The sequence below is a fragment of the Caldicoprobacter algeriensis genome (assembly GCF_023838525.1).
GTDB classification, from domain to species: Bacteria; Bacillota; Clostridia; order Caldicoprobacterales; family Caldicoprobacteraceae; genus Caldicoprobacter; species Caldicoprobacter algeriensis.
The window spans coordinates 57,672-115,070 of sequence record NZ_JAHUQD010000005.1; the positions used below are offsets into that span (position 1 = coordinate 57,672).

The 57,399-nt window shown below is 45.7% G+C and carries 66 protein-coding genes, 1 tRNA gene and 1 other annotated feature (2 of these 68 running past the window's edge); of the genes, 61 read left to right on the top strand and 6 right to left on the bottom strand.

Going from position 1 to position 57,399, the window contains the following annotated elements; genetic code table 11:
- The 38 genes from metK to KVG29_RS04600 form a co-directional block, all read left to right on the top strand.
- Positions 1–511 carry the final stretch of a methionine adenosyltransferase gene (metK, locus tag KVG29_RS04420; RefSeq protein ID WP_252226879.1) on the top strand. 680 nt of this gene lie to the left of the window's left edge, so only the last 511 of its 1,191 coding nucleotides appear in the window; its start codon lies beyond the left edge, outside the window; its stop codon occupies positions 509–511.
- A 190-nt stretch (positions 512–701) separates the two neighbouring features.
- Positions 702–1,070 (top strand): glycosyltransferase family protein, encoded by a 369-nt coding sequence (locus KVG29_RS04425; protein ID WP_252226880.1) that lies wholly within the window; start codon positions 702–704, stop codon positions 1,068–1,070.
- A gap of 188 nt (positions 1,071–1,258) precedes the next feature.
- The gene (locus KVG29_RS04430; RefSeq protein ID WP_252226882.1) at positions 1,259–1,861 is read left to right on the top strand and encodes an RNA polymerase sigma factor; all 603 of its coding nucleotides are present in this window, start codon (positions 1,259–1,261) and stop codon (positions 1,859–1,861) included.
- 36 nt (positions 1,862–1,897) lie between these two features.
- Positions 1,898–2,122, top strand: a complete 225-nt coding sequence (locus KVG29_RS04435; protein ID WP_252226883.1) for a DUF1659 domain-containing protein — start codon at positions 1,898–1,900, stop codon at positions 2,120–2,122.
- A gap of 34 nt (positions 2,123–2,156) precedes the next feature.
- Positions 2,157–2,372 (top strand): DUF2922 family protein, encoded by a 216-nt coding sequence (locus KVG29_RS04440; RefSeq protein WP_252226884.1) that lies wholly within the window; start codon positions 2,157–2,159, stop codon positions 2,370–2,372.
- Positions 2,373–2,568: 196 nt separating this feature from the next.
- Positions 2,569–2,715 carry a YvrJ family protein gene (locus tag KVG29_RS04445; RefSeq protein WP_252226885.1) on the top strand — a complete coding sequence of 49 codons (147 nt, stop codon included), beginning with the start codon at positions 2,569–2,571 and terminating at the stop codon, positions 2,713–2,715.
- Positions 2,716–2,942: 227 nt separating this feature from the next.
- A complete protein-coding gene (locus KVG29_RS12645; protein ID WP_463065076.1) occupies positions 2,943–3,083 on the top strand; it encodes a hypothetical protein in 141 nt (46 codons plus the stop codon).
- Positions 3,084–3,502: 419 nt separating this feature from the next.
- Positions 3,503–4,516 (top strand): 3-deoxy-7-phosphoheptulonate synthase, encoded by a 1,014-nt coding sequence (gene aroF / locus KVG29_RS04450; RefSeq protein WP_252226886.1) that lies wholly within the window; start codon positions 3,503–3,505, stop codon positions 4,514–4,516.
- A 407-nt stretch (positions 4,517–4,923) separates the two neighbouring features.
- Positions 4,924–7,149, top strand: coding sequence for an SF1B family DNA helicase RecD2 (gene recD2, locus KVG29_RS04455; protein WP_252226887.1), 2,226 nt, complete (start codon positions 4,924–4,926; stop codon positions 7,147–7,149).
- Positions 7,150–7,162: 13 nt separating this feature from the next.
- Positions 7,163–7,882 (top strand): ComF family protein, encoded by a 720-nt coding sequence (locus tag KVG29_RS04460; protein ID WP_252226888.1) that lies wholly within the window; start codon positions 7,163–7,165, stop codon positions 7,880–7,882.
- A gap of 47 nt (positions 7,883–7,929) precedes the next feature.
- Positions 7,930–8,349, top strand: coding sequence for a MerR family transcriptional regulator (locus KVG29_RS04465; RefSeq protein WP_252226889.1), 420 nt, complete (start codon positions 7,930–7,932; stop codon positions 8,347–8,349).
- A gap of 135 nt (positions 8,350–8,484) precedes the next feature.
- A complete protein-coding gene (flgM, locus tag KVG29_RS04470) occupies positions 8,485–8,769 on the top strand; it encodes a flagellar biosynthesis anti-sigma factor FlgM (protein ID WP_252226891.1) in 285 nt (94 codons plus the stop codon).
- Between the two features lie 140 nt (positions 8,770–8,909).
- The gene (locus tag KVG29_RS04475) at positions 8,910–9,407 is read left to right on the top strand and encodes a flagellar protein FlgN (protein WP_252226893.1); all 498 of its coding nucleotides are present in this window, start codon (positions 8,910–8,912) and stop codon (positions 9,405–9,407) included.
- A gap of 17 nt (positions 9,408–9,424) precedes the next feature.
- Positions 9,425–11,065 (top strand): flagellar hook-associated protein FlgK, encoded by a 1,641-nt coding sequence (flgK, locus tag KVG29_RS04480; protein ID WP_252226895.1) that lies wholly within the window; start codon positions 9,425–9,427, stop codon positions 11,063–11,065.
- A 312-nt stretch (positions 11,066–11,377) separates the two neighbouring features.
- Positions 11,378–12,262 carry a flagellar hook-associated protein FlgL gene (flgL, locus tag KVG29_RS04485; RefSeq protein WP_252226897.1) on the top strand — a complete coding sequence of 295 codons (885 nt, stop codon included), beginning with the start codon at positions 11,378–11,380 and terminating at the stop codon, positions 12,260–12,262.
- A 107-nt stretch (positions 12,263–12,369) separates the two neighbouring features.
- Positions 12,370–12,927: a DUF6470 family protein gene (locus KVG29_RS04490; protein WP_252226899.1), complete on the top strand. Its 558-nt coding sequence runs from the start codon at positions 12,370–12,372 to the stop codon at positions 12,925–12,927.
- 2 nt (positions 12,928–12,929) lie between these two features.
- A complete protein-coding gene (gene fliW, locus KVG29_RS04495) occupies positions 12,930–13,373 on the top strand; it encodes a flagellar assembly protein FliW (RefSeq protein ID WP_252226903.1) in 444 nt (147 codons plus the stop codon).
- A gap of 177 nt (positions 13,374–13,550) precedes the next feature.
- Positions 13,551–13,781, top strand: coding sequence for a carbon storage regulator CsrA (csrA, locus tag KVG29_RS04500; RefSeq protein WP_252226905.1), 231 nt, complete (start codon positions 13,551–13,553; stop codon positions 13,779–13,781).
- A 57-nt stretch (positions 13,782–13,838) separates the two neighbouring features.
- Complete coding sequence (locus KVG29_RS04505; RefSeq protein ID WP_252226906.1) at positions 13,839–14,033, top strand: hypothetical protein; 195 nt, start codon at positions 13,839–13,841, stop codon at positions 14,031–14,033.
- 3 nt (positions 14,034–14,036) lie between these two features.
- A complete protein-coding gene (gene hag / locus KVG29_RS04510) occupies positions 14,037–14,858 on the top strand; it encodes a flagellin Hag (protein WP_252226912.1) in 822 nt (273 codons plus the stop codon).
- 124 nt (positions 14,859–14,982) lie between these two features.
- Positions 14,983–16,731: a motility associated factor glycosyltransferase family protein gene (locus KVG29_RS04515; RefSeq protein ID WP_252226914.1), complete on the top strand. Its 1,749-nt coding sequence runs from the start codon at positions 14,983–14,985 to the stop codon at positions 16,729–16,731.
- Entirely contained in the window at positions 16,721–17,038 is a 318-nt protein-coding gene (locus KVG29_RS04520; RefSeq protein ID WP_252226915.1) for a hypothetical protein, read from the top strand. The genes KVG29_RS04515 and KVG29_RS04520 overlap by 11 nt, the downstream gene beginning before the upstream one ends.
- A 146-nt stretch (positions 17,039–17,184) precedes the next feature.
- Positions 17,185–18,231: a nucleotidyltransferase family protein gene (locus tag KVG29_RS04525; protein ID WP_252226916.1), complete on the top strand. Its 1,047-nt coding sequence runs from the start codon at positions 17,185–17,187 to the stop codon at positions 18,229–18,231.
- A 16-nt stretch (positions 18,232–18,247) separates the two neighbouring features.
- On the top strand, positions 18,248–18,982 hold the full coding sequence (locus KVG29_RS04530; protein ID WP_252226918.1) for an acylneuraminate cytidylyltransferase family protein: 735 nt from the start codon (positions 18,248–18,250) through the stop codon (positions 18,980–18,982).
- A complete protein-coding gene (gene neuB, locus KVG29_RS04535; RefSeq protein ID WP_252226919.1) occupies positions 18,960–19,988 on the top strand; it encodes an N-acetylneuraminate synthase in 1,029 nt (342 codons plus the stop codon). Before KVG29_RS04530 ends, neuB begins: the two co-directional genes overlap by 23 nt.
- A 4-nt stretch (positions 19,989–19,992) precedes the next feature.
- A complete protein-coding gene (neuC, locus tag KVG29_RS04540) occupies positions 19,993–21,147 on the top strand; it encodes a UDP-N-acetylglucosamine 2-epimerase (protein WP_252226921.1) in 1,155 nt (384 codons plus the stop codon).
- 13 nt (positions 21,148–21,160) lie between these two features.
- Positions 21,161–21,805, top strand: coding sequence for an acetyltransferase (locus KVG29_RS04545; RefSeq protein WP_252226922.1), 645 nt, complete (start codon positions 21,161–21,163; stop codon positions 21,803–21,805).
- A 14-nt stretch (positions 21,806–21,819) separates the two neighbouring features.
- The gene (locus tag KVG29_RS04550) at positions 21,820–22,812 is read left to right on the top strand and encodes an NAD-dependent 4,6-dehydratase LegB (protein ID WP_252226924.1); all 993 of its coding nucleotides are present in this window, start codon (positions 21,820–21,822) and stop codon (positions 22,810–22,812) included.
- Between the two features lie 42 nt (positions 22,813–22,854).
- The gene (locus tag KVG29_RS04555; protein WP_252226927.1) at positions 22,855–23,964 is read left to right on the top strand and encodes a LegC family aminotransferase; all 1,110 of its coding nucleotides are present in this window, start codon (positions 22,855–22,857) and stop codon (positions 23,962–23,964) included.
- Between the two features lie 95 nt (positions 23,965–24,059).
- On the top strand, positions 24,060–24,440 hold the full coding sequence (locus tag KVG29_RS04560) for a flagellar protein FlaG (protein WP_252226928.1): 381 nt from the start codon (positions 24,060–24,062) through the stop codon (positions 24,438–24,440).
- Between the two features lie 113 nt (positions 24,441–24,553).
- A complete protein-coding gene (gene fliD, locus KVG29_RS04565) occupies positions 24,554–26,176 on the top strand; it encodes a flagellar filament capping protein FliD (RefSeq protein WP_252226929.1) in 1,623 nt (540 codons plus the stop codon).
- A gap of 245 nt (positions 26,177–26,421) precedes the next feature.
- Entirely contained in the window at positions 26,422–26,814 is a 393-nt protein-coding gene (fliS, locus tag KVG29_RS04570; protein ID WP_025747915.1) for a flagellar export chaperone FliS, read from the top strand.
- A gap of 15 nt (positions 26,815–26,829) precedes the next feature.
- Complete coding sequence (gene flgN, locus KVG29_RS04575; protein ID WP_252227024.1) at positions 26,830–27,339, top strand: flagellar export chaperone FlgN; 510 nt, start codon at positions 26,830–26,832, stop codon at positions 27,337–27,339.
- Between the two features lie 436 nt (positions 27,340–27,775).
- A complete protein-coding gene (locus tag KVG29_RS04580; RefSeq protein ID WP_252226930.1) occupies positions 27,776–28,057 on the top strand; it encodes a zinc-ribbon domain containing protein in 282 nt (93 codons plus the stop codon).
- A 355-nt stretch (positions 28,058–28,412) separates the two neighbouring features.
- Positions 28,413–29,174 (top strand): basic amino acid ABC transporter substrate-binding protein, encoded by a 762-nt coding sequence (locus tag KVG29_RS04585; protein WP_252226932.1) that lies wholly within the window; start codon positions 28,413–28,415, stop codon positions 29,172–29,174.
- A gap of 91 nt (positions 29,175–29,265) precedes the next feature.
- Complete coding sequence (locus KVG29_RS04590) at positions 29,266–29,952, top strand: amino acid ABC transporter permease (RefSeq protein WP_338084615.1); 687 nt, start codon at positions 29,266–29,268, stop codon at positions 29,950–29,952.
- Positions 29,945–30,667, top strand: coding sequence for an amino acid ABC transporter ATP-binding protein (locus KVG29_RS04595; RefSeq protein WP_252226934.1), 723 nt, complete (start codon positions 29,945–29,947; stop codon positions 30,665–30,667). The genes KVG29_RS04590 and KVG29_RS04595 overlap by 8 nt, the downstream gene beginning before the upstream one ends.
- Positions 30,668–30,680: 13 nt before the next feature.
- Complete coding sequence (locus KVG29_RS04600) at positions 30,681–31,265, top strand: hypothetical protein (RefSeq protein WP_252226935.1); 585 nt, start codon at positions 30,681–30,683, stop codon at positions 31,263–31,265.
- A 10-nt stretch (positions 31,266–31,275) separates the two neighbouring features.
- On the opposite strand, the gene KVG29_RS04605 is transcribed toward KVG29_RS04600, so the two are convergent.
- Positions 31,276–31,440, bottom strand: a complete 165-nt coding sequence (locus KVG29_RS04605) for an aspartyl-phosphate phosphatase Spo0E family protein (RefSeq protein WP_252226937.1) — start codon at positions 31,438–31,440, stop codon at positions 31,276–31,278.
- A gap of 240 nt (positions 31,441–31,680) precedes the next feature.
- Here KVG29_RS04605 and hpf point away from each other — a divergent pair, with 240 nt between their 5' ends.
- From hpf to KVG29_RS04625, 4 genes are all read left to right on the top strand, one after another.
- Entirely contained in the window at positions 31,681–32,217 is a 537-nt protein-coding gene (hpf, locus tag KVG29_RS04610; RefSeq protein WP_252226939.1) for a ribosome hibernation-promoting factor, HPF/YfiA family, read from the top strand.
- 238 nt (positions 32,218–32,455) lie between these two features.
- Complete coding sequence (gene secA, locus KVG29_RS04615; RefSeq protein ID WP_252226941.1) at positions 32,456–35,140, top strand: preprotein translocase subunit SecA; 2,685 nt, start codon at positions 32,456–32,458, stop codon at positions 35,138–35,140.
- Positions 35,141–35,186: 46 nt separating this feature from the next.
- A protein-coding gene (gene prfB, locus KVG29_RS04620) for a peptide chain release factor 2 (protein ID WP_252226942.1) occupies positions 35,187–36,291 on the top strand; the annotation gives its coding sequence in 2 pieces (ribosomal slippage) (positions 35,187–35,261 and positions 35,263–36,291; 1,104 coding nt in all).
- Between the two features lie 418 nt (positions 36,292–36,709).
- Entirely contained in the window at positions 36,710–37,156 is a 447-nt protein-coding gene (locus KVG29_RS04625; protein WP_252226944.1) for a chemotaxis protein CheW, read from the top strand.
- A gap of 146 nt (positions 37,157–37,302) precedes the next feature.
- On the opposite strand, the gene KVG29_RS04630 is transcribed toward KVG29_RS04625, so the two are convergent.
- Positions 37,303–37,917: a ferritin-like domain-containing protein gene (locus tag KVG29_RS04630; RefSeq protein WP_252226945.1), complete on the bottom strand. Its 615-nt coding sequence runs from the start codon at positions 37,915–37,917 to the stop codon at positions 37,303–37,305.
- Positions 37,918–38,233: 316 nt separating this feature from the next.
- On the opposite strand from KVG29_RS04630, the gene KVG29_RS04635 reads away from it, so the two are divergent.
- Both KVG29_RS04635 and kamA read left to right on the top strand, forming a co-directional pair.
- A complete protein-coding gene (locus KVG29_RS04635; protein WP_252226946.1) occupies positions 38,234–39,256 on the top strand; it encodes a D-alanine--D-alanine ligase family protein in 1,023 nt (340 codons plus the stop codon).
- Between the two features lie 72 nt (positions 39,257–39,328).
- Positions 39,329–40,444 carry a lysine 2,3-aminomutase gene (gene kamA, locus KVG29_RS04640; protein WP_252226947.1) on the top strand — a complete coding sequence of 372 codons (1,116 nt, stop codon included), beginning with the start codon at positions 39,329–39,331 and terminating at the stop codon, positions 40,442–40,444.
- A 127-nt stretch (positions 40,445–40,571) separates the two neighbouring features.
- On the opposite strand, the gene KVG29_RS04645 is transcribed toward kamA, so the two are convergent.
- Positions 40,572–40,648, bottom strand: a tRNA-Pro gene (locus KVG29_RS04645).
- Between the two features lie 202 nt (positions 40,649–40,850).
- On the opposite strand from KVG29_RS04645, the gene KVG29_RS04650 reads away from it, so the two are divergent.
- The 8 genes from KVG29_RS04650 to KVG29_RS04685 all read left to right on the top strand — a co-directional run bounded on the left by KVG29_RS04650 (position 40,851) and on the right by KVG29_RS04685 (position 45,190).
- On the top strand, positions 40,851–41,240 hold the full coding sequence (locus tag KVG29_RS04650; RefSeq protein WP_252226948.1) for a HEPN domain-containing protein: 390 nt from the start codon (positions 40,851–40,853) through the stop codon (positions 41,238–41,240).
- Positions 41,197–41,592: a nucleotidyltransferase domain-containing protein gene (locus KVG29_RS04655; RefSeq protein WP_252226949.1), complete on the top strand. Its 396-nt coding sequence runs from the start codon at positions 41,197–41,199 to the stop codon at positions 41,590–41,592. Before KVG29_RS04650 ends, KVG29_RS04655 begins: the two co-directional genes overlap by 44 nt.
- A 79-nt stretch (positions 41,593–41,671) precedes the next feature.
- Positions 41,672–41,751 (top strand) — a sequence feature (ribosomal protein L21 leader region).
- 10 nt (positions 41,752–41,761) lie between these two features.
- Entirely contained in the window at positions 41,762–42,076 is a 315-nt protein-coding gene (gene rplU / locus KVG29_RS04660) for a 50S ribosomal protein L21 (protein ID WP_252226951.1), read from the top strand.
- Between the two features lie 22 nt (positions 42,077–42,098).
- The gene (locus KVG29_RS04665; protein ID WP_252226953.1) at positions 42,099–42,434 is read left to right on the top strand and encodes a ribosomal-processing cysteine protease Prp; all 336 of its coding nucleotides are present in this window, start codon (positions 42,099–42,101) and stop codon (positions 42,432–42,434) included.
- Positions 42,435–42,746 (top strand): 50S ribosomal protein L27, encoded by a 312-nt coding sequence (rpmA, locus tag KVG29_RS04670; RefSeq protein WP_092282438.1) that lies wholly within the window; start codon positions 42,435–42,437, stop codon positions 42,744–42,746. It begins immediately after the preceding gene.
- Positions 42,747–42,977: 231 nt separating this feature from the next.
- Positions 42,978–43,457 (top strand): superoxide dismutase family protein, encoded by a 480-nt coding sequence (locus tag KVG29_RS04675; RefSeq protein ID WP_252226954.1) that lies wholly within the window; start codon positions 42,978–42,980, stop codon positions 43,455–43,457.
- 228 nt (positions 43,458–43,685) lie between these two features.
- On the top strand, positions 43,686–44,960 hold the full coding sequence (gene obgE, locus KVG29_RS04680) for a GTPase ObgE (RefSeq protein WP_252226956.1): 1,275 nt from the start codon (positions 43,686–43,688) through the stop codon (positions 44,958–44,960).
- Between the two features lie 44 nt (positions 44,961–45,004).
- A complete protein-coding gene (locus tag KVG29_RS04685) occupies positions 45,005–45,190 on the top strand; it encodes a hypothetical protein (protein WP_025747892.1) in 186 nt (61 codons plus the stop codon).
- Positions 45,191–45,382: 192 nt separating this feature from the next.
- Here KVG29_RS04685 and KVG29_RS04690 read toward each other — a convergent pair whose 3' ends face one another.
- Entirely contained in the window at positions 45,383–46,312 is a 930-nt protein-coding gene (locus KVG29_RS04690) for a restriction endonuclease (RefSeq protein WP_252226958.1), read from the bottom strand.
- A gap of 218 nt (positions 46,313–46,530) precedes the next feature.
- Here KVG29_RS04690 and nadD point away from each other — a divergent pair, with 218 nt between their 5' ends.
- The 5 genes from nadD to KVG29_RS04715 all read left to right on the top strand — a co-directional run bounded on the left by nadD (position 46,531) and on the right by KVG29_RS04715 (position 51,355).
- Positions 46,531–47,181, top strand: a complete 651-nt coding sequence (gene nadD, locus KVG29_RS04695; RefSeq protein ID WP_252227028.1) for a nicotinate-nucleotide adenylyltransferase — start codon at positions 46,531–46,533, stop codon at positions 47,179–47,181.
- A gap of 18 nt (positions 47,182–47,199) precedes the next feature.
- The gene (gene yqeK / locus KVG29_RS04700; protein ID WP_252226960.1) at positions 47,200–47,799 is read left to right on the top strand and encodes a bis(5'-nucleosyl)-tetraphosphatase (symmetrical) YqeK; all 600 of its coding nucleotides are present in this window, start codon (positions 47,200–47,202) and stop codon (positions 47,797–47,799) included.
- A 71-nt stretch (positions 47,800–47,870) separates the two neighbouring features.
- Positions 47,871–48,227: a ribosome silencing factor gene (rsfS, locus tag KVG29_RS04705; protein ID WP_252226962.1), complete on the top strand. Its 357-nt coding sequence runs from the start codon at positions 47,871–47,873 to the stop codon at positions 48,225–48,227.
- Positions 48,228–48,477: 250 nt separating this feature from the next.
- Positions 48,478–50,958: a leucine--tRNA ligase gene (gene leuS / locus KVG29_RS04710; RefSeq protein ID WP_252226965.1), complete on the top strand. Its 2,481-nt coding sequence runs from the start codon at positions 48,478–48,480 to the stop codon at positions 50,956–50,958.
- 253 nt (positions 50,959–51,211) lie between these two features.
- Positions 51,212–51,355, top strand: coding sequence for a hypothetical protein (locus KVG29_RS04715; protein ID WP_252226967.1), 144 nt, complete (start codon positions 51,212–51,214; stop codon positions 51,353–51,355).
- On the opposite strand, the gene KVG29_RS04720 is transcribed toward KVG29_RS04715, so the two are convergent.
- Positions 51,333–51,485 (bottom strand): hypothetical protein, encoded by a 153-nt coding sequence (locus tag KVG29_RS04720; RefSeq protein ID WP_252226969.1) that lies wholly within the window; start codon positions 51,483–51,485, stop codon positions 51,333–51,335. The genes KVG29_RS04715 and KVG29_RS04720 overlap by 23 nt on opposite strands.
- A 210-nt stretch (positions 51,486–51,695) precedes the next feature.
- On the bottom strand, positions 51,696–53,141 hold the full coding sequence (locus KVG29_RS04725) for a D-alanyl-D-alanine carboxypeptidase family protein (RefSeq protein WP_252226971.1): 1,446 nt from the start codon (positions 53,139–53,141) through the stop codon (positions 51,696–51,698).
- A 213-nt stretch (positions 53,142–53,354) separates the two neighbouring features.
- On the opposite strand from KVG29_RS04725, the gene KVG29_RS04730 reads away from it, so the two are divergent.
- The 4 genes from KVG29_RS04730 to KVG29_RS04745 all read left to right on the top strand — a co-directional run.
- Positions 53,355–54,074 (top strand): helix-hairpin-helix domain-containing protein, encoded by a 720-nt coding sequence (locus tag KVG29_RS04730; protein ID WP_252226973.1) that lies wholly within the window; start codon positions 53,355–53,357, stop codon positions 54,072–54,074.
- A 133-nt stretch (positions 54,075–54,207) separates the two neighbouring features.
- On the top strand, positions 54,208–54,894 hold the full coding sequence (locus KVG29_RS04735) for a response regulator transcription factor (RefSeq protein ID WP_252226975.1): 687 nt from the start codon (positions 54,208–54,210) through the stop codon (positions 54,892–54,894).
- A 55-nt stretch (positions 54,895–54,949) separates the two neighbouring features.
- Positions 54,950–56,374: a sensor histidine kinase gene (locus KVG29_RS04740; RefSeq protein ID WP_252226976.1), complete on the top strand. Its 1,425-nt coding sequence runs from the start codon at positions 54,950–54,952 to the stop codon at positions 56,372–56,374.
- Between the two features lie 119 nt (positions 56,375–56,493).
- Positions 56,494–57,399 carry the 5' portion of a GerMN domain-containing protein gene (locus KVG29_RS04745; RefSeq protein WP_252226978.1) on the top strand. 78 nt of this gene lie beyond the right edge of the window, so 906 of the gene's 984 nt are visible here — the first part of the coding sequence; it begins with the start codon at positions 56,494–56,496; the stop codon falls past the right edge of the window.

The following is a 57,399-nucleotide window of genomic DNA, read 5'->3' on the forward strand; positions in this document are numbered from 1 at the left end:
GGATGACAAAACCCGTTATCTGGTCAACCCAACCGGCCGCTTCGTGGTAGGAGGCCCTCAGGGTGACTCGGGACTTACCGGCCGAAAGATCATAGTGGACACTTATGGTGGGTACGCGCGGCACGGTGGCGGTGCCTTCTCGGGCAAGGACCCCACTAAAGTCGATCGCTCGGCCAGCTATGCAGCTCGGTATGTGGCTAAAAACATTGTTGCAGCCGGGCTGGCTGATAAGTGCGAGGTGGCGGTTGCCTATGCTATAGGCGTGGCCAGGCCGGTATCCATCAGTGTCGATACATTTGGTACGGCAAAGGTGCCAGAGGAGCTCATACTGGAGCTCATACACAAGAATTTTGACCTAAGGCCCGGTGCCATCATAAGGGACCTCAATTTGAGAAGGCCCATATACAAGCAGACGGCTGCCTACGGCCATTTTGGGCGTACGGATTTGGACCTGCCGTGGGAGAAGACAGATAAGGCCCAGCTGTTGAGGGAGCAAGCCTTCGGCAAATAATAGCGGGACTGCGCTTATAGAATACAGAGCATACGCACATTGGAAGATATGGATACCTGACACGCATGCCCCAGTCTCAAACGGGATTGGGGCTTTTTTATTTATGCGGGTATGCCTCACCTCTTGAGGCGCAGCAGCATACTATGGAATGTGTGGATGGATTATCCTGCGCCGTAGAGGGGGAGTATGCATGTACATCGATACATACCTTGCCATTGTCCTGTGGGTATTTGCCATATTCGGGTTTATATGCTTTGTGGTACTGGTGCTTCGCGATATATCATCGGCTTTAGGCAATAAAAAAGGAAGTTTCAATGTGGTCATAACGGCACAGAATCAGGAGGATGCCATAGAGGGCATTGTAAAGGGGTTTATCCTTAAAACGGCGGTGGACGGCGCCGAGGACTCGTTGGTCAACATCGTACTGGTGGATGTGGGCTCATGCGATGATACGCCAAAGGTCATGGAACGCCTTGCCAGGCAGTATTCCTATATAAAATTATTGAAGCCAGGGGAGCTGTGCGGTTATTTGACCAAATTGATACACGGTTCCAAATGATGTCTTAAAAAAAATATACGATAACATTTTTGATATGACAGGAAAACGAGCGGCTGTTATTCAGGCCGGGGAGATTATTCCCCGGCTTTTTTCGTACCTTCCAAACCCGGGCTATCATGTAGTATGAGCTGTACAGCTTAAAAAACTTGTGCAGGGCCGGCCCTCGCTTGATAGGAGGGCGTGTTGCTTTGGAATACCTGTTTAAGGAACTGGTGGAAAGAGCCAAAAGGGGAGAGGTTACCGCTGCTCAGCTGATAATTGACAGGCTGCATCCCCTCATCTGTTCTGCCATACGGCGGTGTGGAGCCGGGCCTGACAAGAAGGACCTTTATCAGGAAGCCTGCCTTATAATCCTTCAGTGCATAAAGGATTTCAACCCTTCAAAGGGGGTACCGTTCCTGGTATACGTTAAAAAGAGGGTGTATTTTGGTCTGATGAATACCGGCAGGCAAAGAGTTTCAGCCATTTCGCTGGATAAAGAATTTGAAGGGCATGACGGTGATACGTGTACCCTGGGAGACCTGCTGATGAGCCCTCAGCCCGGTGTGGAGGAGACGGTGATGCAGACCGGTGAAGTCAGGCGGCTGTACCGTGCTATAGGCAAGCTATCGCCTAAACAGAGACAGGTTATACTCCTGCACTTCTTCTACGGGCTGAAATACAAGGATATTGCCCGGGCAAGGAACAGCCACTACAAATCGGTACTCAGGCTGAAGGACAGGGCTCTGAAATCCCTAAAAGAGCATCTGGAGAAAATTGAGGACGATGTGTCTCTCAAGAGCCGGTTTTGAATTCTAGGAAGTAGATAGAGGAAAGGAGGTGAGACGATGGCCCTGGAGATAAGGCCTATGGATGCAAGGCTTCAGATTCAGCTGGATATGGGGCAGGACCAGAATGGCAGGAGGATTACTAGGACTCGAAGCTTGAACAGAATAAAACCTGATGTATCTGATGAGGATCTCTACAACATAGCTGCTACCCTAGCATCGCTGCAGTCCCATCCAGTGATAGCTATTCGCAAGACGGCGCAGTTTGATTATGTCAACGTTTAAGTAAACTTAAATTCCGGTATGGGGGGTGAGAAAGGTGGCGCAGACGCTGGAGATGGTTTTTAAGACGGGGCAGGGCAGAACCTACCGCATCACGCTGGATGACCCGCGGTTTGACCTTCAACCGGCTGAGGTTAAGGCTTTCATGGACCTGGTGATCAGCGTAAATCCCTTCGATGTAGAGGGAGGACTGGTTGAAATAGCAGAGGCAAACATCATCGATACAGAGGTTCAGCCCCTGCAACTGGTTTGAGGGAAGATAGAGGAGTGCCTGCCACTCCTCTATCTTATTTGAAATATTTGAAATATCGCCTTAAAGGGATTTTTCATTGAATTTACAGTTTCATGCTTTACGCTCTCGTATAGCTTGTATAGATTTTATGGCTTTATGAACTATTTTTACACTGTTATGCTGACCTGTTCATAAAATGTGGTAAGGAGGAATGGGTATGGAACAGCTGCTCAGCCTTGTCGGCAACGTCGGCTTTCCCATCGTGCTGTCAGTGTATCTGCTGGTGCGCATCGAAGGAAAGCTGGAGGGTTTGACGCAGTCCATTCAGGAGCTGGCACGGGTCATAGCTGCAATAGAGCGTTAAAAAGCGGCTTTACACCGTGATGAAGGTTTTACGGTATCGTAAAGTTTTTACTTTTGAGTAGGTCACTTTTTGAAGAGGCGTTTGAGATATAAGGGGTATTGACTGCAGCGAAAGTGATATAGTATAATTTCTGACAATAAAAAATGGAAATATTGTATAAAAGGCTGTGAACGGGAAAAGTACATTCACTGCGAGCCTCCAGAGAGCCGGGATAAGGTGCGAGCCCGGTGGCAAGCGGTGTATGGAAGTTCTCCCGGGAGCTGCAGGCTGAAGGGGAAGCGCCCATAGGGCCAGGATGTATCGGTGTAGAGGCGGTATATCCGGTCAAGCATGAGCCATGGTTGCGAGTATGGCACGAGCTGCCATAAGCGGTTTTAAAGCGGGTGCGTTCCCTGCGTAGGCTGAGACGGTGGCCTTCGCCGTTATCCAGGAAGGGGGATATGGCGTCTTTGCCTTTCAAGCCCGGTTACGTGTTCAGCTTTTCGTTGTAGTGGTGTAAGTGGATATATCGTCACTGGCGGAGAGCGTCGGACGGTGTGCTGTTTAAGTCTGCGGCCATCATTAACTGCAGTTGTGCTGTATGTGCACGTGTAAAGGTTAGGCTGAAGCCTACCTGACGGGCTTGTGAAGGGCAATGACAAGTATCCTTAAACGAGAGGGTTATCGTATATCGATAGCCAAGTTAGGTGGTACCGCGGGAAATACTCCCCGTCCTAAACAGGACGGGGATTTTTTTATAGCCATATGATGCACATTTATCACAAAATTCCGAAGGGGGTGTTTTAAAGTGATTGTGGTCATGAAACCCGGCGCTACCCAGCAGGAGATCGAGAACGTCGAAAAGCGGCTGAGGGAGCTGGGTTTTAAAACCCATCCCATCTATGGCGAAGTAAAAACGGTGATTGGCGCCATAGGCGATAAGAGGCTGGTAAAGGAGCATAACCTTTCGCACCTGCCAGGGGTGGAGGGCATAGTTCCCATAATGAAGCCATACAAGCTGGTGGGGCGTGAGCTTAAAAAGCAGGATACGGTGGTGGAAGTAGGCGATGTGAAAATCGGCGGGAAAAAGCTGGTGGTGATGGCCGGGCCCTGCGCCGTCGAAAGCGAGGAGCAGATATACGAGGTAGCCCGTAGGGTAAAGGAGGCGGGTGCTGCTGTGCTAAGGGGCGGGGCTTACAAGCCCAGAACCTCCCCATATTCCTTCCAGGGTATGGAGGAGGAAGGACTCAAGCTGCTGCATCAGGCTGCCAGGATGACTGGCCTCAAGGTGGTTACCGAGGTGATGGACACCAGGGATGTGGAGCTGGTCAGCCGCTATGCCGATATCTTACAGATCGGGGCGCGCAACATGCAGAATTTCCGGCTGCTCAAGGAGTGCGGCCTTTCAGGCAAGCCGGTGCTTTTAAAGCGCGGCTTGTCGGCTACCATCGAGGAATGGCTCATGGCTGCCGAGTACATCGCGGATGCCGGCAACCAGAACATCATACTGTGCGAGAGGGGTATTCGCACCTTTGAGACGGCGACGCGCAACACCATGGACATCAACGCCATTCCGGTGGTAAAGGAACTCTCGCACCTACCGGTTATAGCCGACCCCAGCCATGGCACAGGAAACTGGAAATGGGTGGATGCAGTGGCTAGGGCATTTGTGGCGGCCGGGGCAGATGGACTCATGATAGAGGTGCATCCCGACCCTGCCAATGCCGCAAGCGATGGAGCGCAGTCCCTCCAGCCCGAGAAGTTCGCCCGTTTGATGGAGGAGCTAAAGCCCATTGCGCAGGCAGTGGGACGGGAGCTGTAAAAGCTGTATAACTTCAAGGGAATAATTCTTGGTTGCCCGCGATGTAGGTGATTGCAACTCGCGTTTAAGGCAATGCGCCGGTGTGCACTCCTTTGCTGTGTGGTTTTGACCGGTAGTTTTGACCGGTAATCTCATTGCACCGCAGCCGACCGGTTAGGCCTGCATTGCGATAAATTATGATTTTACTGTAAAAAGCCTATTTTGCAGCAAAATCAATTATGGATTTGATACGCCGAAAATATGGCGCACAGGCAAGAAAAGAGGTGAATTGCCTGAAAGGATATGGTAAAATATCTTTAAAGCTTGCAGGAGATTGAGCTGTGTGGTAATCTTCAGCGATTTATGGCTGTGATTTGCAATACGCTCCGGGTTATATATATAATTACGGGAAGCGGGTGGCTTAAAAAGTGGTGGAAATCACGGGCATCATAGAGGAAGTGGTGTTTCGCAACGAGGACAACGGTTTTACCGTGATAGAGGTGAGGGATGAGAGCAGCAGGGCTCTGGTGACGGCGGTGGGCAGCCTGCCCTATGCCAATGCGGGCGAAAAGGTGCACATCGTGGGCGAGTGGACCATGCACCCCGATTATGGCCAGCAGCTTAAGATCCATGCCATGAAAAGCGTTGTGCCCTCCACTTTGGACGGCATGGAAAAATACCTGGCATCGGGGCTCATAAAAGGGGTGGGGCCATCCACCGCCAGAAAGCTTATCGAACGCTTTGGAATGGATGTACTGAAGGTGATAGAATTTCATCCCGAGCGCCTCACCAAGGTGGAAGGGATTGGCCCGGCGAAGGCCGAGATGATAGCCGCTTCCTATGCTGAACACAGGGAAATAAGGGAAGTCATGATGTTTCTTCAGTCCTACGGCATCACCACCACCTATGCCATAAAGATATACAAGATGTACGGCAATGACGCTATCGGCATCATAAAGGAAAATCCCTATCGCCTGGCCGACGAGGTGACGGGCATAGGATTTAAGACGGCTGACAGGATAGCGCAGAACATGGGTGTGGCCTTTGATTCGCACTACCGAATCGCGGCAGGGGTAAAGTACGTGCTTTCCCAGGCGGCAGCCGATGGGCATACCTACCTGCCCAGGGATATTCTGGTGGAGCAGGCTTCGCTTCTGCTGGGAGTGGACAAAGGCCTGGTGGAAAATGCCATCATATCCCTGGCGGTTCAGCAATCCATTTTTATCGAGAACATCGAGGGCCAGACGGCGGTGTACCTGGCACCTTTTTATTACGCCGAGGTGGGGGTGTGCAGGCGCCTTGTAGAGCTGTCGATGGTGGACGTAAACCCGGGCGCGTTTGACATAGAGGAGATGCTCAGGAAATTTCAGAAGGAGGAAGGTATACTCCTCGCGCTCAAGCAGCGGGAGGCTGTGATCGAGGCTTTATCCAACGGGGTGACGGTAATAACGGGCGGGCCGGGCACCGGTAAGACCACCATCATTAACTGCATCATAAAGCTGATGGAGCAGCAGGGAATGACGGTGGTGCTGGCGGCTCCCACCGGCAGGGCGGCCAAGCGCATGACCGAGACTACCGGTAGGGAGGCCAGGACCATACACAGGCTGCTCGAGTACAGCTACAGCGATGAAGGGCCGTACTTTCAGAAGGATGAGGACGACCCCATACTGGCCGATGCGGTGATAATAGACGAGGTGTCGATGGTGGACGTTCTGCTGATGAACCACCTTTTGAAGGCCATCGTGCCCGGCACACGGTTGATACTGGTGGGGGACGTTGACCAGCTTCCTTCGGTGGGGCCGGGCAACGTGCTCAAGGATATAATCTCGAGCGGGATTATCAAGGTGGTGCGCTTGACCGAGATTTTCAGGCAGGCACAGGAGAGCATGATAGTGCTCAATGCCCACAGGATCAACCAGGGGCACATGCCCCATCTCAACGTAAAGGGCGGTGATTTTTTCTTCACCAGGCGGGAGACTCCACAGCAAATACTGGATACTGTTCTGGATCTCATATGTCGGCGACTACCCGCTTTTGCCGATTATAATCCCCTCAGAGACGTACAGGTGCTGGTGCCCATGCGCAAGGGTGCCATTGGGGTTAACAATTTGAACAACGAGCTGCAAAGGGTCCTCAATCCCCCGTCGGATGAAAAGCGGGAGAAGCTGTTCCGCAATACCCTGTTCAGGGAAGGCGATAAGGTGATGCAGATCAAGAACAATTACCGTACTCCCTGGAAGAGGAAGGTTCACGGCATGGTGGTAGAAGAGGGCGAAGGGGTCTTCAACGGCGACATAGGCTATATCGCTTCCATAGACCATGAGGAGCAGAGCATGACCGTCATATTCGATGATGACAAGGAAGTGGTGTATGATTTTTCGCAGCTGGACGAGCTGGAACTTGCCTATGCTATATCCATTCACAAGAGCCAGGGCAGCGAGTTTCCTGTGGTTATCATTCCGCTGGCGTGGGGACCGCCCATGTTAATGACCCGCAATCTGCTCTATACAGCGGTGACCAGAGCGCGGGAGATGGTGATCATAGTGGGACGGGAACGGGCAATCGAGGCCATGGTCAGGAACGACTATGTGGAAAAGCGCTATTCGGGGCTTATGCACCACTTCAGAAAGCTGTTTGCGGTATCCAACTTCTGAGAAGGTGGTACCCATGGACCTGTTTGCCATCAAGGAAGCCATTCTCGATATACTGTATCCCCAGAACATAGCCTGTATCCTCTGCCGGCAAAGGGCCAGGGACATAGACGACAAAGGTCTATGCCGGACATGCGCTGGCTCGCTTCCACTTATTACCCCGCCGGTGTGCCATAAGTGTGGCAGGCCCCTTGGGGAAGAGGGCATATGCATTGATTGCGCGTATGTGCGCTATCATTTTGAACAGGCCGTCTCGGTCCTGCACTATACCGCCGAGATAAAGCAGCTCATACATCGGTTCAAGTATGGTGGCATATCGTATCTCAGCCGTACCCTGGGGTGGTGGATGGCTGAAGCTTTCAATCAGCGTTGCGGCTGGGATGTGGACGTTATCGTACCGGTGCCGCTTCATCCCAGGAGGCAGCGCCAGAGGGGGTTTAACCAGTCGGCGCTGCTGGCCAGGGAGATGGGCAGATATATCGGTGTGGCGGTCAATGAGAGGGTGCTTGTCCGTAAGAAATACACGCCTGCGCAGGCAGCACTGGACAAGTTCCAGCGCATGCAAAACCTGCGGGATGCCTTTGAGGTAAGCCAGCCTGCTGTGGTGCGGGGTAAGTCGGTTTTGCTGGTGGACGACGTGTTTACCACGGGCAGCACGGTTGATGAGTGCAGTAGGGTGCTGCTTCAAGCGGGGGCTCAAAGGGTGTACGTGCTTACCTTGGCCACTGGCCGGTAAGCCACACCTTCTCGTATAAATGCTTTTTGTTTAAGGGGTGAGATGCTGTGAATATTCGCAATTGCAAACGATGCAACAGGCTGTTTCAATACAACGGCATAAAGTACTGTCCCAGTTGCGTGATGGAGCTGGACGAGATGTTCAAAAAGGTGAGGGACTATTTGTATGAGCACCCTGATGCCACCATAGTCGAGGTTTCAGAGGCTACGGGGGTGGAGGAGAAGATAATATTCGAGTTTTTACGCGAGGGGAGGCTGGAGCTTAAGGAGCCATCGCCGATGCTGACCTGCGAGCGGTGCGGCAAGCCCATCACCACGGGAAGAATGTGCAAGGAGTGCCTTGCGGTGTTTGAAAGAGGCTTGAAGAAAGGGCTTAACGAATCTGCCAGGAAGGTCTCGGATTTAAAGCCCGACAGCAGCAAAATACATTTAGCCGATTATATCATCAAGAAGAGGGAAAGGGAATAAACAGGTAGAAGAGATAGGCTAAATGGATCCATTGGACGAGAAATGTGATTGAAGAGGGGAATGCAGATTACCCCTAAATTTTTTGTCCGCGCATGCCGATATTATATATGAATCGCGTTAAAGAGGTGAAGGGGTTTGAAGATCGATTCAACGCGCATTTCCCGGATATTGAATTTGTATGCCAGCCAGGATTCGCAAATTCGCAGCGTTAAGAATAGAAGCAACAAGGCCGATGAGGTGATACTGTCAAAGGGGGCCCAGATTTTTCAGGAAGCGCTAAAGGCCGCAAAGTCGGTACCTGATGTTCGATTGGCAAAAGTGGAGGAGATAAAGGCACGGCTCGAAAGCGGGCAGTACCGCGTGGACAGCTGGAGCATAGCCTCCAAGATGGTGGACGATTTGCTGAAACAGGACAGATAGCCGAGATAGGTGCAGTTGCGTTTAAGCCATTTTTAAGCTGTTTTTGTTTATAGTTCGGAGCTTTTGCAAAGAGCTTTGCTTGGGAGGGTTCAAAGCATTAAGTGCTGCGAAGGCAAAATTGCGTGTGAGGGATTGAGGTTATGGACAGCCTGCAAAAAATTGTGGATATACTGGATAAGGAGTGCGAGCTTTACAGCATACTGCTGGATTTATCTAAAAAGAAAACGCAGGTTATTGTGGATGCTGATATAGGCGAGCTGGAAAAGATTGTGGAGATGGAGGAGCATCTCATATTTGAATTGAGGAATCTAGAGGACAAGCGCGAGGAATGGGTAACCGATTTTGCAAAGCGGCGGGGCGTTACCCCTGGAGATGTCACCGTATCCTACCTTGTATCGCAGGCAGAGGGTCAGATTCAGGAGAGGCTCAAGCAGCTGCAGGATCGGCTTTACGGCATAATAGAGGAGCAGAAGCAGGTGAACCAGATAAACGAACGGCTCATCAGGAACAACCTGGAGTTTATCGATTTTTCCATAGGTTTGATCACCGGTCGGGGACAGGCGGGGAGCATATACAGCAAAACCGGTGGAGCGGATACCAGGCAGCAGGGACGCAGCCTGATAGATAAAAAGGTATAAAGCAGGGAGTGAGCTTCATGCGTTCTACTTTTTACGGCCTGGAGATTGCAAGGAAGGGCCTGCACGTCAACCAGGCAAATCTCGAGGTTACGGCGCACAATATCGCCAATGCCAATACAAAGGGATATTCTCGCCAGCAGGTCGTACAGAAGGCTATAGAGCCCGGCACGGGCCTGGGGCTGTTTACTACCTACGGCGGATATGCCGTGGGGGGCGGTGTTGACATACAGCAGGTGCGCCAGATACGCGACGCGTACCTGGACATGCAGTACCGCAAGGAATCGACGGCTTTGGGCGAATGGGAAGTAAAGCGGGATATTTTAGCATACCTCGAGGCCATATTCAATGAGCCTTCAGAGTCGGGGATAAACACGGTGCTCAACGAGTTTTTCAACGCCCTTCAGGCCTTGAGTTTGAATCCAGAGGACCCAACCACCCGTGCTACGGTGCAACAGAAGGCCCTGGCGCTTACCGAAAACATAAGGAATGTCTATACCAAGCTAGAAGAACTGCAGAGGGAGGCCAACCAGGCCATAATATCTCATGTGGAGGATATAAATTCTTATGCGCGGGAGATCGCAGCCCTCAACGAGCAGATATTCAAGTTTGAATCCACCGGCAGGCCGGCCAATGACCTGCGCGACCAGCGCAACCTCATTGTGGACAACTTATCGAAAATCGTGCAGGTATCGGTATACGAGGACGCCAGCGGCCGGTTCAGGGTGGACATCGCGGGCCAGACTTTGGTCAACCATACCAAGGTTTATGAGCTGGACGTTATACCTAGGAGCAGCAGCATAAACGGCATGCCCTATCCCAAGAACAACCACGTGGATGTGGATGAGCTGGTGGAAGTGGTGTGGAAGGATACCGGTGAAAGGGTTAACATCACCGGAGGCATGTTGAAGGGCTTTATCGATATGCGGGACGGCATAGGGGGCAAGGAACAGCCATTGCCTGGGGTTCCAGAGGAGCTTTCGGGCACTTCCCCGATTTCTGGGCAGTTCCAGCCCGCACCCAACCAAAATGCCGAATACGGGATACCCTATTACATGCGCATGTGGAACCTGTTTGCCCATACGCTTATGATTACTTTCAACGAAATCCACAGCCAGGGGTACACGTTAAAAGGTGAGACCGGGATATACTTTTTCTCGGATGGCAGTGCCAATTTTGACCCGGCCAACGTTCGACAGCCCATAGCCAAGTTTATCACCATATCAGATGAGATAAGGAATGACTGGAACAACATCGCAGCAATTTACTTTGATGCGGAGGATATAGCCAACGGGATGGATCCCCAAAATGGGTTTAACCCGGCTGATGCAAAGGGCAACAACAAAAACATACTGAGGCTTCTTGATTTGAGGCACAAGACCTACGTGCCCGAGTGTGACAATATGGACAACTTCACAAAAGCGCTTATATCCACGCTTGGGGTGGCCAGCCGTCAGGCCGCCCATATGGCCGACAACCAGGAGGTCTTGGTCAATGAGATGGACAAGCGGCGCCAGTCGGTGTCGGGCGTGTCGCTGGATGAGGAGATGGCCAACATGGTGCGCTTCCAGCATGCCTACAACGCATCGGCCAGGATTTTGACCGCCATTGACGAGATGCTGGAGATACTCATCAACAGGATGGGAGTTGTGGGCAGATAGTTATGCTTGAGGTATGCGCCTTGTTGTGCTGCACTGCCAGTTGGCGTTTTAAGGTGGTATATAATGTGGTATTTATTGGAAGTGAATGTATACGTAGGAGAATTGGTCGTATATATCGGGAATTTCGTGTATGAAGCTATACGATAGACAGTTTTATATAAAACTTCGTATGCGTGGCTATGTATTTTTATATCGGCGTATTATTGGCGCAACATATTATATATTATTATGTCTGCTTATTATGTCTGTGGCGCTGGAAACCTTAATGTGGTTTAAGCAAACTTAATATAACAAAAAAAGGTGGTTTGAAAGATGCGTGTAACCAACGGAATGCTGATTACTAACATGATGCGGGATTATGCGAGAAATATGCGGAATTTAGAGAAGCTGCAGAGCCAGCTTTCATCCGGCAAGAGGATCTTAAAGCCATCGGACGACCCTGTGGCTACCTCCAAATCGCTCAAGCTGAGGGCGGATCTGGCATATAACCAGCAGTATATAAGCAACGCCGATAATGCCATCTCATGGCTAGAGATTACCGAATCTGCGCTAAAGGATTTAGGGGACGTGCTTCACAGGGCCAGGGAGCTGGCGGTTCAGGCCAGCAATGGAACCCTTGCTCCCGAGGACAGGCTGGCCATAGCCGATGAGATCGAGCAGCTTCAGGGACATGTGGTGCAGGTGGGCAATGCCACCTATGCCGGACGGTACATATTTGCCGGATATAGAACAGATCAGCCGGCTTTTGTGGAGCAGGCAGGGCAGTTGGTATATCAGGGTGACAGCGGTAAGATAGCCTTTGAGATAGGCGTTGGCAACCGCATAGATATAAATGTGCTGGGTGGCAAAGGCGGTGCCGAGATAGACGAGATTTACGATGTGTTGGAACGGTTTAAAAACGATTTGAGGAGCGGTACCGGTGCCAATCTGGACAGCTACATAGGCGAGATAGACCAGCGCATGACACAGATATTGTCCCAGCGTTCGGCGGTGGGCGCGAAAGTAAATCGCTTTGAGCTGATACGCGCCAGGCTAAAAGAGGAGGAGATAAACTTCACAAACCTGCTTTCACAGAACGAGGACGTGGACATCGCCGAGGTTATAGTGCGGCTTAAAGAGGCAGAGAACGTGTACAGGGCATCGTTGGCGGCAGGCGCGCGGATCATCATGCCAACGCTTATAGATTTTTTGAGGTAGTTTTGTGGATTTTTAAGGTAGTTACTTACTGATTTACTCGCTTGGGAGGTCAATCTAGAATATTTTTAAGATGTACCGCAATTTTGCACGATTTAAGGAGTAAAGATATGCATTTGTGTATTACTACTACACCGGCTCTTATAGGGATTCGCACGCAGCCGAGCAGGGTGGAGATAAAAAGTTCCCAGCCTTTGGTGGAAATGAAACGTCAGCCACCAAGGCTTAATATGGAGACCGAACCCGTGAGGGTGCACATTGATCAGTACGAATGCTTTGCCGAGCTGGGGTATAAAAATTTTCTTGACCTTGCACGGGCTCAAGCTCAGAAAGGGTATCAGAGGCTGATGGAGTACATAGCCCAGACTGCGCAGGACGGCGACAGGCTTGCCGCCATAGAGCTGGGAGGGAACCCAATAGCTGACATTGCTAAGGAGAAGTCGTACCACATACCCGAGGCCGAATCCGTGAAGTTGCCATTTCCTAAGCCAAAATTCTATGTAACCGGTGGCGTGAGTATAGACTACCAGCCGGGCAAAGTTCATTTTAACGTCGTTGTACATCCTGTGAGATACAGGGTTACGCCCCATAAAGTAGAGATTTACATGCGGCAGTATCCGAGTATCACCATAGAATATGTGGGGCATTATATAGACAGGAGGGTGTAAAGTTGATCATCGAATCCAAGCACTTTGGCTATATTGAAATACCCGAGAAGGAAATCATACGGTTTCCTTACGGGCTTTATGGCTTTGAGGATATAAAGGAGTACGTGCTGCTGGGCAAGGTGGGGGATGATAACCCATTTATGTGGCTTCATGCTGTGCACAACCCGGATGTATGCTTTGTGGTCATAGACCCGTTTGTATTTAAAACGGACTATTCACCTTCAATAAATGAGGAGGTTTTGCATAAACTCGAGGTTGAGGATCCTACTGACATACGCTTTTTATCCATCGTCGTCATCCCGCATGACATGTCCAAGATGACTGCCAACTTGCAGGGGCCCATTGTGATAAATGCGAAGAAGAACATCGCCATGCAGGTGATACTGGACGATGAGAAGTATACGACCAAACATTATATACTGGAAGAAATGAAAAAAGGGGCATAGGGCCAAAGATAATTATGTCAATATGATATGACAGTATAATATGTAGCGTATAGTTTGTTTTAATGTGTGTTGTATTAAAAGAAGGATTGAATAAAGATAGAGGCATTAATAAGGCATTTTGGCAATTTTTAAGGGGAATAGGCGGTTTGATAGCAGTTAAATGATAGAGGTGGAGATATGCTGGTTTTAACCCGTAAGCCGGGCCAATCGGTTGTGATCGGCGGTAACATAGAGATGAAGATAATAGACATACAGGGAGATCAGGTCAGAATAGGGATAAATGCTCCAAAGGATATATCTATTCTGAGGAAGGAACTCATGGACGAGGTTAGGCAGGCCAATCGCGAGGCGGTGGTGGACAGGCCCAATGTTTCCCTTGAGGAGCTGAGCAGGGTGCTTAAAGAATAGTGAGGAGAAGATCTGAAAGAATGACGCTGGGGAGACATAGTAAAAATTTACTACATAATGGGTCAAAAAGTTCTACAAAATATAAAAATTTTTTGCTCAACCCCTAAAGTTTATGTAGAAGGTTGTCGATATATATGGGTGAAAACCAAAATTAAAGCTTTATCCTTTGCAGCGGCCGGGCAGAGGATGGGCTTTAAACAAAAAACTGCTGAAAAGGACTTCGGCGGAAATAAAAAATTCAGGGAGGAATGAGATATGAGGATTAATAACAACATTGCTGCTCTTAATACTTATCGTCAGTTGAGTTTTAACGTTATGAACGTTGGAAAGTCGATGGAAAAACTTTCATCAGGACTTAGAATTAACCGAGCAGGAGATGATGCAGCAGGGCTTGCAATTTCAGAGAAGATGAGAGCACAAATTAGAGGACTTGAACAAGCTTCAAGAAATGCACAAGACGCTATATCACTTATCCAAACTGCAGAAGGTGCATTAAATGAAACGCATAGCATTCTTCAAAGAATGAGAGAACTAGCAGTTCAAGCAGCAAATAGTACAAATGCGGGTGAGGATAGAGCAGCTATAGGTAAGGAAATTGAACAATTAAAAAATGAGATCAACAGAATAGCTTCACAAACACAATTTAATACAAAGAATCTGCTAACTGGAAGTGCAAAAGGGCTTGTATTTCAAATAGGAGCAAATAAGAACCAAACCATTACGTTGTCGATAGCAACTATGAATGTAAGTGCTTTGAGTATTAAGGGTATTTCAATTGCACCCACTACATCAGCAGGCTCTATAACTGGTATGCTTGCAACAATTGATACTGCAATAAATAAAGTTTCAGCAGAAAGAGCTAAACTTGGTGCATACCAAAATAGGTTAGAGCATACAATTGCTAACCTTGCAACATCAAGTGAAAACTTAACTGCAGCAGAATCAAGAATTAGGGATGTTGACATGGCTAAGGAAATGATGAACTTCACAAAGAATAATATTCTTGCTCAAGCTGCACAGGCAATGCTGGCTCAGGCAAATATGCAGCCACAGGCAGTTTTGCAGCTATTAAGATAGTAACTAGGCTGTGGTGGGAATATTAAGCAAGATGATATAATGTTAAAGGGGTCAAGATTTGACTCCTTTAACATTATAATTTTGGTTTTACAAATAATATTGTGTAGAACTTTTGGGGGACATTATGTGTACAAAAAATGTATTTATTGAAAAAAGTTTAGACGGATTAGATATCGTTAAGGCTGTAAAAGATGATAAAGCTGTATATCTCGGAAGTAAATATAATATGCAAAGGGAAATAGAGAAGTTTTTGGCTCAGTTAGATGATGAAAAAATAGACACTATTTTTGTGTTTGGATTGGGTACTGGTGAGCACATAAAAAAACTGTTAAGTAAAAATATAGTTGCTAAAGTTTATGTGTTTGAACCGGATGAGGATATATTTGAAAAGGTTAAAAATTCACAGATTTGTGATGAGATATTTAATACTGATGGTGTATATGTACGAAAATACGACAAAAATGAATTTGAAGTTTTAATTGATAATATTATAACTGAAGCTAATTTGGAATATTTTAAGATTATGTCTTTTGCAAATTATGGATTTGTCTTTGGTAAAGAATATAAAGATTTTTTATCAACAATAAAGAAAAAAGTTGTTCACACGAGAATAAATAAAAATACTAAATTTGTTTTTTCAGAGCTATGGTTTGATATATTTGTAAGAAATATGCTTAATTTAAAGAATGCTGTATGTGTCAATAGTTTAAAAAATATGTATAAAGGAAAAACTGCGGTAATTGTATCTGCAGGACCTTCTTTAGAAAAAAATGTTCATTTGTTAAAAGGCAAAGAAGATGGATTGATAATAATAACTGGTGGTAGGACACTAGGAACTTTACTTAAATATGAAATTAAACCGGATTTTTTGTGTGTAGTTGATCCTGTTGAAAAGACTTATAAACTGATGGAAAAATTTTTGTATCTGGATGTTCCTTTAATATTTTATGAAGGAACAAACGCTGATGTTGTTGAAAAGTATAAAGGGAAAAAAATTTTTTATGCAAAAGAATCCTTTGTAAAATATTTTTTAGGGAGAGACATTGATACTCTTTTAAGTGGGGGTTCTGTTGCTGTAACTTGTTTAGGATTAGCTATATATTTAGGATGTAAAAACATTATATTTATTGGACAAGATTTAGCTTTTACTAATGATAAGTTGCATGCTAGTAATGCTATTTTGGAGAGCGAGAAAAATGAAGTTAAAAAAGAGACAATTTTTGTTAAAGGGATTGACGGAAATCCTGTAAAAACAGATTATTCTTTAAATATGTTTAGAGAAACAATAGAGTCAATAATACAAGTGTATAGCGAACATAACTACATAAATGCTACTGAGGGTGGAGCGCATATTGAAGGTACTAAGGTTATGAGGTTAGAGGAAGCGATAAGTGAATTTTATTGCAGCGATTTACGTAAAAAAGAATTGGATTTGCAACCAGATGAATTTGATTATGATTTTATTTATGAAAAACTAAGTAATGCATTGAATGATTTTAAAGTTATTCAAGACAAATGTAAAGAGGGAATGAGAATAGTTAGAAATATCAGGGAAGAGAGTTTTCTAATAAACACAAGCTTAAAAAAGAAAATTACATCAAAGCTTAGGAAACTCGATAGTATCGATGATGAAATTAAAAAAAGGTTTGAAAATAATGGCTTCTCTAATTTAATCTTGTATCCCGTTACAATGGCTATATTGTCGGATATCGAAAATACCGTACTTGAAAGTGATCCCGAAGAGATTAAGTTAGAGAAAGCTTTAAATAGAAGTCATAACATGTATGAAAGCATATACAATAAGCTGGATGTTGCAATAAGGATTTTGGAAAACAGATTGAATGCGGGAGGAAGTTTTTCAAATGACAGATAATCAAAAGCTATATGAAGAGTTAAAGCCTTTGAGTGAAGAGGCCATCGAGGTTTCGGACAAATTGATTCAAAGGCTGAGAAATTTTGATATTAGTGTAGCGATGAACGATTTTATAAAGCTGAGCATAGTGGTGGAAAAAATAGTTAATTTAATTTATTTAGATGAAACCTTAAGACCTTATATATATGATATTAATTCAGTATTGAAAAATATGCTGGAAGCAATTGAAAATAAGGATTATTATTTGGTGAGTGATATAGTCGAATATGAATTATTGCCAAACTTGCATAAATTAACACAAAATTGAAGTTTTGTTCAAGTACTTGAGTTTTAAAATAAAGTTCACTGTTCAACTGCTGTACAAGAAGATACTTCTTTGGTGAAAGTTTATATAAATTACAAGGATGGCAGTCGATATGTTAAAATGGGTTTTACGAGCGTAGGTGTGAAAAAATGCAGGATTTGCTGATAAGGAAAACAGAAACCATACTGGATGCCATGAGAAAATTGGATATATGCGCGAAGAAAATACTTCTAGTGGTTGAAAACACTAAATTGTTAGGTGTTGTTACGGATGGAGACATTAGAAGATGGATTCTGAAGAATGGTAGTCTGGATGAAGAGGTTAGTAAGGTGATGAATACTAATCCTATAGTATTGCATTATAAAGATAAGAAAAAGGCTAAAAAATTAATGATAAAGCATAATGTAGAAGCTATACCGCTTGTGGATGATGAAGGAAATGTAAAATCAATAGTATTTTGGAATGACTTTGAATATGGGCAAAATAATAAAGAAAAAATAGATGTTCCTGTAGTTATTATGGCTGGTGGTAAGGGGACTAGGCTTCATCCGTATACTAAAATTTTGCCTAAACCATTAATACCAATTGGAGATATCCCTATAGTAGAGAGGATAATAAATAAGTTTTACGAATATGGCTGTACAAACTTTTATCTGACGGTGAATTATAAAAAGAATATGATAAAATCCTATTTTGGAGATTTGGAAAGAGATTATAATATAACTTATGTTGAGGAAGAAAAACCACTTGGTACCGCAGGTGGTTTATCGTTATTAAAGGATAAAATAAAGACTACGTTTTTTGTATCGAATTGTGATATTTTAGTTGATGCCGATTATGCTGATATCTTAAAACATCATAAAAAAAGTAGTAATAAAATCACTATGGTAACGTCTGTAAAACTTTTTGAGGTTCCTTTTGGTGTGATAGAATTGGATGAAAAAGGAAATGTTGCGAGGATAGTTGAAAAACCTAAACATTCATATTTGGTAAATACCGGGCTTTATGTGCTTGAGCCTGAAACGATATACGATATTCCAGAAAATCAGTATTTTGATTTACCTGCTCTCTATGAGTATTATTTAAAAAAAGGAGAGAAGGTAGGAATTTATCCAATAAGTGAGGCTTCTTGGATGGATATGGGACAAATGGATACTCTTCAGGATATGCTAAATAGGTTGAATATTGAGGATTGAAAGGAGTAAGAGATAATTGATTGACAATAAAAAAATTGTAGCGATAATACCTGCACGGGGTGGCTCAAAAGGAATTAAGAGAAAGAACATAAGAATATTAAACGGTAAACCTTTAATTTCTTATACAATTGAACAAGCATTGAAAAGCAAATATATTGATAGGGTAATTGTATCCACAGAAGATTTAGAAATTGCAGAAATTTCTAAGTCTTTTGGTGCTGAAGTGCCTTTTTTAAGACCGCAAGAACTTGCACAAGATGACACGCCGGGTATTGAACCAATTATCCATGCGGTAAATTATTTAAACAGTGAAGAAAAGTACTCCTTTGAGTATGTTATGTGTCTTCAATGTACTTGTCCATTGAGAAAGGTTGAAGATATCGATAATTCTATAGAAGAAATAAATGCCAAAAATGCTGATTCTCTAGTGAGCGTGTGTGAAAGTGAGGTAAATCCGTATTGGATGAAGGTAATCGAAGATGGGAAATTGGTGGATTTTATTAAAACGAATATTGCCTATGTAAGACGTCAGGATTTGCCCAAAGTTTATAGGCTGAATGGAGCCATATATTTAGCAAGGGCAGAGATAATTTTGAATAGAAAGACATGGTACACAGATAATACTATACCCTACATTATGGACAGGATTTCTTCTGTTGATATCGATGATGAAATGGATTTTAGGTACGTTGAATTTTTAATGAGTTATGAGGAGCATGGTGATATAAATGGAAGAATTGTTTCAAAATAATAGGTGTTTTATAATAGCAGAAGCAGGAGTTAATCATAATGGTTCTCTGGAATTAGCAACAAAACTAATCGATGAAGCGAAAGAAGCGGGTGCAGATGCTATAAAGTTTCAGACTTTTAGAACGGAAAATTTGGTAACTAAAGATGCTCCTAAGGCTGAATATCAGATGAACAATACGGGTGAGGGTACGCAATTTGAAATGCTAAAAAAACTAGAACTATCTTTAGAGGATCATATAAAGCTTAAAGAATATGCACAGCATAAGGGGATAATGTTTATTTCTACCCCATTTGATTTTGAAAGCGTTGATCTGCTCGAGAAGTTAGGTGTATTGATATACAAAGTAAGTTCGGGAGATTTGACCAATATTCCATTATTGAGATACATAGCTAAGTTTAAAAAGCCGATAATTTTATCGACAGGAATGGCTAATTTGGGTGAGGTGGAACTAGCGGTCAATGCTATAAAGGAGAAAGGGAACGATAATATAATTTTACTGCACTGTACATCGAACTATCCGACAGATTATGAAGATGTTAATCTAAAAGCGATGATAACTCTAAAGGATGCTTTTAAGTTACCTGTCGGTTATTCAGATCATACGACTGGTATTGAAGTTGCTATTGCTGCCGTCGCAATGGGGGCGAGGGTTATTGAGAAACATTTTACACTAGATAGAAATATGGAGGGGCCAGACCATAAAGCCTCATTAGATCCTATTGAATTTAGAAACATGGTTCAGAGCATAAGAAATATTGAGAAAGCATTGGGAGATGGGATAAAGCGTTGTAGTCGGAATGAGGAGAATACGAAGTTTTTTGCGAGAAGATGTATTGTTGCTAAACGTAAACTAAATGTTGGTGAAAAGGTAACTTATGAGAATATTCATTTTAAAAGGCCTGAAAAAGGGATTAGTCCAGTTTTTGTAGATATGATATTAAATAAGACAGTAATAAAAGAAATAGATAAAGATGAGCCAATTACTTTTGATAAATTAAGCGGGTGAGTGTATGCGTAAGATACTTGTGGTTACTGGTACAAGGGCTGAATATGGTTTGCTCTATTGGACGATGAAGAGAATTCAGGAAGATAATGATTTAAAATTGCAATTAATTGTTACAGGAAGTCACTTATGTCCGGAATATGGATATACAGTTGAACAAATAAGGCAAGATGGTTTTGTGATAGACGAAGAGATAGATATGCTTATAAGTTCAAAAAGTAAAAGCGCGATTGTTAAGTCTATGGGTATAGAATTAATTCAAATGGCACAGGCATTTGATAGATTAAAACCCGATATTTTATTGATTTTAGGTGATAGATATGAAACATTTATAGCCGCTACTTGTGCAATGATGATGAATGTGCCCATTGCACACATGAATGGTGGTGAATCCACAGAGGGAGCTGTTGATGAACAGATACGCCATGCTATAACAAAAATGGCTCACATTCATTTTGCTGGAACAGAGTACTACAGAGAAAGAATAATAAAGATGGGTGAGGAGCCATGGAGAGTTTTTAATGTGGGTCAACCTGGCATTGAAAATATTGTAAGAATGAAACTTTTTACTAAAGATGAGATATTGAATGAACTCAATATAAAACCTAATAATAAATTGATATTCTTAATTACCTATCATCCTGTTACCTTAGAGGTAGAAAATACAGAGAGACAGATAGATGAGTTGTTACAGGCTATAAAAAGATTTGATGCAAATTATATTTTTACTTATCCTAATGCCGATTTTGGTAGTAAAGTTATAATCGAGAAAATCAGTGAATTTGTGAGTCAAAGTGAGGATTCGTATTTGTTCTGCAACTTGGGGCAAAAGAAATATTTAAGTTTATTGAAACATTGTGATGTTGTGATTGGAAATTCGTCGAGTGGGATTATAGAAACACCTATATTTAAAAAACCTGTTGTTAATATTGGAGAGAGGCAGAAAGGTAGGCTGAGAGCTGATAATGTTATAGACTGTGATTATGATGAAAAAAGTATAACAGATGCTATAAATAAAGCCTTATACGATAGAGATTTTAAGATAAACCTAGACAAAGTTAACAATGTTTTTGGCGATGGAAATACGAGTGAGAGAGTAGTAAATATATTAAAAAATATAGAGTTAAATAAAAATTTGTTGCGAAAAAGATTGGCTTATTAAATTGGGTGATATCATGAAGAAAATAGTGCTTGTCGGTGGTGGAGGCCACTGTAAGGTTATTATTGATATAATAAGGAGTACAGCCGAATACGAAATTATAGGTATAACTGATAAAAACAACATAGGACAAGAAGTTTTGGGTGTGCCAATTATTGGTGATGATGAAATACTAGAGGAACTGAAAAATAAAGGTGTAGATTATGCTTTTATTTGTGTAGGAGCTATAGATAACATCCAAAAGAGATGGAAGATATACAACAAATTGAAAGAAATTGGATTTAAGATGCCGATTTTAATACATAAAGATGCGATAGTTTCAAGGTATGCTTTAATAGAAGAGGGGACATGCGTTATGCCCGGTGCAATAGTAAATTCATGTGCTTATATAGGTAAAAACTGTATAATAAATACTTCTAGCGTGATTGAACATGATTGTGTTATTGAAGCCAATACACATGTATCACCTAAAGCGGTCCTTGGAGGAGAAGTAAAAATAGGAGAGAATTCTCATATCGGAATGGGAAGCACGATAATTCAAGGGATAAGAATAGGTAATAACGTAACGATAGGAGCAGGGGCAGTTGTAATTAATGATATACCCGATAATAGTGTTGCCGTTGGTGTGCCGGCAAAAGTTGTAAGAACTAAACAACTGTAGAAGGAGAAGGTAATATGGAGTTAAAAAATAAGAGAGTTTTGGTAACAGGAGCAGACGGCTTTATTGGTAGCCATCTTACAGAAAGATTGGTGGAACTTGGTGCACAGGTAACTGCATTGGTGCAATATAATTCTTTTAACCATTGGGGATGGATAGATACGTTTGATAAAAACATAAAAGATAGTATAAACGTTGTAACAGGTGATATTAGGGAATATGATGGTATGAAAAAAATAATAAAAGGCCAAGAAGTGGTTTTTCATCTTGCGGCTTTAATTGCCATACCATACTCGTATGTATCTCCCATGGCTTATGTGAAAACAAATATAGAAGGGACAGTAAATATTTTGGAAGCATGTAGGGAATTTGGAGTCGAAAAGGTTATTCATACGTCTACTTCTGAAACTTATGGAACAGCAAAATATGTCCCTATAGATGAAAATCATCCTCTACAGGGTCAATCCCCATATTCTGCTTCAAAAATAGCTGCAGATAAGATGGCAGAAAGCTATTATAGAAGCTATGGTTTACCTGTGGTTATATTAAGACCGTTTAATACTTATGGACCTAGGCAATCGGCGAGGGCGGTTATACCTACTATAATAACTCAAATTTTAGCGGGGGTTAAAGAAATTAAATTGGGAAGTTTATCTCCAACAAGAGATTTTACCTATGTCAAGGATACTGTTGAGGCATTTATAAAAGTTGCTGAAGCAGATAATACTGTAGGCGAAGTTATTAACGCGGGTTCTAATTATGAAATATCAATTGGCAACTTAGCAAAAAAAATAATGAACCTTATGGGTGTTAATGTAGAGATTATATGTGATAAACAGAGAGTTAGACCTGAAAAAAGTGAGGTTAATAGATTATGGGCAGATAATACAAAAATCAGAAATTTAACTGGCTGGCAGCCAAGGTATTCTTTGGAAAAAGGATTAATGGAAACTATTGATTGGATAGAAAAGAATCATAGATATTATAAAAGCAATGTTTACAACATATAGTTGAACTTAAACTACAATGGATCGTTATAAGGAGAGAATGATATGATACCTCTTTGTGTGCCTGAAATTAGAGGAAATGAATGGAAATATATAAAGGAATGTTTGGATACCAATTGGGTTTCAACAGTTGGTAGTTATGTTGACAAGTTTGAAAGGGACTTCGCTGATTTCGTTAAGGCAAAAAATGCAGTGGCAACGGTAAATGGGACTTCTGCTTTACATCTTGCATTAAAGGTATTAGGTATAGGTGTTGGGGATGAGGTTATTGTACCATCTTTAACATTTGTTGCTCCTGTTAATGCTATAAAATATGTTGGAGCACAACCAGTTTTTGTTGATGTGTGTAGAGATACTTTTGTAATGGATGCGGATAAAATAGAAGAACTGGTTACCTCAAAGACAAAGGCCATCTTGCCTGTACATATATATGGCAATGCTGTAGATATGGACAAAGTTATGGAGGTTGCTAATAAATATAATCTTTTTGTAATAGAAGATGCGACAGAAAGTTTAGGAACTTTGTATAAAGGCAGATATACTGGGACAATAGGGCATATAGGATGTTTTAGTTTTAATGGAAATAAATTGATTACAACAGGGGCAGGGGGTATGTTGGTTACCAATGATGAAGAAATAGGAAAGAGAGCAAAATTTTTATCTACTCAGGCCAAGATTACCTTAGAGAACAGGGGATTTTATCATCCAGAGGTAGGGTATAATTACAGGATGCCTAATATTTTGGCTGCCATGGGATGTGCTCAGCTAGAAAATATTAACGAATATATAGAAATAAAGAGGAACAACGCAAAGATGTATACTGATTTACTTAAAGATATTAGAGGGATAACTTTACCAGTTGAAAAAGAAGGTATTCGACATGTACACTGGTTGTATTCAATTTTAATAGAAGATGAATTTCCTATATCAAGAGATGAATTAATTAAAAGAATGTTTCATGAGCAAATAGAAACAAGGCCGTTTTTTACACCAGTACATACTATGCCCGCTTATGTTAACTGTAGGCATGATGGACTAGAGACAACTATGGAAGTAAGTTTAAAAGGAATTAATTTGCCAAGCTCGGTCTCTCTTAAAATAGAAGAAATCGAAAAAATTTGTAGTATTATCAGGAAAATTGCTGAAGCAAAATAAAAAGTGTTTCTATGGGGAATATACAATTTCTCCTCCCTAAAGTTTTCTCCTTTCTTATCCGATATTATCTACAGAAGGTATTGAGAGGATATTGAATGGAAGGGAGAATACAAATGCGCGTGGAAAGCGTATCTACGATTACAACTGTAAAACCGGCACCGAAGGTTCAGCCTGAGTCCAAGAATATAGGCTTTAAAGAATCTGGCGATTTGAATAGACAGAAGGTTGACTCTTCATTGAATGGAAATGTATCACAGGATGATATCATGCAAGCCGTCAAACGGGCCAACAAGGCCCTTGAGGGTACAAACCGGCGCTTTGAATATTCCATCCATGATCAAACCAACACCATAATGATTAAAGTCATAGATACCGAAACCAATGAGGTGATACGTGAGATTCCCCCCGAGAAGATACTCAACTTGATCGCGAAGCTGTGGGAACTGGCCGGGATTATAGTGGACGAAAGGGTGTAAAAGCTACTGGCGTAATAGTGGACGAGAGGATATAAAAGGTAAGGACGTCATTGCCAACGAGGAGATAGTAAGAAGGTGTAGAAGGGCTACATGAAAGATTTGGGGGTGAAAGGATGCCTGTTGATTCTACCTACAGCACATACAGTACCGGTATGCTTCGCATAGGTGGGCTGGCTACCGGTCTTGATGTTGATTCCATCATCCAGGACTTGATGCGGATTGAGCAGATGAAGGTGGACAGGATAAAACAGGAAAGACAGCTGGTCGAGTGGCGTAAGGAAGCCTACAGGGAGATAACCAACCTTCTTCGGGCTTTCCAGGACGAGTTTTTCAACATTTTGAAAACTGATACATACATGCTTTCATCCAATACATATAAGACCTTTAACGTGACCTCCAACGCTGAAGAATATGTGACGGCAACGGCTAATGCCAGCGCCATGGAGGGAAGCTATACAATTACCGAAATTAGGAGCATAGCTACCCCTACTATTATAAAAGGAGCAACGGGGGTACTTCCCGATGGCAAGACCCTGGACAGTACGCTGGAGGAGTTGGGCTTTGCTCAGGTAGGCAGCACTGTTAAGTTTTCGATTAATGGAGAAGAGTTTTCCTTTAGCTCTAGTACCACAATGCGCCAGGTTATGAACGAGGTAAGTGCAAACCAGAATGCCGGGGTTAATTTCTTTTATTCCAGCATTGAAGGCAGGTTTATACTGCAGACAAAGAGTACAGGGGCGGCAACCAGCACTATTTCTATAAACGATGTTGAAGGTACATTCCTTGGAAATTTAGGACTGGTTGAGGCGAACAAGATAAACGGTACCGACGCGGTGGTGTATTTCCAAGAAATCGGCGGCAGCGGTACCATAGAGTGGCGAAGCAGTACCAACACATTCACCATCGACGGCGTTACCTATACGCTGAAGGCCGAAACCCCTGATGGGATGCCGCCCATTACCATCACCGTCGCGCAGGATGTGGATAAGGCATACAATGCCATAAAAAACTTCGTTGACAAGTACAATGAGCTCATCGATAAGATAAACGGCAAGCTCAATGAGGAGCGGTTCCGCGATTACCCGCCCTTAACCGATGCGCAGAAAAAGGAGATGAGCGAAAAGGAGATAGAGCTGTGGGAGCAGAAGGCAAAGAGTGGCCTGTTAAGAGGCGATTCCATACTTCAAAACATAGTGTACAGCATGCGCAGGGCTTTGAGCGATGCTGTGGAAGGTGTGGGTATAAACCTCTCATCAATTGGTATTACCACCGGCTCGTATTTCGAAAGGGGTAAGCTCCATATTGATGAGACCAAGCTGAAAGAGGCCTTGAGGAATAACCCCGAACAGGTGATGGAGCTTTTCATAAAGAAATCCAGCATCGATTATTCGCCCAATCTGGATTCTTCCTCGCGGACGCAGAGGTACAACGAATCGGGGCTTATGTACAGAATTTATGATATACTCATGGACAATATCCGTACTACCAGGGACAGCCAGGGCAGAAAGGGAATTTTGCTTGAAAAAGCCGGCATCGTGGGGGATATAACCGAGTTTCAAAACATGATGGATGAGGAGCTCAGAAGGCTGGATAAAAGAATAGATGCTGCTATGGAGGCACTGATAAGACAGGAAAACAGGTACTGGGAACAGTTTACGGCTCTTGAAAAGGCTATTCAGCAGATGAATATGCAGAGCATGTGGCTCATGCAGCAGCTTGGGCTTAATCAATATTAGGCGGGGTCGAATTAACACAGCTTACATTTGACAGAGTGTAAGCACCATTAGGGAAAAGAAGGCAGGTTGGGTCGTGATAGCTGGATTGAATATGTGTTGCAGTAACTTAAGATGGGCAATAAAGGATATAAATATAGCGATGGGGATTTATTAGGGTGTTTCCAAATAAGAAAGCGCCAGGCTGAGTACGGCGATTGAGTACGGCGGTGTGGCCGGATATTTAAGTTTTAAGGAGGAAATCTACTATGGCACTTAATAACCCGTATCAGCAGTACCAGCAGCAGAGCGTCATGACGGCAAGCCCGGGAGAGCTTCTGGTTATGCTCTACAACGGCTGCATACGGTTCATCAAGCAGGCGATAGAGTGCATAAACGGCAAGGACCTGGAGGGGGCGCACAAGGCTATAATAAGGGCGCAGGATATCATCCTTGAGTTTATGACCACCCTGGATATGAAGTATGAGGTGTCGCACAATTTGATGGCTCTTTATGATTACCTGCACAGGCGCCTTGTGGAGGCTAACACCAGGAAGGATGTGGCCGCACTGGAAGAGGTACTGGGGTTTGTGACCGAGCTTCGTGATACCTGGGCCGAGGCTGTGAAGATTACGCGAAAGCAGATATACAAAAAGGAGTAGGCGATAAGTTTGAATATGATGGAAGGCAATAAGCTTGAAATCAACCAAAAGGTCAATGAAAAGCTAGAGAAGCTGCTTGAGATTGCTGAGGCCAAAAAGCATCATATGCAGCGGATTTTGGAGCTCACCCAAAAGCAGTCCGGGGTTTTGTCGGCCGAGCAGGTAGATCAGCTGCTGGCATACATACAGGACAAGCAGGAGCATATCGATGCCATCAAGGCGCTAGATGAGGAGTTCAGCGATATCTTTGAAGAAATAAAGGAAAAGGTGCGCTCTGGCAGTTTCAAGGACGATAATCCGGAAGGGTATGATCTGTACGCCGGGCTTCGGGCAAGCGTCGGCGAAATAAAGGATATGGTGGAGGCTGTTTGCGCTCTTGAGACCCAGAACCAGAACAGGGTCCGTGAGGTTATACAGGATGTCAAGGCTAGGATAAGCAGTATAAACAGGGGCAAGAGGGGTTACAGCGCATACAAACAGCAGATGCCCCAGTCGGATGGTATATTTATTGACCAGAAAAAGTAGTGTTACGTTGCGGTAAAGGTGGGGCAAAAAATAAAAATTCATAGTTGCTTTTTTCACTGAGAGGGTATATAATGTATATAAATGCTCAATATTTGGTCCTTGGGTTCGACCCGAGTCCGTGACAACTGCGGTTATCCATAGGTTGCCTTCTGCGGTTTGAAGTGGTGCCGATGGATAGGATGCAGGCTATGACATGGCAGGCTGTAGAGCCTGGCGGTGAAAAGGGTGTCTTTTTGTTTTGTGTGGTCCATAGGTTTCCCGGCGGAAATAATCCCTATGGAAATTCATATCGGTGCACAAACGAGCCTGGGTCACTGGTCCCTCTACCCCCTGCTTTGATCATAGTTAAGGGATGGCATCTTTGGTGGATGAGGGTAGAAGGCCGGGACTCAGATGGCGAGTACAAAAAATATTATCAAAGCGAGGGGTTATTTCCATGTATAAGGACAAAGTTTTAGTGTGCAAAGATTGTGGTGCGGAGTTTGTTTTCACCGCAGGAGAGCAGGAGTTTTACGCGGAAAAGGGATTTCAGAATGAGCCTGTTCGCTGCAAGGCCTGCCGTGATGCCAGAAAGGCCAGCAGGAGGAACGGAGGGAATGGCAGAAGGGAGCTGTACGACGCAGTGTGTGCCGATTGCGGCGCGCCGACCAAGGTTCCATTTGTTCCGAGAAATGATAGACCGGTTTACTGCAGTGAATGCTATAAAAATCACAGATAAAAGTTGGCTGGTCAACAAGAGCTCTGGTGATACCAATCCAGAGCTTTTTTTGTTTGCCCTGCGTTTGTCGAAAATTGCGTTTCGGATACGTGTAAATAAATGGACATCCAGCCTTTATCCACAGAAAAAAGTGCCAAAAACGCAGTTATACACAGGGTTATCCACATTATCCACAGGCATTTTATTCACATATCCACAGAAAATGCAAAAGCGCACGAAAACTATGTGACATAATATGTCAAAATTTGAGGTATTTTTTGGTACATAAATATGCATTGATTTTTATTAAATATTCGTTTATAATTAACGAGACAAATATATATTGTAGTAGAAAGGGAATGGAGGAGATGTTTTAATGAAGCGTGTACTTATTTATATACTTGTCCTTACAGTAATCCTTTCATTCATGGGTTGCAGTACAAAAATCGATACCATGAAGCGCATAAAGGAGACCAACAAGATTATATGGGGCACCAATGCTGCTTTTGCGCCGTTTGAGATGAGACAGGGAGACGAGGTCATCGGCATCGATGCTGAAATCGCAAAGAGGATCGCCGATAAGCTGGGCGTGGAGCTGGTGGTTGAAGACATGGAGTTTGAGGCCTTGATGCCGGCGTTGACATCGGGAAAGATTGACTTTATAGCCGCCGGTTTTACTGTGAAGCCTGACAGAGCAGAACAGGTGCTGTTTACCGATACCTCCTTCAAAGCTGTACAGGTCATAATTGTAATGAAGGACAACCAGGAGATCAAAGGGCCCGAAGATTTAAAGGGTAAGAGGATTGGCGTACAGAACGCTACTACCGGCGATTTTGTTGCTTCCGAGATTGAGGGAGCCGAGGTCAAGCGCTACAATAACGGAATGGAAGCCGTGATGGACCTTAAGAACGGTAACATCGATGCTGTAATCATTGATGACCTGCCGGCTCGGATGCTGGCGGAGAAGAATCCGGAGGTAAAGATACTTGAGGAAAGCCCTTCGGAGGAAGAGGAGTATGCTCTGGCTGTGCGCAAAGGAGATACCGAGCTTCAGAAGGTCATCAACGAGGTGCTTGCCGAGATGAAGGAGAGCGGAGAGATAGAGGAGCTGGTAAAAAAGTATTCCCTTGGAGAATAATAAATCTGAGATTTGAAGCATGAGCTAGCATTGGGATGAGGCCTGTGCTAGCTTGTTTTTTGTAAAATTTAATCAAGAGGGAGAGAATATTGTGTTGGAGGGCGTATACAGGGTTTTATCTGATGCAATATACTTCAATCTGATCAGGGAAGACCGATACATGTTATTTGTAAACGGGCTTAAGGTGTCCATACAGCTTACTGTCTTTGCTGCAATAATAGGTGTTATAATAGGTCTTTTGATGGCTATAGCCAAGCTGACAAACAATAAAATATTGAACAGAATCGCCACTACCTATACCGATGTTATACGGGGCACCCCTTCAGTAGTTCAGCTAATTGTGATATACTATGCTATACTAGGGAGCAGTCAGCTTCCCAAATTGCTGGTGGCGTCGCTGGCCTTCGGCATAAACAGCGGGGCATACGTGACCGAGCTCATACGTGCCGGGATACAGGCCGTTGACAAGGGGCAGATGGAAGCCGCCAGGTCCCTGGGGCTGTCGTATTCTCAGGCCATGCGCTACGTCATAGTGCCCCAGGCTATAAAGAATATTTTACCCGCTCTGGTTAGTGAATTTATTGTGCTGCTTAAGGAGACGGCAGTTGCGGGGTATATCGCCCTGGATGACCTGACACGGGCCGGGACCATTGTACGCGGACGGACCTTTGACCCGTATACTCCATTTATACTGGTGGCGCTCATATACCTTTACATTACTTCGATGCTGACGGCCTTTATGGGCAGGCTGGAGAGGAGGCTCAGGCAAAGTGATTAAAGTGGTTGACCTGCACAAGTCCTTTGGCGACCTGGAGGTGCTGAAGGGCATAAACACCGAAATTCGAAAGGGAGAAGTGGTTTGCGTTATAGGGGCCAGCGGTTCGGGTAAAAGCACTTTCCTGCGCTGCCTGAACCTGCTGGAGGAGCCCACCAAAGGCGAGATATACATCGATGGAATTTCGCTCATGGAACACAAGAAGGATATCAACAAGCTGCGCCAGAAGGTGGGCATGGTGTTCCAGCAGTTCAACCTGTTTCCCCATATGACGGTGCTGGAGAACATCATGCTGGCGCCTGTGAAGGTAAAGAAGATGCCCGAGGAGGAGGCAAGGGGCAAGGCCATTGAGCTGCTTAGAAAGGTGGGCTTGTCGGATAAGGACAACGCCTATCCCAGCCAGCTTTCGGGAGGTCAAAAGCAGAGGGTGGCCATCGCGCGGGCTTTGGCCATGGACCCCGAGGTTATGCTGTTTGATGAGCCCACATCGGCGTTGGACCCCGAGATGGTGGGCGAGGTGCTGGCTGTGATGAAGCAGTTGGCCATGGAAGGCATGACCATGGTGGTGGTAACCCATGAGATGGGATTTGCGAGAGAAGTAGGGGACAGGATCCTCTTTATGGATGAGGGGGTTATTTTAGAGGAGGGCACGCCGGAAGAGCTGTTTGGCAATCCCAAGAAGGAGAGAACCCGTGCCTTCTTGAGCAAAGTTTTATAAAGGAGGAAGTGAATTGAGGTCTGCCAGAATAGTTTTTTGGTTAATCAGCATGCTGATCTTTGCACCCATTGTGGTGTTGAATGCCAAAGCCATATGGCGCAGATGGAAGGATAAACAGGTAAAGAGCGCATATGTTCGACTGGCTTTGACTATAATTGCGTGCGTGCTCATCGCGGTGTTCTTGTTATCGCTGTATCGGTTCACCCTGGGGTATCAGCTGCCGTTGGTGATGGAGCGCACCATTGACATATTCACCCAGCGCATAGAGGGCGACATAGATATGGCTACTTATAGGCAGATGATGCTGGATGCGGGCTTGGTGGATGTGGGATTCCGCCCTATACCTGAGGAGGATTTGAAGCAGGCAGGTTTTATAAAAGGCGAGAAGTATTCGGTGGCCATAAGCGAGCAGGCGTATGACAACGACGGCGATACGGCCGTTATGTATGCGCGCCATGAAGGGGGAGGACGAACAATTTACACAGCTGTAAGGTTTAAGTTTTACGACAATAAGTGGAAGGCGCTGGAGCACTGGGTTGTTTCTCAAGAGGAAGTACAAAAGATATCCGGGATAAGGTTTATTGAAATAAGGTCCTGATGTTGTGACGTTATTCTTGGGCTTTATATTTGGCGTATTTAAGTATCAGCTCGTCCAGTTCCTGGCTGAGCTTTATTACCTCCTGGTCATTTAAATTGAAATCTTTGGAATGGAGTAGCTTCTTCAAGGCTTCCCGCTTCTCTTCAATTTGCCTGATTAGCCATTGTTCGTCCATTTTTGCACCTCCTTTCCCTATATTGTGACACGTTCTCTACTACTGGTGAAAAAAAGTGACAAAATAATACGAAATAGTATAAATTATAACATTATTCAACAAAATGCAACATGCCTTTAAAAGGTGTTTGGCGTGGTTGGACAAGGGGTAAAAATTTAGTAGAAGGGCAAAAGAGGAATTCTTCATCTTTCCTCGAATAAGATAATTAGAAAAAGTAATTGGGAAAGGAGCTGGCCTTTTATGGTAATTAAGTTAACCGGTAAAAATGTAGCCATCACCGACGCTTTAAGGGAGCAGGTCAATAAAAAGGTGGGGAAGCTGGAAAAGTATTTTCCGGCTGATACCGAGGCGCAGGTGACCATGTCGGTTCAAAACTATCGCCACATCGTTGAAGTCACCATACCGTTCAACGGCCTGGTCATCCGAGCTGAGGAAGCCACCGATGACATGTACGCATCCATTGACAAGGTGCTGGATAAGCTTGAAAGGCAGATCCACAAGCACAAGACTAAGCTGGAGAGGAAGCTGAAAAACGGGGCGTTCAAATACGATGCTTCTGCTTTTGGCCAGCAGATAGAGCCCGAGGAAGAACAGCCCAGAGTGGTGAAGACCAAGAGATTCCCGCTAAAGCCCATGACGGTGGATGAGGCTATTCTGCAGATGGAGCTTTTAGGGCATAGCTTCTTTGTATTTACCAATGCCGACACCGAACAGGTCAACGTGCTTTACAAGCGCAAGGATGGCAACTACGGGTTAATTGAACCTGAATACATGTAGAAAAAAGGGAGCGATAAGCTCCCTTTTAATGTTGTACAGTTTTAGCTTAAAGCCGGCTTTTATTTATCGTTACTGTTTTCAAAAAAACGCCACAAATGGGGCGGTTTGCAAGCTTTTCTGAGCGCATTCCGTGAAATCCTTGAATATTGTTTGAATAAGTGTTAAAATTAAATGGTTATAAACTCATGTAAATGATTGCGCTCCTTGAATGTAGCGCGTATCGAGGTGTTGATGGCATATGGTTTCGTTTTTGAAGAAATTGCTGGGTGATAGCAACGAGAGGGAGATAAAAAGGCTTGAGAAGATAGTTGACAGGATAGAGGCTCTTGAACCTGCCGTGCAGGTGCTATCCGACAGCCAGCTTAGGGAAAAGACGCAGGAGTTTAAAAGAAGGCTGGCTGATGGCCAGACTCTGGATGACTTGCTGCCCGAGGCCTTTGCGGTGGTGCGCGAGGCAGCCAGGCGGGTGCTGGGCATGAGGCATTTCAGGGTTCAGCTGCTGGGTGGCATAGTGCTCCATCAGGGCAGGATCGCCGAGATGAAGACCGGCGAGGGCAAAACCCTAGTGGCTACTCTGCCGGCATATTTAAACGCCCTGACCGGCAAGGGGGTGCACATCGTCACAGTCAACGATTATCTGGCCCGGCGCGACAGCGAGTGGATGGGCAAAATATATCGTTTTCTGGGGCTGTCGGTGGGGCTTATAGTACATGGCTTATCGCCCGAGCAGCGCCGGAAGAGCTATGCGGCCGATATCACCTATGGCACAAACAACGAGTTCGGTTTTGACTACCTGCGGGATAACATGGTCATATACAAGGAGGACATGGTTCAGCGGGAGCTCAACTATGCTATAATCGACGAGGTGGACTCGATACTGATAGACGAAGCGCGCACTCCCCTTATCATTTCGGGGCCGGCCGAAAAATCCACCGACCTGTATTATCACGCCAACCGCTTTGTGCTGCAGCTTAAAAAAGATGTGGACTATGAGGTGGACGAAAAGGCCCACACGGTGCACCTGACGGAAGAGGGCGTTGCAAAGGCTGAAAAGTTTTTTGGGGTGGAAAACCTGGCAGATCCCGAGAACATTACGCTGTCCCATCACATAAAGCAGGCGCTTAAAGCCCATGCGCTCATGAAGCGGGACAGGGACTATGTGGTCAAGGACGGCCAGGTCATAATAGTGGATGAGTTTACCGGCAGGCTCATGATGGGCAGGCGGTACAGCGATGGGTTGCACCAGGCCATAGAGGTTAAAGAAGGGGTGAAGGTGGAGCGGGAGAGCAAGACGCTGGCCACCATCACCTTCCAGAACTATTTCCGCATGTACAAGAAGCTGGCCGGCATGACGGGTACGGCCAAGACCGAGGAAGAGGAATTCAAGACCATCTATGGCCTGGACGTGGTGGTCATCCCCACCAATAAGCCCATGATTCGAAAGGACTACAACGACGTGATTTATCTGACGAAGGAAGCCAAGTTCAGGGCAGTGGTGGAGGAGATAGCCCAGCGCTATGCCGTGGGCCAGCCGGTGCTTGTGGGTACGGTATCCATTGAAACTTCCGAGCTGCTCAGCGAGATGCTCAAGCGGCGCGGTATTCCCCATCAGGTGCTGAATGCCAAGTATCATGAAAAGGAGGCCGAGATAATAGCCCAGGCTGGCAAGTATAAGGCCGTCACCATTGCCACAAACATGGCCGGCCGGGGTACCGACATACTGTTGGGCGGCAACCCTGAATTCATGGCCAAAAAAGAAATGCGCAAGATGGGGTATTCCGAGGAGCTGATAAACCGTGCAACCGGCTTTGAAGAGGTGGACGATCCTGAGGTGCTGGAGGCCCGGAAGGTTTACAGGGAGCTGTATGACAAATTTAAAGTTGAAACCGATAAAGAGAGGGAAAAAGTGGTTGCCTTAGGTGGCCTTCACGTAATCGGTACCGAACGCCACGAGAGCCGGCGCATTGACAACCAGCTCCGGGGCCGCGCCGGACGTCAGGGGGACCCGGGCTCCTCGCGGTTTTATATATCCCTAGAAGATGACCTGATGCGCCTGTTCGGCTCCGACAAGATAAAGTCCATAGTGCAGGCCCTCAAGATCGATGAAGACCAGCCCATAGAATATGGCCTTTTGTCTAAACAGATCGAGCAGGCGCAGAAGAGGGTGGAGGCGCGGAACTTCGATATCCGTAAGCACGTTCTGCAGTATGACAACGTCATGAACGTTCAGCGCGAGGTCATTTACAGCCAGAGGCGCAGGGTCCTGGAGGGCGAAAACCTCAGGGATGCCATCATGGAGATGGTTGCAACTGTGGTGGAAAACGCCATATCTATGTATACCGGAGGGGTTGATCACCCAGAGGAATGGAACATCCGCGGCCTTATAGAGTATCTTGAGGAGCTGTTCCTGCCCAGGGGTTCGGTAGTCATCCGGGACGGCGAAATTCCCGGGTTGACCCGCGAATCGCTGAAGGCCAAAATTATGGAGGTGGCAGAGGCCACCTATCGCAAGCTGGAAGAGGAAAACGGTCCTGAAAACATGCGCGAGGCCGAAAGGGTAATACTGCTGCGCGTGGTGGATAAGAAATGGATGGACCACATAGACAACATGGAACAGCTCCGGCAGGGCATAGGGCTTCGCGCTTATGGCCATAGAGACCCAGTGGTTGAATACCAGATAGAAGGGTATGAGATGTTCGAGGAGATGATACGCAGCATCCAGGAAGAGACGATATCGCTGCTGTATCGCCTTAAGATCAAGGATAACATGCCCAAACGGGAGAAGGTGGCCGAACCGGTCACTGCCACCCACGGTGAGGTTGTAAGAAAACCGGTGGTGAGAGGCGAGAAGATAGGGCGGAACGATCCATGTCCCTGCGGAAGCGGCAAAAAATATAAAAAGTGCTGTGGCCGCGCCGTTTGAGCGCACCACAGCCAAGTAAAAAATCTTTGAGAAAGGGGATGATAGAGTGGTTGAGCTTGAAAACGCAAGATTTGAGCTGAAATCGATAAAGGATACACTCGCTAGAATAGGTGATTCACTTTGACATATCGGGCTGTGAGCACAAGATAAAAGAGCTGGAGCAGTCCATGAATGATCCTGAGTTTTGGAACGACCTGGAGCGCTCTCAAAAAGTAAACCGTGAGATAAAGGCTTTAAAGAATAAGGTTGAAAGGTTCAAAAAGCTCTGGTCCAAAATCGAGGACCTGGAGGTTCTCATAGAGTTGGCGTTGGAGGAACAGGACTATTCGGTAACGGATGAGGTGAGCAGCAGTCTCCGCCAGTTAGATAAAGAGGTTAATGCTTTTAATATGGAGACGCTGCTCAGCGGGCCTTATGACCGAAACAACGCCATCGTATCCCTCCACGCGGGAGCGGGCGGCACCGAAGCCATGGACTGGGTGGCTATGCTGTTCCGCATGTACACCCGGTGGTGCGAGGACAAGGGATACGAGGTCAAGGTTTTGGATATGCTGCCGGGAGAAGAGGCCGGTGTAAAGAGCGTCACTTTCCATGTTATTGGCCCCAATGCCTACGGCTATTTAAGGTGCGAGAGGGGAGTACACCGCCTGGTGAGGATCTCGCCATTTGACGCTTCGGGGCGGCGGCATACTTCCTTTGCATCGGTGGATGTAATGCCGGAACTTGAGGATGACACCGAGATAGAGATTCGTCCTGAGGATCTGCGCATAGACACTTACAGGGCTAGCGGTGCAGGTGGCCAGCACGTCAATAAGACCGAGTCGGCGGTGCGCATAACCCACATTCCAACGGGGATTGTGGTGCAGTGCCAGAACGAGCGCTCGCAGATTCAAAACCGCGAGACGGCCATGAAGATGCTGAAAGCACGGCTGCTGGAGCTTAAGGAAAGGGAACAGGAGGAAAAGCTCAGGCAGCTTAAGGGCGAGGTGAAGAAGATAGAGTGGGGGAGCCAGATAAGGTCGTATGTATTTCACCCGTATAACCTGGTAAAGGATCACCGTACAGGGGTTGAGACCGGCAACATTCAGGCGGTCATGGACGGAGAGCTTGACCAGTTTATAAACGCCTATTTGCTGGCCAATGCCTCTTGAAGCTGCTGGCCATCCCCTGTTTATTTTTTTATCTGCTCAGATAGTATTGGTTGTGATATATGGTGTCATTATAATGTATAGTACTCGTTTCGATCATTAATGTATAGTGCTCGAATCTATATAGTGCTCGCTCAAATGTGTAATGTACTCGCGATGTGCAGTGTTCATCGAGATGTTTTTTATATTTACGTTGGAGCTAAAATGGGCTAACGAATACGGGAAGTAGCTAATAACTTATTAAGTAGCCAATAGCGCACGGCAAATGACGTACGACTGAACTGTGTGGGGAGACGGGCATAAAAAGATGAACAATTTTTAGCATTAAAAAGCAGGAAAATGTGTCGAAGGTGTAGAAAATATCACGAAGAAAGCGATTTTGGTAAGAGGGGTTGACAGAAAAGGAAAAGGGGGATGCTGTATGGATGAGATGCAGTTTGTGGTGTTCAGGCTGGGAAATGAGATGTATGGCGCACAAATACACAACATACAGGAGATCATTTTGCCGGTGAAGCCAACGAAAGTCCCAAACAATCCCGACTTCATTGAGGGCGTAATCGACTACCGCCAGGAGGTTGTGCCTGTGCTGGACCTTAAGAAAAGGTTCAGGCTGGGGCAATCCGATTACGGCCGTGAGGCACGGCTTATCGTAGCAGAGATGGGCAAAAAGAAGGTGGCCTTTATAGTGGATGAGGTCACAGAGGTTTTAAGGGTTGACTCTTCCAGGATAAGCGACCCCCCTGAGATGACCAGGATAAACAAGGATTATATAACTGGCGTGGCTAGGCTGGACAGCGGCCTGGTCATACTCCTTGACCTCTCAAAAGTGCTCACGGTTACTGAGCAGGAAGTACTGGAAGCCCTGTAATTTAGCTGTTTTACTGGAAAGTCGAACGTGAAATTACATTTGACTCATTTGACTGAAAATATTTTTTTATACGCAAAGGCAATTCATCTCTATTCGTGTTAAGATAGAGATTGAATTGCCTTTGTACTTTGTAATTAATAAACTTTTTATCTCATGGTCTGCCTGTGGTGTTCGTGCATCAGGTAGGGGATTCTCATGGCGTGTTGCGCTTCTGATGTCCTGGTCATGAAGAACAGGTCGCGGAGATAGGCAGTATGAGCTTTGAGGTACCGTTCTCCGTATTTTTTGTAATCGTTGGTTTCGGCCAGTATCCTTTGCTGCAATGCCTCCATGAAATCGTCAGGGACTTTAGGGTCTTCAATCTTTGGAGGTTGATACCTTCTTCCGGTCAGCATAAAATAGGCGTTCATGAAGTCTTGGGCATGCATCTTTTCGTCTTTGCTAAATTCCATAAATAGATCCTTTGCTCTCTGGGTGGGCGCTTTTTGTGCCAGCAGTTCATAATACCTGCTGTCTGTAAGCTCGTCTTTGATGTATTCTTCCAGGCTTCTTATAAGGCCCGGCGAGACAGGGTAGCAGTAACGGTCCATTTCCGGACTATAGGGATCCCAGCAGCCACAGAGTTCATTATCCATGTAGTCATATCTGCCGTGGTTGCCGTAACTGTGGTAGTAGTCATTATAGTAGTCGTTATAGTAATCATCGTAGTAGTTGTAGTCTTCATGATAATTTGCGCCGTTATAGCTGCACATCTTGTTCACCTCCAGAAATCGTTGGTTTTATCTTTTAACATTAACATTGTATGAAATGTGCTGAAAAAAGGTTCTTGAGAGGAGCAAATTTTTTGAATTGAAATGGTTTTAAATGGCAAATGTGTGGAAATGAGTAAACATTTAAAATAATTCAATATGCAATAACACAGGGAGATAAAAAGATGAAAAGCCTTCAACACTTCCCCAAATAGTAATAGACAATCTTTTTTGAGGATTTTATTTAGGTTTCAGTATGCTTATAATTAGATAAAATAAATCTGTTTGCGCTCCAGAGGGCGCCACAAATGTGTAGGGCAAGGGGGAAGTGATTGAATTGGAAAGCGAAGCCTCATCATACAGGGTTGGCCTGGCCTTTAATCTGAAAAAAGGAATCAAGGGCAGCGTGGAGGACATTGAAGCGGAATATGATAGCATAGATACGGTAATGGCCATCAAAAATGCCCTGGAGTCGATTGGCTGCCGGGTGGAACTGCTGGAGGCCGACCACAGTTTTTTGGATAAGCTCAGGCAGGCCCATGTGGACATCGTGTTTAACATTGCCGAAGGATTGGGAGGACGGGGAAGGGAGGCACACATTCCTGCCATTCTCAGCTTCCTGGGGATACCTTTCACAGGATCTGACGAAACCACCCTGTGCATAGCACTTGATAAGGCACTCACCAAAAGGCTGCTCACTTCTTTTAGAATTTTAACACCCAAGTATCAGCTCATATCCCATGAAGGCGAAAGGATAAGGCGTGATTTGAGGTTCCCACTCATCGTCAAGCCCAATGCTGAGGGGTCCAGCAAAGGAATATCCAGTATGGCTGTAGTTGACAATATGGAGCAGTTCAAATCTTTGCTTGAGAGAAACTTCCGACTGTACGGTCAGCCCATGCTGATTGAAGAGTTTATCCCTGGCAGGGAATTTACGGTGGGCGTTATAGGCAATGGCCGTGAGGCCAGGGTTTTCACCCCAATGGAAATAGTATACAAAGAGGATCGAGATGGTAAAAATATATACAGCTTTGAGGTGAAAAAGGATTATAAAAGATATGTGGAATATGTATGCCCTCCTGATTTGAGCCCTGAGCTGCAAAAGAAGCTAATGGATATTGCCGCTAAGATTTACCGGGTATTGCAGTGCAGGGATTTTGCTCGCATGGATTTTCGCATGTCAAATGACAACAGGTTTTATTTTATCGAGATTAATCCTCTTCCCGGTTTAGCCCCCGGATATAGCGATTATCCCATGATAGCGGAATTTTGCGGTGTGGAATATAATACAGTGATAAAGATGATATTGAATAGCGCCCTGAAGCGGTATGGTATGGCTCCTGTCATGTGAAAATCATTCTGTGAACGAGCGCTTTTAGGGCGTTTTTGATTTTAAAAATTTACAAGGAAAGAAGATGGTGTTGTGAGAGATTATCATTCGATAGAATTATGGGAGGACGTGGAGCCTGACCAGTGGAACGACTGGAGGTGGCAGGTCAAAAACAGGATTACTACGGTAGAGCAGCTGGCGAAGGTTATACCCCTGTCGGATGAGGAACAAAAGGAGATAGAGATGTGCCTCAATAAATACAGGATGGCAATCACTCCTTATTATGCCACATTGATGGACCCAGAGAATCCAAGGTGCCCTATCCGGGCCCAGGCGGTCCCATCTGCCAACGAGCTGGTGTTTCGGCCCGATGAGCTGGCCGATCCTCTTGGGGAGGATGCGGATTCTCCGGTTCCCAACATCGTGCACCGGTATCCCGATAGGGTGCTGTTTATACTGACCCACAAGTGTTCCATGTATTGCAGGCACTGTACCAGACGGCGCTTCGTTGGAGAGGAGGATTTCTCCATAGACAACGAGGCCGTCAGTCGGGCCATAGAATATATAAAGGATAACCGGAATATACGGGATGTGTTGCTATCTGGCGGAGATCCATTTATACTGTCCGATGAGTTTTTGGAGCGCATAATTTCCATGTTGAGGGATATCCCGCATGTCGAAATCATTCGGATTGGCACGAGAACCCCTGTGGTGTTGCCCATGAGGATTACAAGTGAGCTTATGAACATGCTGAAGAAATACCATCCCATCTGGATAAACACGCACTTCAACCATCCGATTGAGCTCACCCAGCAGTCTATAGCTGCCTGTGAGAGGATAGTGGATGCTGGAATACCCCTGGGCAATCAAACGGTTCTATTAAAAGGTATAAACGATGACGTTGAAACCATGAGAGAACTGTTGTTGAAACTGGTCAAGGCCAGGGTACGGCCTTATTATTTGTACCAGTGCGATGTGGCGCTGGGAATAGGCCATTTCAGAACGCCGGTTGAGACCGGAATCAATATAGTCAAAAACCTCAGGGGATATATATCCGGCTATGCTGTTCCAACTTACGTCATAGACGCTCCTGGCGGTGGAGGCAAAATCCCCATAAATCCGGAGTACGTCATCTCAATGGATGATGAAAAGGTGGTGCTGAAAAACTATCTGGATAAGGTGTACACTTACCCGAACGTTGCGTCTTGAATATGAAGTGATGTGTTAGTGTTGTGCTTGTTGCATTGGAAAATTTATGCCATTTTCAGCGAATTTTTGGGGTGTTTTTGCGAGCATAAAAAAACCGCTCAACCCTTACGGCTGAGCGGTTTCTGCTTGGTCTGGGTGAGAGGATTTGAACCTCCGACCTCTTGAACCCCATTCAAGCGCGCTACCAAGCTGCGCCACACCCAGATACCCATCTCGAGCACTATAAATAATACTACAAATTCTCCAAAAATGCAAGCCCCAATTTTGGCTTGGGCGCATGCGTATTTTGGGGAATAATTTTTAAACAGAATACAGTTTGGGCAATGTTTTTTGGGCAAGTTTACAGAGCATCTGAAATTTGATATTATTATTCTAGATATGTTTTAAGAAAGGAAGTAGCATGTCTATGGCGAATCGCGCCTTTGACTGGTTAAACCAGGCTGTAAAGGACCTAGAACTTGCCAAAAAATGTAGGGATAATGGGCATCATGAATGGGCTTGCTTTATATCCCAGCAGGCCGCCGAGAAAGCTGTGAGAGCTCTTCATCTTTATATGGGTCAAGAGGCCTGGGGGCATGTCGTTGCCAGGCTTATAAATGATTTGCCAGAAGAAGTTGAGGTTGAAGATAAGCTTATTGATAAGGCGAAGGTGCTTGATAGTTTTTACATACCTGCTAGATATCCTGACAGTCATCCTAAAGGGGCACCTTTTGAGCATTATGGCCCTTTACAGAGCGAGGAGGCTATAAAGTATGCCTGTGAGATCGTTGAATTTGTCCGTTCTAAAATGGCCTGATTTAAGCGAAGTAGTTAGTTCACTGGATAAGTGGGTAAAAAAAGTATTAAAGATAAGGTCAGATATAGTGAGAATAGGATATTTTGGGTCTTATGCACGGGGAGATTGGGGTGTTGGAAGTGACCTTGATTTGATTGTGGTGGTAAAGGAGTCCGATAAGCCGTTTTATGAGAGGTCAGACGAATGGGATGTTATGGATATACCTGTGCCGGTGGATTTGTTGATCTATACTAGCAAAGAATTTGTTAAATTGCAGGCCGAACAGAGTGGCTTTTACAAGCAGCTAGAAAAAGAAGTGGTGTGGCTTTATCCGGTGGAGGATAAAACCTACAATGTACAACTGCACGTATAAGTTTGATGGCCGGAAAAATCCTGTAATTGTACGAATTTTTAATACGAAATTGACAACAGGACGTGTTATATGTTACAATTAGCGAGTGCATAAGCCGCTCGAATGTGGTTTTAAAATTCCCATGGGGGATACCACCATTCGGCGAGTCTGGTTGGAGGAGGTGTACAGAATGTACGCTATTATTAGAACAGGCGGAAAGCAGTACAGGGTGCATGAAGGGGATATTTTGAACGTTGAAAAGCTGGATGTGCAGGAAGGATCCACTATTGAGCTTAATGAGGTACTGGCCATAAGTGACGATGACAATAACCTGAAAGTGGGAACTCCTCTGTTGGAAGGGGCAAGGGTTGAGGCCGAGGTTTTGAAGCACGGGAAAGGCAAAAAGGTTATCGTGTACAAGTACAAACCCAAGAAGAATTACCGCAGGAAATACGGCCATCGTCAGCCCTATACCCAGATCCGCATTACCAAGATTATTGGATAAGTACTGTTAAACAGGTTGGCCTATGATTCGTGCGGTGGTAAACAGAGCCTCATCGGGCGATATAATAGGGTTTGAGGTGTCCGGTCATTCGGGATATGCCGAGGCCGGAAAAGACATAGTGTGCGCCGCAGTATCTGCGATTGTCCAGACGGCTATTTTGGGCTTGACGGATGTGGTGGGGATTGAGGTTGTGTATGACCAGAAGCCGGGGGAAGCCCGGTGCAGCGTTCCTGAAGGGCTTTCCCAAGGCCTGCGGGAAAAGGCGAATATAGTTTTAGAAACTATGCTGTGCGGCTTAAAGAGCATACAGGAGGGATACGGAACATACATTAAAGTTGAAGAAAGGAGGTTGAGGTAGATGTTCAGGATGAATCTTCAGCTTTTTGCACACAAAAAGGGAGTGGGTAGCTCCCGCAACGGACGTGATAGCGAATCAAAGCGCCTGGGCGTAAAAAGAGCTGACGGCCAGTTCGTGCTGGCGGGTAACATCCTGGTGCGCCAGAGAGGTACCAAGATACATCCAGGCTTGAATGTAGGATTGGGTAAAGATGACACCCTATTTGCGAAGATTGACGGTATTGTAAAGTTCGAAAGGCTGGGCAAGGACAAGAAGAGGGTGAGCGTATATCCTGTAGAACAGGTGGCTGAAATAGCTGCTGTACGACAGTAAAGGGGATGGCGCGATAGAAGGCCTGTTGCAAAGCAGGCCTTTTATTTTTTTGGCCAGGAGATGACCGAATACGCTGTTTGTGAATATATTAATACAGGGCACAAGATGAAAGTATCTTCAGCCAAGATGTTCAACAGCTGCTATTAAGTCGTCACAATTTCAGGGCTTAGATAAATATGCCATCGATATGCGACGTATTTAGATAAAACGGATGGACGGGAGGAATCTATAATGTATCCAACGCATCGGCCTTTTATGGCCATTGCCGAGATAAAAGGAGGGCCACTGGCCCCTCAGCTCAGAGGCGTAGTGGTGTTTACTGATGTGCCAGGCGGCACAGAGGTTTATGTTGAGGTAGTGGGACTTCCACCATACCAGCCGGCACCTCCTGGAGGGCAGCCCATCGGGCCACACGGCTTCCACATACACGAATTTGGCAACTGCGATGTGGGCGACCCCCAGGACCCGTTCCAGCAGGCGGGAGGGCACTGGAATCCTACACAGCAGCCCCATGGGAATCACGCAGGGGATTTCCCGGTGTTGTTTTCAAATAACGGTTATGCCCGAATGACCTTTTTTACAGATAAATTTAAGGTTTGGGATGTGGTGGGACACTCAGTTATCATTCACGAGAATCCTGACGACTATCGCTCTCAACCGGCAGGAAATGCGGGCAGACGCTTGGCCTGTGGAGTCATTCGTCCCTGCTGAGGTGCATACGTGTTCTTCTTTTTTAATTTTTTTGAGATTTTTTCGGAATAATAAAGTGCAAGGAGATTTTAAATGTATCACAAGTTGTGGATTTGAGCGTTATATCGATGTTGCATCATCGCCGGGTGCCTTTTGAGCCATGACGCTGAATTTGACAAAGGATTCTGTTGAAAATCATCGATTTTTTATTATATAATATTGACACATAATCGAAGTACAGGTGATGCGATGTTTGTAGACATAGCAAAAATATTCATAAAAGGTGGCGACGGAGGCAACGGAGCTGTTTCTTTTAGGCGCGAAAAGTACGTTCCCCGCGGTGGCCCCGACGGGGGTGACGGAGGAGACGGTGGCGATGTTATCTTTGTCGTGGATCCGGGCATGCGCACCTTGATGGATTTCAGGTACAAGAAGCATTACAGGGCCGAATCAGGGCATAACGGCGGACCTAATAATATGAAAGGCAAAGACGGTGAGGACCTCATCATTAGGGTACCGCCCGGTACTGTTATAAGGGATTTCGAGACGGGTAAGGTTTTGGCGGATTTGACGCATCCCGGTCAGCAAAAGGTTCTGGCACGTGGAGGCCGTGGTGGCAAAGGGAATGCGCGTTTTGCCACTCCTACGCGTCAGACCCCCAGATTTGCTCAGCCGGGCGAAAAGGGAGAAGAACGGTGGGTTGTATTAGAGCTGAAGTCGATTGCCGACGTGGGGTTGATCGGTTTTCCCAATGTGGGCAAATCCACCATACTCTCTGTGCTCACATCTGCTCGTCCCAAAATAGCCAATTATCCTTTTACCACCCTGACGCCAAACCTGGGGGTGGTGGAGGTTGATAGAGAGCATTCCTTTATACTGGCCGATATTCCCGGTTTGATAGAAGGAGCACATAAGGGATTGGGTCTGGGACATGATTTTCTGCGTCACATAGAGCGTACCCGTATGCTGGTTCACGTGGTGGACGCATCGGGGATAGAGGGCCGGGACCCTGTGCAGGACTTCTATATCATCAACCAGGAGCTGCAAGCCTATAGCACAGAGCTGGCACAGCGTCCTCAGATTGTGGCAGCCAACAAGTGCGACCTGCCAGGGGCAGAGCATAACGTAAAGCGCTTGAAAGAGGAGCTGGAGCCAAAAGGGATTAAGGTGTTTCCGGTTTCTGCTACTCAAAACCAGGGGTTCAAAGAACTGGTTTGGGAGATTGTTGAAATGCTGGAAAAACTTCCTTCTGTTGAATCCTTTGAGGAAGAGGTAGCAGAAACTTATGATAATACACCAGAGCAAGAGCCCTTTGAGATTACTCGTGACGGAGATGTATACGTGGTATCAGGCCCGGCTGTGGATCGGCTGATGGCCAGCGTAAACCTGGACAATTACGACTCCCTGCAGTATTTTCAAAGGGCGCTGAGAAGGAGAGGGATCATTGATGCCTTAAAGGAGAAGGGTATTCAAAACGGCGATACGGTGCGTATCAATGATATGGAGTTTGAGTTCATTGAGTGACCATCATCATTAAATCGTTGAGTAGGGGGTCAAGGAAAGCGGCTATGGAGTGCATTCAGTGCCAGAACTGCAAGATGGGTCAGCCTATGTACTACTGTGCTGCCAAAGGTGAATTTGTCATTGACACTTCCAAAACCACGGTCATTGAAAAGACCCGGAGCGGTTGGAAAAAGGGTGACCCGAAGTATGAGCTGCACAGAAGGAAAAACCGCAAAGAGCTGGAAGTGTAAGTTATAAATCGAAAGCTAAAAAGGGCAATGCCGCATGAGGCTTGCCCTTTTGTTTTTGATCGTTATGCTCTTGTTAGCGTTGCAATTTTCTGTTAAGCTATGTGCGCTGTTGAGACCCGTAAACCATCAGGCCATGTGGCACTGTTGGAACTTGTACGCTATCGATCCATGTCCATTGTCAACCCATGTAAACTAGTCATTTAAAACTTCGTCCTGGGGTTTGGCCTCTTTGGCTCTGGGATTGGCGATGTACACTAAAATACCCAGCAGTACGAAGGATACCGATAATATAAGGTAATATATGAAATAGGTGTGAAAGATGAAGGATGCCACAAGGAATAACAGACCGTAAAGGATGTAGGTTCTGGCCTTTGCGGGGGTGAGGAGATTTTTCCTGGCCTGCCTTCTCCTCAGCCTTGACTTTTCAATCTCGCTTTTAAGATAGAGGTTTATGGCATCCTGGTCATTGAAAATACCTGACTTTTCCATTATTTTGAGCAGCCCATCGCCGTCGATCAGGTGTAGCTCAACGTCATCATGGTCTTGTAGGATGGCGCGGCACGTATCGCTGAAGCTTGACGAGGTGAAATAAAAGCCGGTTGTATATCCGCAGTGTTTCAGGACTTTCAAGAATTTGTACACCTCAAAAGGAGGTACCTTCTGGCTGTAGGGTGCGTGATAAAAACCTATGAGTGCCTGCCTACCCTTGTATGTGGCCTTCAAAAACCTTTTGCCTATTTTGATGTCTTCAAATTTCCCGCTGTGGAGCAGTGCCTTTGCAAGGCGCCATTTGAACTGTTCGGACGTAAGATTCAACAGTCCCTTCTTTCTGTATGTAGCTGCTGCGCTGTTTAGCTTTGCCTGCCGTTTTCTTTCAAGTTGCTTTGCCCTCAACTTGAAGTGTGCGATGCTGATGATCCCGACCACCACAATGGCAAAGATGACCGATAGCCAGGGAATTTTGGTCTTATAGACAAACCACAGGTATGATGTGATCAGCACAGCCGTGGCCAGCATTATGGCATCGATCAGCCAGCTTACGATGGATGTAGGTTTACCTTCTTCTTCAAGGTAATAGTTCCATTCGCCGATTTTGGCAGAAAGCTTTTTCAAAAGGTCCATAGCGCAAAACCTCCCCGTTAGGAAATTTTTCCCTGAACGGTGTTGGTTTATTCGTCATTTTAAGCGATTTATGCTATAATAAATATCGGTTTATCGGCTGCTGAAGAGCGGTGCTCTTTATTTTGGTAAATTGGCCGTGGTGGCTTTTTTCGGGTTAAAAAAGCGTTCGATATCTTTATTTTAAAAATTTTGAGAAGGACGGGATTGGTGTGCCGGATATGATGGGCAGTGAGGGCATGACAAACAATGATGAGGGCATACGGCCTGTAAGGCTGGGGATAGCGGGGGGAACTTTTGACCCCATACACATAGGACACCTCATAATCGCAGAGGTGTCCAGGCAGGAGTGCAACCTGGATAAGGTGCTCTTTATCCCCACAGGGATTCCCCCGCACAAGACGGGTTATGCTGTTACTCCGGCTGTCCACAGGTATGAGATGGTCAGGATGGCCATAATGGACAACCCCTATTTTGAAATAAGCGATATAGAGGTAAAAAGGGAAGGTTTTACGTATACCGTGGACACCTTAAGGGAGCTGAAAAGGATATATCCCGAAAACGTGGAGTTTTTCTTTATAATAGGCAGCGACACCCTGCCAGAAGTTAAGGGCTGGCGGGAGGCATCACAGGTAGTAAGGTACTGTCATTTTGTGGTGTACAGCAGGCCCGGGTATGATGTGGTTGAAAGGGAAGCACGGCTTTTGCGAGAGAGCATGGGAGCATCCATATATACTGTGCAGGGGCCGTTGATGGATATATCATCCACCTATATCAGGGATAGAATAAAACAGGGAAAGTCCATACGCTATCTCGTCCCACCAGTGGTGGAAGAGTATATCTATAAAAATCATTTGTATATGCAATTTTAGCAGCAGGAGGTTTGCAACATGATGGCCGAAATGATGCAGGAAAGCGAGATGTGTGAGAAGCTCAGGACTTTGATGGATGAGGAGAGGTATGTCCATTCTCTGGGTGTGAGGGATTGTGCTGTCATGCTGGCTCAGAGGTATGGGGCCGACGTGGAGAAGGCGAGAGTTGCAGGACTGCTTCATGATTGCGCCAAGGGCCTGCCAAGGCAGGAGATGATAAACAGGGCGGTGGAGGCTGGAATTGAGCTTGGACCTGAGGAGTTCCAGACCGAGGCTTTGTTGCATGGCCCTGTAGGAGCAGTGGTGGCCAGGCAAGTGTTCGGGATCGATGATCCAGATATACTGAGCGCAATTGAATGCCATACCACAGGGAAAAGGGATATGGCCTTGCTTGATAAGATAATATACCTGGCCGATTACATAGAGCCAAACAGGGATTTTCCCGAGGTGGAAGAGCTGAGGCATATGGCCGTGGAAGACCTTGACAAAGCTGTGCTTATGGCTTTGCGCCGAACCATCAAGTACGTGCTGGACACCGACCGCTTTCTCCATCCCAGGACGGTTGAGGCGTGGAACGATATGCTGAAGCGGTTTAAGAGGCAAAAAATTGATGGCTGATTCCCCTCATGTTGACAAATTGTGTATAATGGATATAATAAAGTAAAGAAAATGCAGATGGAGGGAAGGCTTTGCAAAACAACTCGAAGGAACTGGCTTTGCAGATTGCGAAGATTCTGGATGCCAAAAAGGCAATAGATGTAGTGGTACTCGATATCAGCCATTTGACCATTATCGCTGATTATTTTGTGATAGCCAGTGGCAACACGGAAATACAGGTAAGGGCTTTGTGCGATGAGCTGCTGAAGAGCATGAGACAGCAGGGCATTGAAGCGCGCACTCAGGAAGGATACAGGCATGGTAGATGGGTTGTTGTGGATTATGGCGATGTAATCGTGCATATTTTTCATCGGGAAGACAGGGCTTTTTACAATCTGGAAAGGTTGTGGGCCGACAGTTTGCCCCTCTCGGTTCACGGTCAAAACTAAAGCTCTCGCTCCTATGGGGGATGTTTGGACGGCCAACCGCCGACAAAGACCACCCTTCCAAGAATGGGATGAAAGGCGGTTCTTAATGTTGTAGGGCTGGACCGGTTTTAAGTTAAGCCTCTGGATAAGGAGATTTTTGGACGGATGCAGAAAGTATTCATGCATCCGTATAAGCCTCCCTCGGTGAAAGAGGAAGCCCACTTTCTTCAGAGGTGGGAGGAGGTCACTTTAATATGGAGGGGAAACCGTTATGGAATACAGATTCAGCGAGATTGAGAAAAAGTGGCAGGAGAGATGGGAAAAGGACAGGGCATTTCGTAGAGTAGAAGACCCTAACAAGAAGAAGTTTTATATGCTGGAGATGTTCCCGTATCCATCGGGCAAGCTGCACATGGGGCATGTACGGAATTATTCCATTGGTGACGTTATAGCGCGGTACAGGACCATGCAGGGATATAACGTCCTGCACCCCATGGGGTGGGATGCTTTTGGTCTGCCGGCTGAAAATGCAGCCATCGCTCACCAAATTCATCCCAGCACATGGACGTGGGACAACATAAACAACATGCGGGAGCAGCTTAAAGGGCTGGGTATAAGCTACGACTGGGAGCGGGAGGTGGCTACCTGCCATCCCAGCTACTACAGATGGACCCAGTGGATGTTCCTGCATTTCTTCAAACGAGGGTTGGCCTATAAAAAGCGAGCCTTTGTCAACTGGTGTCCCTCGTGCAGTACCGTGCTGGCCAATGAACAGGTGGTCAATGGCCACTGCGAGCGCTGCGGCACGCTGGTGGGCAAAAAAGACCTAGAACAGTGGTTTTTCAAGATCACCGACTATGCTGAACGTTTGCTCAGGGACATTGACAGGCTCACCGGTTGGCCGGAGAAGGTTAAAGTGATGCAGCAGAACTGGATTGGCCGCAGCGAAGGCGCTATGGTAGATTTCAGGGTGGAGGGCAGCGATGAGACCATTACCGTGTTTACCACACGGCCTGATACCATCTATGGCGTGACCTATATGGTGTTGGCGCCGGAACACCCGCTGGTGCTCAAGCTGGCCGAGGGCACTGAGTATGAGAGCGATGTGCGGGCTTTTATAGATAAGATGCAGTACATGAATGAAATCACGCGCACGTCGGAGGAAACCGAGAAGGAAGGCGTATTTATTGGACGATATGCCATCAACCCAATGAACGGCCAGAGAGTGCCGCTGTATATAGCAAACTACGTATTGCTGGATTATGGGACGGGTGCCGTGATGGGCGTTCCAGCTCATGACCAGCGGGACTTCGATTTTGCGACCAAATACGGGCTGCCCATAGTTCCCGTTATCAAGCCCGAGGACGATAGCGTAGATGTCCATAATTTGAAAGAGGCCTTTGAAGGGCAGGGCATAATGATAAATTCCGGACCATTCAATGGCCTGCCCAATCAGGAGGCTATGCAAAAGATAATTGAATACATGGAAGAGAAGGGTATAGGCAAGAGGCATGTAAGTTACAGGTTAAGGGATTGGCTCATCTCGCGCCAGCGTTACTGGGGAGCTCCCATCCCGATTATATACTGCGATAAGTGCGGTACTGTACCGGTGCCGGAGGATCAGCTGCCGGTGATACTGCCCACCGATGTAACCTTTACCGGTAAGGGGCAGTCGGTGCTGGCCGAGAGTAGGTCGTTTGTCAATACCACCTGCCCGCAGTGCGGAGGCCCGGCCAGGCGCGAGACCGATACCATGGATACATTTGTATGTTCTTCGTTCTACTTCTTGAGGTTTACCGACCCCAAGAATACCGAAGCCCCCTTCAGCCGCCAAAAGGCGGAGTACTGGATGCCAGTGGACCAGTACGTAGGTGGAGTGGAGCATGCTATACTTCACCTGCTGTATGCCAGGTTCTTCACCAAGGTGCTGTACGATATGGGGTTGTGCCCCGTGGATGAGCCTTTTACAAATCTGCTCACACAGGGTATGGTGCTCAAGGACGGCTCCAAGATGTCAAAATCCAAGGGCAATGTGGTAAGCCCCGAGGAGATCGTCGCCAAGTACGGAGCTGATACCGCAAGGCTGTTTATACTGTTTGCCGCACCGCCCGAAAAGGACCTTGAATGGAGCGATCAGGGCGTTGAGGGCTGTTATCGCTTTCTCAACAGGGTATGGAGATTGGTGAATGAATGCAAGGATGCCTGTAAGCATTATGTCAGAGATGAGAAGCCCGCTAGCCTGTCCGAGCGGGATAAAGAGCTTCGATACGTTGTGCACAACACCATAAAACGTGTAACGGTTGACATAGAAGAGAGGTTCAATTTCAATACGGCTATAAGCGCCATCATGGAGATGGTGAATGCCATACACCAATACAAGGAAAAGGTGGATGAGCCGCAACAGAACATGGCAGTGCTGGGCGAAGCCATCACCAATCTGCTGTTGTTGTTGGCACCCTTTGCGCCGCATATCGCCGAAGAGCTGTGGGAGGTCACCGGCCATGAGGGAAGCATACACGCGCAGCCGTGGCCTGCTTACGACCCGCAGGCTCTGGTACAGGAAGAGGTTGAAGTGGTGGTACAGGTCAATGGAAAGGTCAGAGATCGCATGATGGTGCCGGCAGATGCTTCTCAGCAGGAGGTTCAGGATATGGCGCTCAACCTCAGCAAGATACAGGAGCTCATAAAAGGCAAGAGCGTCGTAAAGGTCATTGTGGTGCCAAAGAAGCTGGTCAATATTGTGGTAAAGTGACGGATGGAGCGGTAAGTAAAGGTTTGATGATGGCCCAATAATGATAGAGACAAAATGTTTTTGATCAACGCCTGCGGGAAGTGCAAATGCATATCTGTGGATGTGTATGTGCACGCCCGGTCGAAAGGACGGATACATTGAAGGAGAAAATCCCATACCTTGAACAATAAAAAATGCTTAAAATAGCCAAAGGTGGACCAAGATAGATGTAAGATGAAAAGGGGGATATTCTGAGAGAATATCCCCTGTTTTTATGAAACGCCTGTCAATATTTTCTCTGATAATCGTCGTATGCCTGTGCTATAGGTGTAAAGCCGGCGGCTTTAACCTGGTCTATTACAATCCGGTGTATTTTGAGGGATTGTATATATTCTTTACCCATGGCCAGGGCGTATAGCCCGGGCCAGTTTATTGATGTCCGGCTCGGTTAAAGGTTCATTTACCTCATCGGATATCCTTTCCAGAGTAAGCTTTGTCTTTTCGATGTCAAAGTCCTGTACCCTGCTATCATTTTTGATGGTTTTCATGGCAATCCCCCAATTAGTACGCTCTCGAAAAGTCTGAGAGCTTTATTTTAGCTTGTTTGCAGGTTCGGTCTGGGGACTTCACCCCATAATTATTCTGCAAGGTTGCCCTACAAAATCAATCGTTGTGCCTATGTTGCTCAGCTACTTTTCGAGAGTGTTCTTATATAGTACAGGCTAACTCGGTATAATCCACTTTGCTTTGAAAAAATCCTATCGATATCGCCGCAAAATATATCTTCTCCGCCTTTTGCGCCTTAAGATGTAGAATAACACATTGATGAATGCAAAGAGGAAAAGAGCTGCCGCTATCCATGAATAGTGACGCCTTTTGTTGGTGTTGTCGGATGTCCTGCTCCCGGAACCGGGGGTTATCATGTCGATTATAGCCTTTTTCCTTTCGATACCCCGTTCGGCAATCAGTTCGCTTTGCGCTATCACTTTACCATTAAGGCTGTAAGTGAGCTTGCCCACCACCTGCCCTTTGTAAACCGGGGCTTCCAGGTGCAGCTGGTTGTTTTCATCGGTATAGTACCATTCAATGTTTTGCTGTATCTTGGCCACATCTTCTTTTGCTATTACATCGCGGAATCCCTGAGCTGCCACGATGTTTAGAGCCCCCGAATCCTCAGAGGCGTGGTTGCTCACCTGGGTGGTGGCGACAACCTGGCCCTGCTTGAGTGGTTCATACATGGTGTAGTGTTCAAATCCGTATTCAAGTAGCTTTTTTGAGTCGATCCATTGACCGTTTCTGGTGCTTTTCAGCACCACAGCGATGAGATTCATGCCATCTTTTGCGGCAGAGGATACTAAACAATGGCCCGAATGCGAAGTATACCCGGTTTTAATGCCGGTGGCGTGTGGGTAGTAATATTCTTTACTACCTTTATCCAGCAATTTATTTTTATTGACCCAGTAACGAGTGGCTTTTTTGGTGGGGTCATTCTTATCGACTTCGTTCCAGTCAGGGTATTCCCTGTAGGTAATTTGTACGATTTCCCGGAAAACCTCGTGTTTCATTGCCTCTCTGGCGATTAAAGCAAGGTCGTATGCAGTGGTGTAGTGGTCTTTGTTGTGATAGCCGTGGGGATTGACAAAGTGGGAGTTTGTTGCCCCCAGCTCTGCGGCCCTTTTGTTCATGAGTTCGTAAAATTTATCCAGAGCCTGGTTGTATGGCATGTCAGGATCGCCCGATACAATACGACCTATATGGGCACCTATGGTGAGTGCGGCATCATTGCCCGAAGACACCAGAAGCCCCACCAGCAGGTCTTTCAGGGTTATCTGTTCGCCTATGTCAATGCAGGCCAGGCTGCTGTCTCTTGGAGCCAGATTGGCCTCGTTACCTACTGTGACTACTTCATCCAGGTTTCCGTTTTCTATTGCCAGCAAAGCTGTTAAGATTTTGGTTGTGCTTGCGGGATACAGCTTTTCATCCTTGTTCTTCTCATACAGCACCTTTCCGGTTTCCTGTTCGATGAGCACAGCTCCTTCGGCTTCAAGTTCTAATGTTGAGTCGGTTGAAAATTCTGCATTTTCTGTGAAATCAGTACTTCCATCCTGGTTTTGGGAGTTCTCGGGATTGAGCACAGTGGCTGATGATTGAATATGGAATGATAGTACAAATAATGCCGCGATCAAAGCTAAAAATCGTTTCATTGTAAAAACCCCTTACCTAGCAGTAATATTTTGCTTTTTTAGTATAACAGATTATCAGTGTGTTTGTACAGAAAAAAGTTGAAGAATGGTGAATTGGTTGCAAAAATGTGGTAAAATATTCTCAAAGTGAAGTGGACAAGATACGGACAATGCTTTAGACCAATTCTTTTTGTTAAATCTCCTCAAAGCAGAATGTACAAGTCCATATGCTTTTTGAATACGATTGACGGGGTGGGGGTGGATGACGTGCTTAACCTCGATGTCAATCAAAAGAAGATTTTACTTGTGGTGGCTACTATTATGGTTTTGTTGGCTGCGGGGTACATTTTTAGGGATGTATTTGCCAACGATAGTGAACCTGTGGCTGTGCGTGAGGGGCAAGAGCTTATGCTGGAGACCCGTTCGCGAAACGCCAGCCAAGATGTTTCAGGAGAAGCTGTTTCCGGAGAAGGTGCATCCGCACAATATGACGTTGGTGAGGACAAGCGATCCCTCAAAAAGATAAAGGTATACATCGTGGGCGCGGTAAGGTATCCAGGGGTTATAGAAGTGGAGGAGGGTAGCCGGCTGATAGATGTGCTTGAGCTGGCAGGCGGGGCTACAGAAGAGGCTGACCTAGAAAGGGTAAACCTAGCCCTCAGGGTGCAGGACGAAGGCATGTATAAAATTCCTAAAATAGGAGAAGAGTTGTCGGAACAAAACCCTACCGTTTCAGGTACTACATCGGAGCAGGGACAGCAGAAGGTAAACATCAATACCGCAGACGAGGCCACGCTGGATACCCTGCCGGGTATTGGCCCCAGCAAGGCAAAGAGGATTATAGAGTACCGGGAGCAGAACGGGCCGTTTAAATCCATAGAAGAGATCAAAAACGTATCGGGAATCGGTGATAAAACCTTTGAACAGCTCAAGGATTTGATTACAGTCAACTAATACTTGATTGTTGCTAGTGGGTCTTTAAGGCCTGCACCGGGAGGCTCCTTGCCCCGGCAAAATTGATTTTATATTTGGCATGTGGTACAATAAAATTTGTGCATAAAGGTTTTGAAAGGAAGGGACAGGGCTTATGCCGAAGAAGCTGTTGGTGGTGGATGATGAGCCTGCTATCGTAAAAGGGCTTAAGTTTAGTCTGGAACGGGATGGCTATCAGATTGACGCCGCATATGACGGCGAGGAAGCTATGAAGATGTTTGATGAAAATCAATATGACCTCGTTATCCTGGACGTGATGCTGCCCAAGCTGGATGGGTTGACGGTATTGCAAAGGATAAGGGAGAAATCATCGGTGCCTGTCATAATGCTGACGGCCAAAGGGGAGGATATGGACAAGATCCTGGGGCTGGAATACGGTGCCGATGACTATATAACAAAGCCGTTTAATATTCTGGAGTTGAAGGCCAGGATCAAGGCTGTCTTCAGGAGAACAAACGATACCAATAAAAACGACCAGCAGATTATTCGGGTTAAAAATATGACCATCAATTTGGCAAACCGCAGCGTGACCATAGATGGCAGGGAGGTCAACTTGACTGCAAAGGAATTTGATCTGCTTAAGCTCTTTGCCACCAATCCGGGTAAGGTATACACGCGCGAAAACCTGCTGGAGCTCATATGGAAGTATGAATACCTTGGTGATGTAAGGACGGTAGATGTTCACATACGCAGGCTGCGTGAAAAGATCGAAAAGAATCCCAGCCAGCCCGAGTTTATATTCACAAAATGGGGAGTGGGATACTATTTTGCTGACAAATAGGACTTTTTTTTTAAGCCTTCGATGGCAAATTGTAATCACGTATTTGATAATAATTTTGATCGGGTTCACCTTTATCGGCATATCGGTTTTGGATATTCTGGGAAAGTACATGATCGACAACAAGAAGAACGCCTTTAGGCTGTACGCTAACTGGGTTGCTCAGGCTGTTTCTTATGATTATGCCAGCGGCGATCCCGATATTCTTGCCAGCATAGTATATGACCTTCAGGCCCTGGGAGAGGAGATTTTCAACAAAGAGCTGGAAGCCACTCGAATACTTATACTGAATAAAAACGGGGTGGTGGACTACGATTCCTATAACATAGTGCATGGGCCTGACAGCCTTTTAAAGCAGAATTTGAGCCAGGTTTTTCCTGAAGTCAAGGCCGTGCTTGCAGGAGAGAGGGTAGAGCCCAAGGAATTGTATATAAGGCCCGAGGATTCGCATGATGCCAAGCTGGTGCTGTACACCTATGCCCCCATTCAGCATGAGAAACAAGGAATCATTGGTATGGTCATCATATCCACCTCGCTGTCCGGAATTGAGCGGATGCTGGCCGAGGTAAAAACCAGGGTGAGCACGTATTTAATCATTACCAGCGCTGTTATCATCATAGCCAGCTATATGATATCGGGATTTATCACACAGCCCATCAAAGAATTGACAGATGTTATCAAGAAGATGAGCCAAGGGCATCTGGATCAACGCGTAAAGGTACGGGGAAGCAAGGAACTCAGGCAACTGGGCGAGGCATTTAATATCATGAGCGAGAAGCTTGAAAACCTGGATAGAGCTCGTAATGAATTCGTTTCAAATGCCTCTCACGAGCTTAAGACGCCTTTAAGTGCCATTAAGGTATTGACAGAGTCGCTCATTCACATGGATGTCGATGACCCGTCTATTTATCGAGAATTTCTGGAAGATATAAATTCGGAAATAGATAGACTGAATGCAATTATAAATGACCTGCTGACGCTGGTGAAAATAGATACTGAAGCTGAAGAGTTAAAACAAGAGCCGGTGGATCTGGTAGAGCTGGTGCATAGCACCTTGAAAGGTTTACAAATTTTGGCACAAAAGAAAAATATAAGGCTGGAGACTTTTTATGACGACCGATTGATAGTATCTGGTGACGCGGTGAAGTTGCGGCAGGTGGTAAGCAACATAGTCGATAATGCCATTAAATACACCCCAGAAGGGGGCAGAGTGACTGTCGAGGTTTACAAAGGCGTTGAAAACGCTGTAGTAAAGGTAAGCGATACCGGTATCGGAATACCAGCCAAGGACCTGCCGCATATCTTTGACAGGTTTTTCAGGGTGGACAAGGCAAGGTCCAGAGCTACAGGTGGCACAGGTTTGGGGCTATCCATAGCCCAGAAGATCGTGTTGCAACACGGAGGAGATATACGAGTGGTGAGCGAGGAAGGAAAGGGCAGCACTTTTTATGTAGAACTGCCGCTTAAAGAGAAAAAACAATGATAAATTGTTGTTTTGTTAGAGTTATTTAAATTTTTTGTAAAAATAGTTTGCTATAATAAGAAAAGCAGTGAAGATAGAGAAGGGATATGAGAATGTGCAGTTTAAAGCGTTTATCAATATTGGCATTTATTTTAGCTATAACTATTATCTTAGCAGGGTGTAATACCATTTTTGACAGAATAATATTTTTTAACAGGAGAAACGATTTAGGGGACAAACAGCAGCAGAAGTATATAAACCCTGAGCCTCAAATCAGCGAGGTCAATGTGACTCTATACTTTAAACATTATCTGGTTGACTATCTGGTGCCTGAAAAAAGAGCGGTGCAAAAAGGGAGCCAGTCGTCGATTGAGTATGTGGTGGTATCCGAGCTGCTAAAAGGGCCTACGTTTGAACGGGTTGCTGTAATGCCCCCCAATGTCAAGGTGCTGGATGTTACACGCAACGGCGATACCGTCTTTGTAAACTTAAGCGAAGAGTTCAGGGGCGATATTGACCTTGCTGCGGTGCGCAAGGACAACGTGCCGGAGGAGCAAAAGGAAAATGTATTGGCTCAGATGAAGATGCTTTGCATCTATTCAATTGTAAACTCGCTTACCGAATTGGATGGCGTCAACAGGGTGAAGATACTGGTCAACAACCGGGTTCTCACGTATGAGGAAATGGGAGTTGAACTCATAGCCTCGCAGACGACGAATGTTGATAAGGACACTCCCGTTATGGCGCTTACGCGTAACAAAAATTTTATCTTAAGTCCTTCTGAAGCGGTAAGGCAGGTGTTTAATTCTCTTGTAGGAGAGCCGGATTGGGAAAGAATCGATGCTTTCCTGGCGCGAAAGAATGCCGATGGGAGCGAGCGCCCGCCTATAGAGGAGATACAAAAGGTATATTCAGCTTATGTTGCAGGTTTGGAGTTTGATAGCAACAATTTTATAATGAGCGAGGAGATTAAACCTGATGGGGAGGCTTTTGTTACGGTAACATATGCAATCAAGTATGCCAACGGAAAAAAGGAAAGCCGCGAC

Bases quoted from the DNA above. Each gene is read 5' to 3' on its own strand.
- KVG29_RS04425 (WP_252226880.1), top strand. From the start codon at position 702: ATGTACATCGATACATACCTTGCCATTGTCCTGTGGGTATTTGCCATA.
- KVG29_RS04435 (WP_252226883.1), top strand. From the start codon at position 1,898: ATGGCCCTGGAGATAAGGCCTATGGATGCAAGGCTTCAGATTCAGCTG.
- KVG29_RS04445 (WP_252226885.1), top strand. From the start codon at position 2,569: ATGGAACAGCTGCTCAGCCTTGTCGGCAACGTCGGCTTTCCCATCGTG.
- KVG29_RS04460 (WP_252226888.1), top strand. From the start codon at position 7,163: ATGGACCTGTTTGCCATCAAGGAAGCCATTCTCGATATACTGTATCCC.
- KVG29_RS04475 (WP_252226893.1), top strand. From the start codon at position 8,910: ATGGACAGCCTGCAAAAAATTGTGGATATACTGGATAAGGAGTGCGAG.
- flgK (WP_252226895.1), top strand. From the start codon at position 9,425: ATGCGTTCTACTTTTTACGGCCTGGAGATTGCAAGGAAGGGCCTGCAC.
- flgL (WP_252226897.1), top strand. From the start codon at position 11,378: ATGCGTGTAACCAACGGAATGCTGATTACTAACATGATGCGGGATTAT.
- KVG29_RS04490 (WP_252226899.1), top strand. From the start codon at position 12,370: ATGCATTTGTGTATTACTACTACACCGGCTCTTATAGGGATTCGCACG.
- csrA (WP_252226905.1), top strand. From the start codon at position 13,551: ATGCTGGTTTTAACCCGTAAGCCGGGCCAATCGGTTGTGATCGGCGGT.
- KVG29_RS04505 (WP_252226906.1), top strand. From the start codon at position 13,839: ATGGGTCAAAAAGTTCTACAAAATATAAAAATTTTTTGCTCAACCCCT.
- hag (WP_252226912.1), top strand. From the start codon at position 14,037: ATGAGGATTAATAACAACATTGCTGCTCTTAATACTTATCGTCAGTTG.
- KVG29_RS04515 (WP_252226914.1), top strand. From the start codon at position 14,983: ATGTGTACAAAAAATGTATTTATTGAAAAAAGTTTAGACGGATTAGAT.
- KVG29_RS04520 (WP_252226915.1), top strand. From the start codon at position 16,721: ATGACAGATAATCAAAAGCTATATGAAGAGTTAAAGCCTTTGAGTGAA.
- KVG29_RS04525 (WP_252226916.1), top strand. From the start codon at position 17,185: ATGCAGGATTTGCTGATAAGGAAAACAGAAACCATACTGGATGCCATG.
- neuB (WP_252226919.1), top strand. From the start codon at position 18,960: ATGGAAGAATTGTTTCAAAATAATAGGTGTTTTATAATAGCAGAAGCA.
- neuC (WP_252226921.1), top strand. From the start codon at position 19,993: ATGCGTAAGATACTTGTGGTTACTGGTACAAGGGCTGAATATGGTTTG.
- KVG29_RS04545 (WP_252226922.1), top strand. From the start codon at position 21,161: ATGAAGAAAATAGTGCTTGTCGGTGGTGGAGGCCACTGTAAGGTTATT.
- KVG29_RS04550 (WP_252226924.1), top strand. From the start codon at position 21,820: ATGGAGTTAAAAAATAAGAGAGTTTTGGTAACAGGAGCAGACGGCTTT.
- KVG29_RS04555 (WP_252226927.1), top strand. From the start codon at position 22,855: ATGATACCTCTTTGTGTGCCTGAAATTAGAGGAAATGAATGGAAATAT.
- KVG29_RS04560 (WP_252226928.1), top strand. From the start codon at position 24,060: ATGGAAGGGAGAATACAAATGCGCGTGGAAAGCGTATCTACGATTACA.
- fliD (WP_252226929.1), top strand. From the start codon at position 24,554: ATGCCTGTTGATTCTACCTACAGCACATACAGTACCGGTATGCTTCGC.
- fliS (WP_025747915.1), top strand. From the start codon at position 26,422: ATGGCACTTAATAACCCGTATCAGCAGTACCAGCAGCAGAGCGTCATG.
- flgN (WP_252227024.1), top strand. From the start codon at position 26,830: ATGATGGAAGGCAATAAGCTTGAAATCAACCAAAAGGTCAATGAAAAG.
- KVG29_RS04580 (WP_252226930.1), top strand. From the start codon at position 27,776: ATGTATAAGGACAAAGTTTTAGTGTGCAAAGATTGTGGTGCGGAGTTT.
- KVG29_RS04585 (WP_252226932.1), top strand. From the start codon at position 28,413: ATGAAGCGTGTACTTATTTATATACTTGTCCTTACAGTAATCCTTTCA.
- KVG29_RS04605 (WP_252226937.1), bottom strand. From the start codon at position 31,440: ATGGACGAACAATGGCTAATCAGGCAAATTGAAGAGAAGCGGGAAGCC.
- hpf (WP_252226939.1), top strand. From the start codon at position 31,681: ATGGTAATTAAGTTAACCGGTAAAAATGTAGCCATCACCGACGCTTTA.
- secA (WP_252226941.1), top strand. From the start codon at position 32,456: ATGGTTTCGTTTTTGAAGAAATTGCTGGGTGATAGCAACGAGAGGGAG.
- KVG29_RS04625 (WP_252226944.1), top strand. From the start codon at position 36,710: ATGGATGAGATGCAGTTTGTGGTGTTCAGGCTGGGAAATGAGATGTAT.
- KVG29_RS04650 (WP_252226948.1), top strand. From the start codon at position 40,851: ATGGCGAATCGCGCCTTTGACTGGTTAAACCAGGCTGTAAAGGACCTA.
- KVG29_RS04655 (WP_252226949.1), top strand. From the start codon at position 41,197: ATGCCTGTGAGATCGTTGAATTTGTCCGTTCTAAAATGGCCTGATTTA.
- rplU (WP_252226951.1), top strand. From the start codon at position 41,762: ATGTACGCTATTATTAGAACAGGCGGAAAGCAGTACAGGGTGCATGAA.
- KVG29_RS04665 (WP_252226953.1), top strand. From the start codon at position 42,099: ATGATTCGTGCGGTGGTAAACAGAGCCTCATCGGGCGATATAATAGGG.
- rpmA (WP_092282438.1), top strand. From the start codon at position 42,435: ATGTTCAGGATGAATCTTCAGCTTTTTGCACACAAAAAGGGAGTGGGT.
- KVG29_RS04675 (WP_252226954.1), top strand. From the start codon at position 42,978: ATGTATCCAACGCATCGGCCTTTTATGGCCATTGCCGAGATAAAAGGA.
- obgE (WP_252226956.1), top strand. From the start codon at position 43,686: ATGTTTGTAGACATAGCAAAAATATTCATAAAAGGTGGCGACGGAGGC.
- KVG29_RS04685 (WP_025747892.1), top strand. From the start codon at position 45,005: ATGGAGTGCATTCAGTGCCAGAACTGCAAGATGGGTCAGCCTATGTAC.
- KVG29_RS04690 (WP_252226958.1), bottom strand. From the start codon at position 46,312: ATGGACCTTTTGAAAAAGCTTTCTGCCAAAATCGGCGAATGGAACTAT.
- nadD (WP_252227028.1), top strand. From the start codon at position 46,531: ATGATGGGCAGTGAGGGCATGACAAACAATGATGAGGGCATACGGCCT.
- yqeK (WP_252226960.1), top strand. From the start codon at position 47,200: ATGATGGCCGAAATGATGCAGGAAAGCGAGATGTGTGAGAAGCTCAGG.
- leuS (WP_252226965.1), top strand. From the start codon at position 48,478: ATGGAATACAGATTCAGCGAGATTGAGAAAAAGTGGCAGGAGAGATGG.
- KVG29_RS04715 (WP_252226967.1), top strand. From the start codon at position 51,212: ATGAAACGCCTGTCAATATTTTCTCTGATAATCGTCGTATGCCTGTGC.
- KVG29_RS04720 (WP_252226969.1), bottom strand. From the start codon at position 51,485: ATGAAAACCATCAAAAATGATAGCAGGGTACAGGACTTTGACATCGAA.
- KVG29_RS04725 (WP_252226971.1), bottom strand. From the start codon at position 53,141: ATGAAACGATTTTTAGCTTTGATCGCGGCATTATTTGTACTATCATTC.
- KVG29_RS04735 (WP_252226975.1), top strand. From the start codon at position 54,208: ATGCCGAAGAAGCTGTTGGTGGTGGATGATGAGCCTGCTATCGTAAAA.